Below are 57,671 nucleotides of genomic sequence, written 5' to 3' on the forward strand. Positions count from 1 at the left end.
ATGTACTGCACAGTCAAAGAGTTAATCGCGCACCTGTCCACAAAAAATCAATACGATGTTGTGCTTTCCAAGCTGTGGGATACTGAAGACATCCACCAAGTTTTGTCTGACAATGAGATGGAACCCATTTCTGAATATGAGGCACACAAGGCGCTTCAGCTGGTGGATCGAACTCATGATGCAAACATCGGCATTACATGGGATACGCTGCTCTGTGCAGTGGAGTCGCCACGAAACCTAACAGCTGAGCAATATGCGCTGGCTAATACCTGCTTTACCGTACCTCGCGAACTGTACTCCGTCTGTAACGAAGTGACGCTCCCAGCTGGGTCAATTACCGTGGAGTTTGATGCGTTTGAGCTCCGCTCAGCTATCGCCACGTCCAAACTTACCATTGCAAAAAAGCATGAGCTCGGTGGCTTTGTTAAATCAGTTTCCGGCAGCTGTGATACACCCGCATTCCACTGGAGTGTTTACGCAGAGTGCCGCAACGGAAAATGCTCGATCTGCTTGCAGGATAATTTCCAATCCAAAGAATATCGTTGGGTCGAAAAGAGCCTGCAATGAAATAGCGCTGTAACGCTTTCTACGATGCGATGTGGTACTCATCGCATCATTTCGCACAAAACATCGTAAAACTGCTGAGGATCGCCATGAGAGAGCCTCAGGGCATGAAAGGGTAACCAATGCTGACTGAACTTAAACTCCAAGATAATATTCGCTGTTTGAACGTAACGCTGAAATTTGACAAATCCGCGCTGATCGACGCTTTTGCTGTATTGGAAAGAAACCCGCAATTCCTCCATGTTGTCATCTATAGCGAAGCGACGTTCGACGACTTTGATGACTCGGATGAGAGTGTTGAAAACTGCATGAGCGACCCCGTTCTGGCGGTATGGCGATCTGGAGCGTGTATAACTTGGATAGACCGTGCCGATGACACTGAATTTCAGTGCGATTTGCCAAGCATCAGTGTACTGAACTCTACGAGGGATTACGCGTGACCAGTGAAGAAGCCATTAAGCATTTGAGACGCAGTATCTGGGACTTGTCAGGGCAAAAAGAAGCGCAGGCTGAGCGTGTGCTGGCTTACCTGAAAGTGCGTGTCAATCGCGCCAAGGGGCTGGTGGTGAATCCTATTAGCCCAAAGCCGATGACATTCATGCAAGCGATAAGACTGGGCTATATTCGGCAGCAAGGCAACTGGAAAGATGCGCCCTGGGTTTTCGATAACCGCATCATGCCCTCAGCTTCAGCTGCGTTAGATGAAGCTAACAGACAACTCAAAGCCCATTGGGCAGAATAGCCACCCAAACAAAAACCAGTACCTGTGTTGGGCGCTGGTTTTCACTTATCAACTTTTCAACAAGCTAGATCCTAATAATTAACCTAATTAGTTCCTAACAGATCCTAAAAGATCCCTGTCGCTCGCAGGCCGCTGGTGGCGTGGCCTACAGAGGATTGAGGTGAGTTTGAAAGGGAGGAAAGTGAGTTTGAAAGGGAAGAAAGTGAGTTTGGATGGGATTTGGGTGTGGTACAGTGGGAAACTCGGTGAGTCTGAAAGGGGAAAGCCGAGTTTTTATTCACAACCATGAGGGGTTATGGTTTGATGCAACAAAATTGTAGTAATAACATCCTGTTATTCAAGGATGCGATACCTGCTGACGAAAATTCGTCACACAGGAAACTCACAATAACAAACAGTTCGAGTGTTCAACCCGTCTCGTTATTGCGGCTTGGCGTGTTTACACCGAATATCCGATCGAAAGGAAAGGTTGGTAAGCCGTTGGACGCGAGCGAATCGCTCAGCTACCTGGAGTATGCCCGTAGTGAAGGCTACACCAACGTGGTGATCACCGGTCCACAGCTTAACTATTTCATTGATTTTCGTTGCTGGTTGGGGATTATCCATGCGTTTAGCGCATGTCCTGATGCTCTGCATGGAAATAAGATCAAGGTTAAATTCAGCGAGTTCTCGCAGTTCTGCGGGTATCCATCGAAGCGGCTAGATTCGAAATTGCGTAAGGAGATAGCCGACTCGTTAACTCGAATCAGGGCAAAGACCATCACATTCACAACGCCAGGTACCAAGAAGTTTTTGGTAACAGGCTTGCTGTTGAAGGCAGAATTTGATGTTGTCGATGATCTGGTTGTACTGGAAGCAGATGAGCGCCTTTGGGAGCTCTACAGCAATGACCACTTAAGTTTGTTACGACGCAAGCCGCTAATGGCACTGCCGAGAAATGAGACAGCCCAGGCGCTGTATACTTATTTCGAAGCGTTGCCACGACAGCCTGCGCCAATCCAAATGTCGAGGCTTCGTGAACGCTTGATGATGAATGGTAGGGTCGCAGACCAAAACCGTAAAATCACCGACGCTCTCAACGAACTGAATAGTATTGGCTATTTGCAATACGAGGTCATCAAGGCTGGACGGGACTCGGTCGTGCATGTTCACAACCGAAACCCGACGTTGGATTAAGCGAGTCATATCGGAAACCCGTCGAAAGGCGGGTTTTTTATTTGGTAAACAAAACGAATGAAAGAGTGAGTTTGAACGGGTAATTCTGATAGGAGTAAGCTTGAGAAAGGTGAGTTGTGGTGGGTATGCGTCCTGTCCAAAGTGAGTCGTAGCGGGTAACCTAGCGATAAAGTGTGTTATAGCGGGAACTGATCGGTTAAAAAGAGAACAAACTCAGGAGTTTTAGACAAGAAGCGGGCTGTAGGGACATAAAACAGGGTAAAAAATCAACATTATTCCCTTGCCATCCCATCCAATCACACCTTTTTCGTCAGGCCTTGATCAACAAGACTATATTTCCCGTTCAAACTCACCGAAACTAAGTATATATTTCCCGCTCAAACTCACTTTGGTGAGATTCGGGGCATGGTCTGAATGCAATAAAACAATAAAACTACCCGTTCAATCTCACCTTTTGACCTGGTGGCGAAAATTTCGTCACGGGCTTGGCTGGGGATACTATGGTATCAGGAGGAATTATGAATCAATTTGGTGAACAGCTGAAGCTGTACTCTGATCGCCAGCGCGATGAAAAAAAGCGGACGGCATTGGATGTTCAATACGTGCAGTCCGAAGGAAAAGAAGGTTTTCTGACGCTGAATATCTCGATGGCACCCATGACATTGGAAGGGCGCGATGTGCTCTGGGATCAGAAAATCACGATACAACTGTCCCGGTATGAATTGACCGCATTTTGCGGCGCTTTATTCGGGCTTGAAAAAGAAATGCGTGCTAAGTTCCACGGCGCGAACAAAAACAAAGGCTTTGTGGTAAATAACAATGGGTCAGTGGGTTGCGGCATGACGATCTCTGAAGCCGGGAATACAATGACATTCATGTTAGATCATGCTCGGCGAATAGAGTTGGGCGCTTTTGTACTGCGACGTCAAGCTGAAGCTTGGAAAATGTCAGCCAGTGATGTGTTGGCAATCATGCGTCAGTCGGTCAGTATCAAAAAACAGTGAGTTTGCTGAGGGGCAAACTTTCTGTTTGTGCTCCGTGGGGGAGCGATAAAAGGGGGTAAGTGTTGAAAAAGCCATTCCTGCTTCTGGCTGGTATGCTCATGTTGACAGCAGAGCTCCATGCCTCAGTCGATACATCCGATCAGCAACAGGACTCTCGCATTAATCAGATCGGTGCAAGCCCTGTGGAAACTCGGCCGTATTCTGAAATCAAACATCACGTCCATGATGGCCCGGTCGAATTATTCCTGGTTGAGGAAGTGACTTCCGTTGACCAGTCGCTGCACACCGTCGTTATTTACGACGGAAGCCGATACGAACTGAAAGGGCAGGTGGATTGGCTCAGTCCTGGAAAAGGCAACATGCCTCCTGGTGGCTGGGCATTCACTGTCTTCGCCTCTACAAAGGAAACATACGCTTGCTCGCCGGAGGTGGTGCAATCAGGCAACGGTTCATGTGTGCTGTTTGTGCCGAAAAATGAAGAAACACCGCTGTAAAGTCACAGCCCTGATTATCACAAATTTACAGACGATAATCAGGATGACGTTTCCACGGGCTGACAGGGAGGAAACCTAAAAGCCCATAAATTGAAGGTAGTCGGTATACCAGGATAATTATCCATTGTTGGGGTAACCGGCACGGCGACCGCCACCCGTAAGGGTTTTACAAACGAGTTGAGCATATGAAAATCATGATCAGGGTAATCGTATCTGTAGTGGCAATGGCCGTTTCCGCTCAGGTTGTTTCGGCAGAAATGCAATCGGTGAATTTTGTGGTGCCATCTTCAGTGGCAAATCAGGATCCGACCGGCGTAAAAAAATTACGCATGAATTTGGACCGGTTTTTTGTTAATTCTCTGGTCGAAGGGGAGCAGCAGCAACTGGTACAGCCGGTTTATTTTGAAGGGCCATATCGCTATTCACTGATCCGTGCCTTTGATGGCAATAACACCGTTATTCATCTGGCAGGCAGTAAACATGTTTTATCGGGTGTGTCGGGCAGGTTTACGCCTATGCAGGCGGGTAAAAAACTGGTGGCGTTACGTGACAGCGAAGACACCGTCTTGGTTTGTCAAGAGAGAGTGCTGCGGTTGAAGTTCGCTAAATGCTGGCAGGTTGTTCACAGTGATCTGCCGCTCGCAGTGATCCCAGAAGAAACCGAGTGAATGCATCGTAAAGTGGTCACTTTCGATCGCGCTACGTGAAATCCGAAGGAGTTTGCGGATGATTATGGCTGAATCGGTAGAATTACCGAGCTTGATTTCGTTGGGTATTACAGTTGCCAGTGCTGTGTTTTTTGTTTACTTCTGGAATAGGGATAGGCTGGGTTTTTTGTTGGTCCCGACGTTTTTTGTTTTTCTTTTGGCTTTGTCGGTCTTTTTGACTTGCTGTATGCTGCCAACTGTCAACACTGAAGACACGAAGCAAGCTAAGCATTATGCGACAGAATGCGTGTTGTTAGAAATGGGCATACCGACCCAGTTCGGCAGAATGAATAAACTGAAATGCCACGAGATCATCGAGCATGTTGGAACGGACTCTTACCAGTGGCATATGGCTCTGTACGAAAAGCTGAAGCAGAAAGAAAAGGTATAAAAAATCTGCGATCGGCGATCGGTGTGATATGCTGATGGCAACTGAAGTAGCGAGCGTGTCTGAGGGGACGCGCCGCGCGAGGGGTTCCCCCAGAGCGGGGTAGATTAAGCCACCAGCAAAATGCCGCACTAATCATGCGGCATTTTTGTTTCTAGCCATACATCACTTTAATGTAACTTCAGATCTGGAGTCATTCAGATATTTCAGGCATAAAGCTTTAAAGTCAGACTTCCATTCCTCAATTCGAAAATCATAGCGTTCTTGAAATGCACTTGTCTCTGTGTACATGGAGAACGCATAATTCTGATATAACTTTAGGGCAGTGACTGGCTGGTTAAGAGAGAAATATGCGTCGATGCATTCTTTCATCATCGGGTAGTTATGATTGGTTTTTGTGCCGCCGAAATTTAAGTCAAGCCCACCACTAGTGACTTTTTGAATAACAGGATCTGAGCTGAGCTCTGAAAAATCCATGCCTTGCTTCAAAAAATAAAGCACTTTGTCATGCGGTACTCCGAATCCCCAGTTCGACACATAAGAATTTAAGGCGGCTTTGATACTCAGAAGTCTATTTTTCGATTGTTGATATAAACCGGCTAAAGCGAGCCAGTATTCGCTGGATTCTGTGAATGAATTACAGGCCATTAGGCCGTAATGAATTGCATCCTCGATCTTTTGTTTTTCGCGAAAATGCTGTGATTGCTTAAACAAATTAACGGCAAGCAGGGGTTGTGTGCCCATTTCATCGAAAAGTCCAAAGTTTGCTCCTAGCCCTGTAATATCAAGGGCTACAGATAGTGTGTTATACGACAGTATTAACACTTGATACTATTACATTGAAAAATTAAAGGTTCTAATTTCCTCAGTAAGGAATTATCAATAAATAAAGATAGCGTTCGTTTAGATAATTCATAGGCCAATATATATGTTTTGACGAATGTATTTCCTTGGTATATCTTACACACATTAAATATAGGAGAAAGTATGGAACCACTACTGCTGTTTAAAATTTTAGCCGACCAAACCAGACTGGATATCGTGCTACTGCTAAAAGCATCTGGTGAACTGTGTGTTTGCGACATCTATACGGCCTTGAATTTATCGCAACCAAAGACTTCTCGACATCTAGCAATGCTTAGAGAGTCGGGTCTTTTGCTCGATTCAAAACATGGTAAATGGGTTCATTATCGATTATCTCCAGCATTACTACCGTGGGTGAAAAGTATCATTGATGTCACCTATGCCACAGAGAAAAATAGAGTTGCAGATTTACTCAAAAGCTTAGAGACAAAAGAACCTGCGAGTAGCTGTTCTATATAAAAATTTTTAAGTTAACATATTCGAAAAAACATATATAAGGTTGAGATATGAAAAAATTAGAAGTATTTGATCCCGCATTATGCTGTAGCACTGGTGTTTGCGGAACCGAAGTCGATCAAGCATTGGTAGACTTCGCAACAGATGTGGATTGGTTAAAAAAACAAGGGGCAAGTATAAGGCGTTTTAATTTAGCGCAAGAGCCTATGGAGTTCGTTAACAACACAAAAGCAAAAACATTTTTGGAAACCGCAGGCGCCGAGTCACTTCCACTATTGATTCTTGATGGTGAGATTGTGCTGACTGGTCGATACCCAAAACGACATGAGCTAGCAAGATGGTTTGGTATTCGGCCGAATATTGAAAAAGCCGAAATTGTTAAATCGTGTTGTGGTAATGGTAAAACGTGTTGTTAACAGGAGCAATAAAATGAAATTTTTAGATAACACACCTAATTATTTATTTTTTACTGGAAAAGGTGGTGTGGGTAAAACTTCTATTTCTTGTGCGACCGCAATTAAGTTGGCTGAAAAAGGGAAAAAAGTCTTACTGGTGAGCACTGATCCAGCTTCTAACGTTGGGCAAGTATTCTCTCAATCGATAGGCAACAATATTAAGCCAATAACATGGGTTCCAAATTTATTTGCTATTGAAATAGACCCTCAAGCTGCCGCTGAAGAATATCGAAACAAAATTATTAATCCAATCAAAGAAAGTTTACCTGAAGCGGTAATTCAAAGTATTACGGAACAGCTATCAGGTGCCTGTACCACAGAGATTGCAGCTTTCGATGAATTTACTGGGTTGTTAACCAATACCGAAATTACAAAGCAATTTGACTATATCATTTTTGATACCGCACCAACGGGGCATACCATCCGTTTATTACAACTCCCGAGTGCATGGAGTGATTTTATTACTGATAATCCTGATGGTGCGTCATGTTTAGGGCCAATGTCTGGTCTTGATAAACAACGTGAACAGTACAGCATGGCGGTGGAAGCGTTGAGTGATAAATCACTAACAAGGTTAGTATTAGTTGCACGACCTCAATCAGCGGCATTGAGAGAGGTTGCGAGAACCTATAGCGAGTTGTCATCTCTGGGTATCAGAAATCAGCAATTAATTGTCAATGGTGTTTTCCCTGAAACGGCGGTGACTGAAAATGATAAGTTATCCCATGCGCTCTACTCTCGTGAACAAGCGGCATTAGAGTCTATGCCTGAAGCACTACGCTCGTTACCTGTCGATATTCTTTATTTACAAAATATCAATATGGTGGGTGTCGATGCACTGAAGCAGTTGTTATCTAATGAGATGCCACAAATTCCAACTATTACTCCGACAAAACAACCTATTTCTTTACCTACCTTGTCAGAACTGGTTGGCGAAATATCTCAGCAACAGCATGGGCTGATTATGTTAATGGGCAAAGGTGGTGTAGGGAAAACAACGATTGCGGCATCAATTGCAGTTAAATTGGCAGAAAAAGGGCTTGATGTACATCTGACCACATCTGATCCAGCTGCGCATATTGAATCAACCCTCAATGGTGTTTTACCCAATCTTCAAGTTAGCCGAATTGACCCTATCGCTGAAACTGAGCGTTATCGTAATTATGTCTTAGAAACCAAAGGGAAAGATTTAGATGAAGAGGGGCGTGCATTACTAGAGGAAGATTTACGCTCTCCATGCACAGAAGAAATAGCGGTATTTCAGGCATTTTCTCGCATCATTAGAGACGCGGGTAAACGTTTTGTCGTCATGGATACTGCGCCGACTGGACATACATTATTACTTCTAGATGCAACAGGGGCATACCATAAAGAAATTGCTAAAAAAATGGGCGAAAAAGGCCACTATTTAACACCGATGATGCAATTACAAGATCCTGAACGCACCAAAGTTATTATTACGACACTCGCTGAAACTACGCCTGTGCTTGAGGCGGAGAACTTACAAAATGATTTAATACGGGCAGATATACATCCGTGGGCGTGGGTGATCAATAACAGTCTATCTATCACGGAAACAACATCACCATTGTTACTTTCAAGAGCAGAACAGGAAGTCGCTCAGATTGAAAAGGTGACATCAACATTGGCAAAACGTGTTGCTATTGTTCCTTTGCTTGAAACAGAGCCTGTGGGGATATCTGCATTAAGTCAGCTCGCAGAATAAGTTTTATTTTCTAAAAATAAAAGGTGCGGAAAAGCACCTTTTCATGAGGTTTTTATGTTTATTGCCGCATTCATTTTTATTTTAACGATCACCTTTGTTATTTGGCAGCCCAAAGGACTGGGTATTGGCTGGAGTGCTACGGCAGGGGCCGTTTTAGCCCTTATTTTTGGCGTCATTAGCTTTCAAGATATTCCGATAGTTTGGAATATTGTGTGGAATGCCACAGCGACATTTGTTGCAGTCATTATTATCAGCCTACTTTTAGATGAAAGTGGTTTCTTTGAATGGGCGGCATTACATGTTGCCAAGTGGGGCGGGGGTAAAGGAAGACTGTTATTCAGCTATATTGTGTTACTTGGTGCAACGGTGGCTGCTTTATTTGCCAACGATGGTGCGGCATTGATATTAACGCCCATTGTGATTGCAATGTTACTTGCGCTTGGTTTCAATAAAGGCACGACGTTAGCCTTTGTCATGGCGGCAGGGTTTATCGCAGATACAGCAAGCTTGCCGCTGATTGTCTCGAACCTCGTTAATATTGTTTCTGCGGATTTCTTTAATATTGGATTTACTGAATATGCATCGATTATGGTGCCAGTAGATATTGCAGCAATTGTTGCAACACTCGTGATGTTGCATTGGTTTTTCCGTAAAGATATTCCTAAACAATATGATGTAACCAAACTGAGTGAACCGACTTTAGCCATTAAGGATATGACTACCTTTAAAGCGGGTTGGTTAGTACTGGTGTTATTACTGGTTGGTTTTTTTGTTTTAGAGCCTTTGGGGATTCCGGTTAGTGCGATTGCCGCTATTGGCGCCTTAATTCTTTGGGTGATTGCAGCCAGAGGCCAAACGATTAATACCAAAAAAGTCTTACGTGGTGCACCGTGGCAAATCGTCATTTTCTCTTTAGGTATGTATTTGGTTGTTTATGGTTTAAGAAATGCAGGGTTAACCGATTATCTTTCTGAAACGCTCAATTACCTTGCGGATAAAGGGTTATGGGTAGCAACAATTGGTACGGGATTTATCACTGCATTTTTATCCTCAATAATGAATAACATGCCAACGGTATTAATTGGTGCGCTATCTATTGAAGGGAGTGACGCGACGGGGTTAATCCAACAAGCAATGGTTTATGCCAATGTGATTGGTGCCGATTTGGGGCCTAAAATCACACCAATAGGGAGTTTGGCGACATTGTTGTGGCTTCATGTTTTATCACAAAAGAACATGACCATTACATGGGGATATTATTTCAAAACAGGGATTATCATGACGATCCCGGTGCTCATAGTCACACTTGTTGCGCTAGTGCTCCGACTTTCACTATTAAATTAAAGGTAACCCAATGAATGATATCACCATCTACCATAACCCCAATTGCGGTACTTCGCGCAATACCCTTGCAATGATCCGCAATAGTGGTGTTGAGCCAACGATTATTTACTATCTTGACACGCCGCCGACTAAGGATGTGTTAGTAAAACTTATTGCCGATATGAAAATCACGGTAAGGGCATTACTGCGAAAAAATGTTGAACCATATGAGCAATTAAATTTAGAACAAGATAACTATACAAATGACCAACTCATTGATTTTATGTTGCAGTACCCGATTCTGATTAATCGGCCGATTGTCGTCACTCCACTAGGCGTAAAGTTGTGCCGGCCTTCTGAAGTGGTATTAGATATTTTACCAAATAGGCAACAAAGTGATTTTATCAAAGAAGATGGTGAGGTTGTGATTGATAAGCAAGGTAAATAAGCGGGGAACTGTTTATAGGCTAATCGATTTATATTGAATGCTTGTTTCTATACGGAAAAATTAAGCTGAGCTGAGTTAATCACATTTATATAAATGTGATTCTGAGTCATTGATGAAATTCCGCCAAGAGTGGCGATTGCATCGATATTAAGTTGAATGATTAGCTATCACTGAGCGCCAAATATTGACCGGAGAGTCACTATTAAAATAGCTATCTCCGGTTTGCTTATCGTAACAAAATCGCAGTTTTTATCATGTTGAAGGCCACTTAAGCTGTATGCCTTCAACGCTTTTGTGCTGTTATCCTTTAACCCCACCTGCGGTTAAGCCATTAACTAGCCAACGTTGTGCGAGTAAAAAGACGACAGTGATTGGAATGGCGGAAAGTACCGCGGCAGCCGCGAAGTCGCCCCATAAGTAGTTCTGTGGGTTGAGATATTGTTGCATTCCGACAGCGAGCGTATAGCTTTCAACATCACGCAATAATAATGAAGCAACGGGAACCTCTGTGATCGCAGCAATAAACGATAAAATAAACACGACGGCTAAAATGGGAACGGATAACGGGAGCAAGACTAATCTAAAGGCTTGCCACGGTGTTGCGCCATCTAAAGCGGCGGCTTCTTCCAGTGAGCCATCGATAGTTTCAAAATAGCCTTTAATCGTCCAAACGTGTAAAGCAATACCGCCCAAATAAGCAAAGATAACGCCACCGTGGGTATTCAAACCAATGATGGGGATGTATTGCCCTAGGCGATCAAATAGGGCATATAAAGCCACAAGAGAGAGTACGGCAGGGAACATTTGGAAAATTAACATTCCCTTTAATATTGTAGACTTACCTTTAAATTTCATGCGTGCGAAAGCATAAGCGCAGGAGGTTGATAGGGTGACGATACCAATCGCGGTAACACCTGCCACCTTTACGGAGTTCCACAGCCATAATAAAACGGGAAAAGGCGGTGGAGTGACTCTACCATCAGCATGTTCAATGCTAAAGCCAAGAGCCAGACGCCAGTGATCCCAAGAGATATGTTCAGGAATTAAACTCCCTGTTGCAAAGTTGCCGGGGCGTAATGAAATCGCGACCACCATTAGAAGTGGAAACATAATGGCAGCGATAAAAACCAGTAAAAATAAATGTGTAAATGCAATGCGCCATTTCTGTGATTTAGCTTGTACCATCGACATAGTTTGGCTTCTCCGTTAATCAAATTTCATGCGGGTTGCTTTAAGGTTAATAATGGCTAAGACACCAACAATTAAGAATATCAACGTGGCAATAGCTGCGGCTAAACCAAATTCTTGCCCACCACCGCCTTCAAAAGCAATCCGATAAGTGTAGCTTACCAGTAAGTCTGTATAACCCGCAGGGGTTGTTGTTCCGATGCGATCTGGACCACCATTCGTCAGTAGTTGAATGAGGACAAAGTTATTAAAGTTAAAGGCAAAACTGGCAATCATTAATGGGGTTAGTGGTTTAAGTAATAAGGGCAGCGTAATGTAAAAGAAATTTTGCAAAGGCCCCGCACCATCCATTGCTGATGCTTCGTATAAATCCTCTGGTATGGCTTTAAGTAACCCCATGCATAAAATCATCATATAAGGGTAGCCCAACCATGTATTGACGATAATAATCATTAATCTTGCAGTATTTGGGTCACTAAACCAGTCTGGTTTTATACCAAACAAGGTGCTCAATACCATGTTGATTTCACCAAAACTTTGATTAAATAACCCTTTGAATATCAAGATGGAAATGAACGCAGGAACGGCATAAGGTAAAATGAGTAGCAGCCTGTAGATTGCTTTCCCTTTAAGTTGCTCCCATTGAATTAGGCAGGCTAACACCATGCCAACCGCGACAGTTAAAACGACGGTCAGTACGGAAAAAACAATGGTCCATAGGAAAATCGCAATAAAGGGTTTTTGAATACCTTCATCCGTAAATACGCGAGCGAAGTTGTCCCAATTAACGGTGACCGTATAGCCAGGAGTAAGGCGTTCGCCTGTCCATTCACCTAAATTATTAATTGCTTCATAATAACCAACTTCATTATTTGGTCGATAAACAACCCCAGTTTTATTATTTGTTAGCAAGCCATCTGCCGCTAAGGTGTATAACGGGTTTGTACTGGAAAATTGGCGTAGAGAGCTAATCACTAATTTAGCACCATTAGGCATCACCGCAGTGATATCAGCCAGTTTTTGCCTGTTTTGCGTGACCGTTCGCAGTGTTGCGCGTTCACCTTCTGGCACTTTTGGCGTTTCTTCTAGCGAAATTTGTTGTTTACCATCTAACGAAAAAGGGGCGGAGCTGAATAATTGCTCACCATCTTTAAGCACGAGCTGCCATTGGTTATCTCGTTGATATAAATTGAAATTTAATGCTTTTCCTGTTTGAAATGACCTATCTAATAGGACTTCTTGTGCTCGCTCAAAGGTGAGTTGGTTGGTGCTGCTATAGTTGGTAAACGCGATGGCGATTGTGGCAACTAATGGGAAAAGCACAAATAAGGCCATTCCAGCCAAGCCTGGGTATACATAGCGCCATGCATAGGTTTTACGATTAGCATAAATATATAACCCCACGGAGCACAATGTTAGGGTTAAAATGGCAAACAGGTATTCCCCTTGTGCATACATTAAAACCACAAGGTAGCAGGATAATAAGCCAAGTAGGCTAACAAGAGACCATTTGACCAAATGGTTCTGCCACCAATGAGGTCGTTTTACGACATCCATGAAGTTGTTCCTCGACAATGGAATGCTTGATGACCCCGCTAAACCTTAACGGGGTCGTTAGGCAAATTATTTCACGATACGTTTTTGCGCATCATTTAATGCATCAGTGACCGTTTGGCGCTCAGAAAGCGCATTCAGGGTTGCAGTACGAACGGCATACCAAAAAGCAGACATTTGAGGGATGTTAGGCATGATTTCACCATTGCGCGCATTTTGCATGGTAGCGGCAATACGTGAGTCTTGTTCCAGTTTCTCTTGGTAAGATTTTAAGGCGACAGCACCGAGTGGCTTATCTTTATTAACGCTTTCTAACCCTTCATCTGTTATTAGGTAATTTTCGAGGAACTCTTTGGCGAGCTCTTTATTTGGGCTGGCTGCGTTGATCCCAGCACTGAGAACACCGACGAAAGGTTTTGACGGCTGTCCGTGGAAGGTCGGTAAAACAGCGACGCCATAATTGATATTGCTTTTATCGATATTTCCCCAAGACCAAGGACCATTGATGGTCATCGCGGTATTGCCTTTATTGAAGGCCGCTTCTGAAATGGAGTAGTCAGTGTCTGGGCTGATATGTTTATTTTTTACCATATCAACGATAAATGAGAGCCCTGCAACCGACCCTGCATTATTAACCCCGATATCTTTAACATCGTATTTGCCATTGACGGACTTAAATGCGTATCCGCCATCAGCGGCAATGAGTGGCCATGTGAAGTAAGGTTCTTGTAAGTTGAACATGATGGCACTTTTGCCTTGTTCACGCAGTTGTTTATCCAGCGCTGGGATTTCTTCCCATGTTTTAGGCGGGTTAGGGACTAAGTCTTTATTGTAGATGAGCGATAAAGACTCAACGGCAATAGGATAGGCAATGAGTTTTCCGTCAAATACCGTTGCATCCCATGCAAAATCAAACACTTTGTCTTTAAATGTTTGGTCAGGGGTGATTTCAGCTAATAAACCCGATTGTGCATAACCGCCAAATCGGTCATGGGCCCAGAAGATAATATCCGGACCATCTCCTGTTGCTGCCACCATAGGGAATTTTTCTTCTAACTTGTCAGGGTGCTCGACACTGACTTTAATACCGGTACTTTCTTCAAATTGCTTACCAACTTCAGCTAAACCATTATAGCCTTTGTCACCATTGATCCAGATAACGAGTTTTCCCTCTTCCATTTTTGCTAATGCAGAGGTAGAGAATATTGCTGTAATTAATGTTGAAAGCACGAGTAGGCGAGTGCTAGTTTTTGTTTTCATGTTCCCGTCCTGTAGTTGTGATAGAGAGCAGTACTGTTTTAAGTTTGCGTTGTCAAAACGATATTCTCATCATCCCCCACTCTACGCCTCCACCTGTTGCATTGTGATCTAATTAACATAATTGCTATTTCTGCAATCAAGGTCACAACAATCAGGTGGAATATCATGGCCTAGCGCCCAAAAATCATCAATAGCTTACGTAATTTTCTCATGACGGTTCAATTTTATCCTTCTTTCTCCTCCCTCCATAAAAAAGTACGGACGGATGATTATTCATTTTCAACAATCCGTTATAGTCCCTGCCATTGAAATATACTTGTTTGCAAACAGTAAGATGTCATGAGGATTAGAAGTATGGCGAGTGTGCAGTTACAGAATGTGACTAAGGCGTGGGGGGATGTCGTGGTATTGAAAAATATCAATCTCGATATCCAAGAGGGTGAGTTTGTTGTTTTTGTTGGGCCATCAGGCTGCGGTAAATCGACGTTATTGCGGATGATCGCAGGCCTTGAAGATATCACTAGTGGTGATTTATTCATCGGCGAAACAAAAATGAATGAAATACCACCTGCAGAACGCGGTGTTGGAATGGTTTTTCAGTCTTATGCACTCTATCCGCACCTGAGCGTTGCCGAAAACATGTCGTTTGGTTTGAAATTATCCGGTGTTAGTAAAGCGATAAGAAACCAACGAGTCACACAAGTCGCCGAGGTTTTGCAACTGGCTCATTTACTTGAGCGACGGCCTAAAGCGCTATCCGGCGGGCAACGTCAGCGTGTCGCCATTGGGCGTACCTTGGTTGCGGAGCCAAACGTATTTTTATTGGATGAACCGTTATCTAACCTTGATGCGGCTTTGCGAGTGCAAATGCGTATTGAAATATCCAAGCTGCATAAACGGTTGAAACGCACAATGATATATGTGACTCATGACCAAGTAGAAGCGATGACTCTTGCCAATAAAATTGTGGTACTGGATGCCGGAAGAGTGGCGCAAGTGGGTAAGCCTCTGGAGCTTTACCATTATCCTGCTGACCGTTTTGTTGCAGGGTTTATTGGATCGCCAAAAATGAATTTTTTACCTGTAAAGGTAACTGCCACCGCAGTAGAACAAGTTCAAGTTGAATTACCCAATAACCAAAAGATTTGGCTACCTGTTGATAGCTCAAATGTTCAAGTCGGTAGCCGGATGTCTTTAGGGGTTCGCCCTGAACATCTTTTACCGAGCAACATTGCCAGCATTGTTTTAGAGGGGACTGTGCAAGTTGTTGAGCAGTTAGGTAATGAAACACAAATCTATATTCAGATCCCTGCTATCTCCCAAAACCTTGTATATCGGCAAAACGATATTGTGTTAGTTGAGGAGGGGGCCTCATTCGCCATTGGTCTGCCACCTGAACGCTGCCACCTATTTCGAGAGGATGGTACTGCGTGTCGTCGGTTGCATAAAGAACAGGGCGTTTAACACTATCCCTACATAATAAAAGCAACTCTAGGAGTATTAAAATGATAACTTTGCGTAAGCATTCGTTAACTATGGCTATTCTTGCAGCAACAGTTCCACTACAGGCATTCGCAGTTGATTTCCACGGTTATGCGCGTTCTGGTATTGGTTGGACGGGAAGCGGTGGAGAGCAAAAATGTTTTCAAGTCACAGGTGCACAAAGTAAATACCGTTTAGGTAATGAATGTGAAACTTACGCAGAGTTAAAATTAGGGCAAGAGGTATGGAAAGAAGGCGATAAGAGCTTTTATTTTGATACGAATGTCGCTTATTCCGTTTCGCAGCAGAATGACTGGGAAAGCACTAGCCCCGCTTTTCGTGAGGTTTTTGTGCAAGGGAATAACCTGATCGACAGTTTACCAGAAGCTGATATTTGGGCGGGTAAGCGTTTCTATAAACGTCACGATATTCATATGATTGACTTTTACTATTGGGATATTTCAGGTCCAGGCACAGGGATTGATAATATTGATTTAGGTTTCGGAAAACTGGCGTTAGCGGCGACTCGCGCTTCTGAAACGGGTGGTTCCTACAACTTCATTAGTAATCAGCAACGTAAGTATGCAGATCGTACTGCAAATGATACCTATGATGTCCGTCTATCAAACCTTGAAGTCAACCCAGGTGGTGTTCTAGAACTGGGAATCGACTATGGGCGTGCAAACCCTTCTGATGGTTACCATTTAGAAAATGATGCCTCAAAAAATGGTTGGATGTTCACTGCGGAACACACTCAAAGTGTTCTCAATGGCTTCAATAAATTTGTTGTTCAGTACGCAACGGATGCGATGACATCTCAAGGGAAAGGTGTGGCGCAAGGCTCAAGTATTAACAATGACGGTAAGCTATGGCGGTTTATTGATCACGGAGGTATTTCCCTCGGTGATAAATGGGACTTAATGTATGTCGGAATGTACCAAAAACTCGACTTGGATAATGGCAAAGGAACGGATTGGTGGACGGTCGGTGTCAGACCTATGTACAAGTGGACACCAATAATGAGCACATTATTTGAAGTTGGGTACGATAACGTGAAATCCCAAGAGGTTGGCTCACATAATAGCCAATATAAAATGACGTTAGCCCAGCAATGGCAAGCCGGAGATAGTATTTGGTCTCGTCCCGCCATTCGTTTCTATGTAAGTTATGCAAAATGGGATGAAAACTGGGGCTATGCGAAAAATAGCAGCGGCGATATTACCAATAATGCATTCCGAGATAATAGCGGTAAAGGCACGTTAACCAATAGTCGTGGTGATAATGACGAATTCACTTATGGCGCTCAAATGGAAATTTGGTGGTAATTACAAAGGGAAGGTAGCGATATCTTCCCATTTATTATCAATGCGATGATAGGTGAAAAATATAATGAAAAAGAAACTTTTAGCGCTGTGTTTAAGTATGGGGTTGCTGGCGGGGGTACCTGCTATCAGTTTCGCAGAAGTGAATATCGTGCCGCAAGATTTATCAGCAGCACCCAATATAGCGACAACTGCATTACAGCAACTATCATGGATACCAGTTAATCCAGCTGAAAAATCAATTATTGATTTAGCTCAACAAGGGCAATCCCTTAATTTCGCCAATATTAGTGGCCCTGTTGCTGCTTATAGTGTTCCTGCCAATATGGGTGAGTTAACCATAAACTTGAATAGCGAAATAAACCGCCATCAAGTGTATTCGCCTAATGTGTTGGTTTTTGACCAAAATATGACGCCTTTTGCTTATTTCCCTAGCCAATATTTTACTTATCAAGAGGCCAGTGTCATGGAAGGTGATAGCCTGAGTGGCACAATTAAACTGACTCCTGCATTAGGCCAAAAACAGCTTTATTTACTGGTGTTTACCACACCGGATGATTTAAAGAACACGACAACTCAAATTGACCCAGCAAAAGCTTACGCGAAGGGTGTCGGAAATGCGGTGCCTGATATTCCAGACCCCATCGCTAAGCACGTAACTCAAGGTAAGTTAAAGCTAAATGTCGCTTCAAATTCGAATTCAAGCGTGTTGATTGGTGCACTATTTGGTTCACCTAAAGTTGCCCCTGTCACTGTGGGGGATACTGCAAGTACATCGGTTGCAGTGGCTACTCCGCCAGTAAAACAAGCCGAAATTTTATCCGGTACAGAAGATTACTTTAATCAGGCTATTAAAAAATCGATTGATAACGGTGATATAGATAGTGCATTGAAATTGCTTGATGAAGCTGAACGTTTAGGATCCAAATCGGCACGTAAGACATTTATTGAAAATGTGAAAAAGCCATAAATTTAAATACCTCGTTGTTGTTCTATGTCCTCTAAGTGCGCGTAATGCGCACTTTTTTAATGATGCGTCGAGCGTGGTGCTGTCTGTTTGCTGTGCTGGCCGTTCCTGCATTAACATGAACCAACTTCGTATGTACGGGGGTGTTCCAGTCTCCTATTCGATTCTAGATTGATCAGAGTGAATACGTTGTAATCGAACTGAAGCTCGCTATAAGCTTATTTTTTATTGTACATTGCAAGTAAAATTTAACTTATGTGATGAAAGAATTATGGATAATTCAATAAATGCTAACCTTAAATATATAACGTTTACGAAAGGTACGAACACCGTTATAGTCAAAAACGGATTCTCATGGACGGCATTTTTCTTTGGTTTTTGGGTGTATCTGTATAGAAAAATGTGGGGGTCTTTTGCTCTGTGGTTAGTTGTTGGTCTTATATTTATAACGTTGTCGCTTGGTGCGAACGGTATTGCAGAAAGTACTGGTGACACTAGGCTAGCATCGGTGATCTTTTTAATTAGAATTTTATATTCTGTGTATCAAGGTGCCACAATCAACAAAAACTATATGTTTAGATTAAAAATGCAAGGGTACGTTTGATTGTGGTGTAATGTGCGGTTATCACGAACTGAGTATCTGATGATAGTGTACTTAGCCTGAACTATATCAGTCACAACACCATTCCTCTCAGTCTTAATAAATCCAATAAAAATGCTGACATGGCAAGCTAAATTGTTTAGTTAAAGTGCTTATCGAGTTATTCATTCTAATTTTTTCAAGGTTGCCTAGTGCGGCCTCTTTTATTAGTGGTGTGAGAGGATGACAGGAGTGTTCCTGTCTTCTACTCGATTTAAACCGCATTATAGCCCATGGTTTGCAGTAATTGGCGAGCGAGTGCCACTGCTTCTTGGCGATGAAGCACGCCCAGTTTTTGATACAGATTGCGAATATGTGTTTTTATTGTGGTCGAAGCCACGTTAAATTCATTGGCTATTTGCACATTGCTATAACCTGAGTAAATCAACCCAAGGACTTGCCATTCGCGTTGAGTTAGCGGGCTAATTCTTATTAACTCAGGAACTTGAGGATGGGTTAATAAGCGATTTACAAAGTTTTCATCAAAGTGAGCAAACTTGTGGCGATGATGTTGATTGATTTCACGTAAAATATGCTGTGCTCTGTGTCTTTCTAGTTCAGAAAGGACATTAAGCTGTAGCAACAAGCGCAATTGCTGCGCCATCGATTCACCTTCAATGACAAAATAGCTCAGAAAACCAGTACGACCCGCAAGATTAAGGGCTTCAATCAGTGTCGATTGGGCGGCATTTTTGTCATTTTTCTGCCAATAAAGTTGATTAAGCAGCAGTAAATTGCGATTTAAATCACTCACTAGCTCCAAATTGCGCGCATTAAGATTCAACTCTTCAAGGATTTCAAACGCGGAGTCATATTCACCAAGTAGAATTTGGGCACGGGCAATATTACGCCATTGACGTTGTAAAAAATGATTACTTGCCAAAGCGGGTTTTAATGTTTGTTGTAACCAGCTTTCAGCGGCAGTTTTATCATTGATTAACTGCCAATAAATGACTCTCGCTTCATCAGCATTTGAGACCCAGTCATCATGATAGATCCCATTGCTGAGTAAATTTTCGATTAAATGCAAATGACTGCGAGCGTTATCAATATCACCACGAACGAGCGCATTGAGTACAACTAAAACAACACATTGCAGCTGTTGTTGAGGTTGGTAATTTGACAGTACTTTCATGCCTAAACGTGCTGCACTTTCCGATTCTTCGAGTCTTCCCCAAGCCCACATTAATTGTGAGCGAATACGTAAGAGAAATTCATGCATAGGCAATTGTTCTAGATGTTGTTCATGAATTAACTCAGACGCTTTTTCTTGAATATCATAGGCTGATTGCAGAAACCCACGCGCGAATAAAATCTCACTTTGTTGCAGCATGCTCCATAGAACATAGTGCCAAGTTGAATGGCGATGGGCCATGGCTTCGATTTCTTGCATCATGCTAAGGGAACGCTGTAAATTCCCCGTGCAATGATGAACTTCACCGAGTACAGATGTTGCAATGATATGCCCATAATAGTTGGTTTCAGGAAGCAAATTGAGCGCGGAGTGTGCCAGTTTCTCTGCTTCATTTGGGTTACCCTTATTGATAGCAACTTGGGCGCGTAGCGCGTCAAATTCACCCCGTAGCGCATGGTCGAGTTCTTTGGTCATTTCTCGCTCGGCGCTATCCAATAAAGTATTCACTTCACCATAGCGATGCTGGCTTTGCATTAACCAAGCTTGTAATAAAATAAGCTTAGGATTATCCAATAGCATTTCCCACGGTATAGCCTGTAATGAGCTTTCGAGTAATGATAATTCACTTTGATGGAATAGCTCCCATGCATGCTGTAGTAGGATGTCCCGTAACATTAATGGATTTTCAGCGGCGAGAGCGTGGTGGATAGCTTCGCTCGGGAAACCCAGTGCCATCCAGCCTTCTGCGGCAGCGTGATGCAGTTGAGGAAGTTCGCTGGCGAGTTCCCATTGGCAACGCTGCCTCAAGAAACTACTAAATAAGGGATGGTAATTAAACCAATCACCGTAGCTATCCATTCGTTGTAAAAATAGCCCTTGGCGTTCGATATCTTCCAATTGCATTTGGCCATTTTCCGTACCAGAAATACGCGCAATTAATGCATCATTCATTGAGCGCAATAATGAACTGGTCAGAAGTAAACGGCGCATTTCCCCATTTACATTGTCGAGAACCTCATCCACTAAATATTCATTTAGGTGACTGGAATTAATCCCTGATAATCGACGTGCGGAGTGTTTTGCTGCATGGGAGTCTTGCTTAGCTGATAGGGCGATTAACTGCAATGCCGTAACCCAACCCGCAACATCATCACATAACCGTTGGCATTCGCTTGTTTCCAGTGGGATTTCAAGGCGATTATCAAAAAATTGTTTGGCTTCTGGATGGGTGAAGGCTAAATGCTGACTGTCGATTTCAAGAAGCTGCTCTTGCACTCGTAAATTAGCAACACCTAACTGAGGGACATTGCGGGAGGAGATAACAAGTGTCAGGTTATCAGGTTGGTGTTTCAAAAAAAAACGCATAGCATCATGAATGGCTGGGTTATTGATCAGATGATAGTCATCAATGATTAGCCAAATGGGGTGCTGCCATTGTGTTAATTCGATAAAAAGCAATGAAAACAATGAGTTTAAATTAGCGTATTGGCGTTTTTGTGCCATTGATTCGCTATTTGGGCAACAACCTTGGGTGGCTTGTTGGATTGCCGCAATTAAATAATGGGCAAAACGTTCCGATTGGTTGTCTCCATCATCGAGTGTGTACCAACCGATATGTTGTTTCTCGGTTGCCCAATGGGAAAGTAACGTCGTTTTTCCGTACCCCGCAGGGCTAGTGACTAAAATAAGGCGGTAATGTGTTGTTGACCCTAATAAAGTTAAAAGTCGCTCGCGCACCACCGTATTTTGATGGCGGACAGGACGGCTTAACTTAGACGGAATTAACATACTCAGTGGGGTAACCATACGGAAGAAGTACTCGCTCGTGATATATCAAAGTTCTTTATATAACTTCTATCAGATTCTAGATTTATGCAAGCATGTTAGATCATTGATCATGACAAAGGTGCGCAGTATCACAATTTACTCTGATTTCGTTAGAACGCATTTTTAGCGTGAGGCAATAGAACAATATCGAAAAGCTTTTATGGGGGGATGAGGCGATCAAGAATATTGAGATAACGGTTAGATGGGATAGGAGGAATGATAAAGATTTAAATTAACTTTTTGATTTTAATTTATTTTTTGTTTTATTTTTCTCCTCCTCCTACCTACTCCCGATAGAATTTTGTCTGGGATGAGGAAGGGGGTTAAAGCGCTCTGCATACTAGGCCAATACATTCTTACTAATAATGAGGTCTGGTTATTTATGTCGCATCTTACCTTCAACAAAACACAATTTCAGGCAGCACTAAAACGTCAATGGCAATTTTTAGGGCTGGAGTCAGAACAGGAAATGACTTCCCACCAATGGTGGCAGGCAATTAGTCATGCTGTTGCTGAGTTATTGGCAGCGAATCCTAAAAAATCCACATCCTCCACACTTCGTCATGTGAATTATATTTCAATGGAGTTTCTGATTGGGCGCTTAACAGGAAATAACTTGTTAAACCTAGGTTGGTACCAGGAAATTGCAGATATATTAAAAGAATACCATATTGAGTTAAGTGATTTACTTGAAGAAGAAGTTGATCCGGCATTAGGGAATGGCGGATTAGGGCGGCTTGCAGCTTGCTTCTTAGACTCAATGGTCACTGTTGGTCAACCTGCGATTGGTTACGGCTTGAATTATCAATATGGCTTGTTTAAACAGTCATTTGTGGATGGTAAGCAAGTGGAAGCCCCTGATAATTGGCAGCGTGATAGCTATCCATGGTTTAGACATAATGCTGAGTTAAATGTACAAGTAGGTATTGGTGGCAACGTCACACAAGATGGTCATGTTTCACGTTGGGAACCTGCTTTTATCATACAGGGTGAAGCGTGGGATTTACCGGTTGTCGGTTATTTGAATAATGAAACGCAGCCTTTACGTTTATGGCAAGCGTCACATGCTCAACCATTTAATTTCGAATTATTCAATGAAGGACACTTTTTAGAGGCAGAAAAAACAGGGGTAGACGCGCAGAAACTGACCCAAGTTTTATACCCAAATGACAATCACTTAGCAGGAAAACAATTACGTTTAATGCAGCAATATTTTCAATGTGCTTGCTCTGTTGCGGATATTTTACGCCGTCACCATCGTGAAGGCAGAGCGATAGCGTCATTACCTGAATACGAAGTGATTCAATTGAATGATACGCACCCAACGATTGCTATTCCTGAAATGATGCGTGTATTGCTGGATGAACACCTGCTCGATTGGGATACCGCATGGAAAATCACGAGCCAAACATTTGCTTATACTAATCACACTCTGTTGCAAGAAGGGCTTGAGTGCTGGGATGAAAGCATTATGCAGCCGTTGTTACCTCGTCATATGCAGATCATTCATGAAATTAATCAGCGGTTTAAAAAATTGGTCGAACAAAAATGGCCAACTGACCAGACGGTTTGGCCTAAAGTTGCTGTGGTTTATGAAGGGCAGGTACGCATGGCAAACTTGTGCGTCGTATCTTGCTTCGCGATTAATGGTGTTGCCGCGTTGCACTCTAAGTTAATCACGACAGATTTATTCCCTGAATATAATCAGTTATGGCCTGAGAAATTTCTGAACATCACCAATGGCGTCACACCACGTCGTTGGATTAAACAGTGTAACCCTGAGTTAGCAGCGTTAATTGATGAGACGGTTAAGCATGAATGGGCTAATGACCTTGAAGCGATCAACGTCTTGGAAGAACATGTTGACGACCGCCAATTCCAGCAAAAATACCGTGCAATTAAGCAACGTAATAAGCAACGATTAGCAGAGTTTGTCAAAGCGCGTACAGGTATCGTGATCAATCCGCAAGCCATGTTTGATATTCAAATCAAGCGGTTGCATGAGTATAAGCGTCAGCACCTTAATTTATTACATATACTTGCTCTGTATAAAGATATTCGTGAGAACCCAACAACACCACGCGTACCTCGCGTATTCTTGTTTGGCGCTAAAGCGGCACCTGGCTATTATTTGGCTAAGAATATTATTTATGCCATCAATAAAGTTGCTGAAGCGATAAACAATGACCCAATTGTGGGGGATCAACTTAAAGTCGTCTTTTTACCTGATTACTGTGTTTCTGTTGCCGAAAAACTTATCCCAGCAGCGGATATTTCTGAACAAATCTCAACGGCGGGCAAAGAAGCTTCAGGAACGGGTAATATGAAGTTAGCGTTAAATGGGGCATTGACGATGGGAACACTGGATGGTGCAACGGTGGAAATTGCAGAACAAGTGGGCGCAGAAAATATATTTATTTTTGGACTGACTGTTGATGAAGTTAAGCAACTGAAAGCGAACGGGTATGACCCACTCACATGGCGTAAAAATAATCCTGTACTGGATGCGGTTCTCACTGAATTAGAAGATGGCACCTACAGTGACGGTGATACGCAAGCCTTTGCACAGTTGGTACAGAGTCTGGGCAAAGAAGGCGGAGACCCTTATTTATTGATGGCTGATTTTGCGAGCTACGTTGATGCACAACAAAAAGCGGCAACGTTATATCAAGATCAAGATGCATGGACACGAACAGCCATCTTAAATACAGCACGCTGCGGCATGTTCAGTTCAGACCGTACCATTGCTGATTATCAAGCGCGTATTTGGCAAGCAAAGCGTGAGGCATAGGAGAGAATATGCAGTGTGAAAGAAAGAATGTTGAAAGGCTCTCGCCAGACATCGCTGCAAACTATATTAATGCCTATGGTCAGTTGCAGGATATTGAATTAGATATCCAGCAAAAGTTGTTTGATGCTATGGGGGGGGAGGCCCCCCATTTAAAACAACAAAGTCTGCCTTTGCCAACCGTAAAAGTCATTCGTGAGAATGATGAAATCAGTATCGCCATTCAAGGGAGTGGCGAGTTTCAATGGGTGTTTGAAACGGAAAATCAGCAATGCCAACACCAAGGAAATGTGTTGGCTGGGCATCCGCTAGTGTTGCCTGCAAATCTTACTGTGGGTTACCACAGTTTGCTCCTTAAGCAGCAAGAAAAGCAATGGCATTGTACGGTGATTGTGGCACCAAAGCGTTGTTATATACCGGCTGAAATTGAGAAGGGCAAAAAGCTGTGGGGCGCGAATATTCAGCTCTATACATTACGATCAAACCGTAATTGGGGGATTGGTGACTTTGGTGATCTTCAGCATTTAGTCGGGGAAATAGCGACTCGAGGCGGTAGCTTTGTGGGCTTAAACCCCATTCACTCATTATTTCCAGCAAACCCAGAAAGTGCCAGCCCATACAGCCCATCTTCACGTAGTTGGCTCAATATTATCTATATTGATGTGGATTCGGTTGCTGACTTTCAATTAAGTGAGCAAGGAAAGCGCTGGTGGGATTTAGCGGAAACGCAGGCTCGTTTACACTCCGCTAGAACGAGTGATCTTGTTGACTATTCGACGGTTACTGAATTAAAACTAACGGCATTAACCTTTGCTTGGCAACAATTTTCATTACGAGAGAAAGCAGACTCATTACGTTTAGCTTTTGAACAGTTTGTCGATGAACGTGGTGAGAGTTTATATTGGCAAGCCGCCTTTGATGCACTACATGCGACCTTGATGGCGCAAAACGAAGCTTATTGGGGATGGCCTGTTTGGCCTGAGGAGTATCGCCATGCAGACTCTCCATCAGTAAAACAATTTTGCACAGAACATCAAGATGAAATCGCATTTTGGTCGTGGTTGCAATGGTTGGCATGGCAGCAATTTTCTGACTGTTGGCAACGTTGCCGTGATGCCAATATGCCAATAGGTTTATACCGAGATTTAGCCGTTGGTGTTACCCAAGGAGGGGCTGAGACGTGGTTCGACAGCAAGTTATATTGTACTCAAGCCTCTACTGGTGCTCCGCCTGATATCTTAGGGCCGCTAGGGCAAAATTGGGGAGTGGCGCCTTTTAACCCATACACCTTAGTAGAACGTGCTTATGCGCCTTTTATCGACTTAATACGTGCAAATATGGAAAATTGCGGGGCATTGCGTATTGATCATGTGATGTCATTATTACGTCTTTGGTGGGTGCCCGAAGGAGAAAGCGCAGCGCGTGGCGCCTATGTGCGTTATCCCGTGGATGATCTTCTGGCTATCTTGGCATTAGAAAGTCAGCGTATGAAGTGCATGGTTATTGGCGAAGATCTTGGTATCGTCCCTGAGGAAATCGTCAGTAAACTGCATGACTATGGTGTGTTTTCATACAAAGTGTTGTGGTTTGAGCATGACGACCAACGTCAAGCCCGACCTCCTGAAATGTGGGCGGAGCAAGCGATGGCTGTCATATCGACACATGATATGGCAACACTAAAAGGATATTGGGAAGGGCATGACTTTGTATTGGGTGAGCAATTAGGTCTTTATCCCGATGCCAACATGTTAGCTCACCTAAGACAGGATCGCGAGGCGGTAAAACAGGGCTTGTTAACCGCGTTAAGGTCGAGAAACACGGATAATCCACTTGCGAACGGGCATTTATCGGCAGATGAAGTATCACAAGATCTTGTCGAGCAATTACATCGTTTTGTCGCGGGCTCAAGCAGTGCATTATTGGGGTTACAACCGGAAGATTGGTTAGGAATAAAGGAGCCCGTAAATATCCCCGGAACCAGTTATGAATACCCTAACTGGCGCCGTAAGCTCACGAATACTTTAGAAGAGATGTTTGCCAGTCAGCACGTTAATCGCTTAATCGAAGAGGTGGATAAACAACGTAACCCTTTGAGTTAACTTTTATTTTTTTTTGGTGGATATGTCCTGTTGTTGGGGCATATCCATTCAAAACGCGACATTTCTTATTTTTTGCCCGCGACGAGTATAACGCAATCACCGAGATAGCAAAGGTGCAACATTTTACCCATTGTTAAGAATGTGCTAGCGGTGTGCGCTAATAATTAAAAAAGGTGAATAGCGATTAAAAATTTCAGCTTCTGGTTTTGCCAATAGGGCTTCATTAATGACTTTGGGCTCTTTAAGTGCATCGATAACAAATCCTGCGTTGAGTAACCCCATAATATAACTTTCGACAGTTCGGTGATATTTAATGACGTTATCAACAAACCATGAGGTATGACGTATAGATTCATCCTGATAATTATCGACAGGCATACAGATAAACTCACCAGACTCATTTTTCATAAATGAAGATGCATGAGCCGTACACATTGGATGTTCAACCGAAAATATAAATTTCCCGCCCTCTTTGAGGTGAGAATAGACCTCGCTTGCAAGCTGATTAAAGTTTTCGATATAGTGGATTGCAAGAGAGGAAATAATAAAGTCAAAATGTTCAACGAATGTCATAGGATCAGTCATTGACGCATGAATATACTCAATATCATCAGTATGGGTCAGCTTTTTGGCTTGTTCTATCATGTTACTTGAAAGCTCAATACCGTAAACTTTTTTCGCCCCTTTACTGTGCGCATACCGTGCAAAATCACCAAAGCCAGATCCCAAGTCGAGAACGATTTTACCTTTTAAATCAGGTAATAGCGCCCTTAGTGCCGGCTCTTCCATGATGCCATTAAGACCTGTATCATTGACTCTTAATGCTTGATAATTTTTAAAGAAAATGGGGTCATCATAAATATTTTGTTCTTTCATGGGGAGTCTCTGCATCGTTATCAATTATCTTCAATCTATTACCACTGATCACCACTGCGAAAGTCACAATAGAGTGGTTGGGAAAAATCAATTGTTTTATCTTTTGTCCATCCAAAAACACCGCCTTCTTCATCAATGGAATGAATGTAAGAGCCTTGTTTGAGCTCATAGAGCTTCCCTTCCCAAACATGCCATCCAACCGATTGATATAAATGGCGGCCTTCTTCAGAAGCAGATAACAGCCCGAGTTGATAACAATTAGCGATTATCTCATTAGTTTCTAACATGAGTTGTCGACCAATACCTTGGCGGCGGTAGTTATCTAAGACCGCCATAGCTTCGACATAGCCTACTGTGACGGGCTGATGACCTAATGCCATATTGCGCTGAACAATGGAAACGTGGCCAACAATATGTTGTTGGTCATAAGCTAAAATATGCATGCCACCTAAAGCGTGCTGAAAGTCATCTCGAGAAAAATCACTGTCAAAGCTTTGGTATAACAAAGTGTAGATAGTCTCTTTTTGGTCATTCGATAACTGCGATGTATGGCGACCGAAATATTGGATAGTCATAGCGTCTCTTAAAACGTTAGAAATAAAAGTAAATAGAATCAACGGTTTTTCTGGGCGACCCAAATATGCCAATAATCTTGTTCAATAATTGGGGATAAATGGGATAGATGATGACGTAATGTATTCACTAAAAAGGTAATTTGATTATCATCTAACTCATGCAAAATGGAACGCCCTGTACGCGCGCTAATATCTTGTTCTAGTGAAGAAAAATTATCATAAATACGTCGAGTCTCACAAAAAACCTGAGAGGAAACAAGTTTGAAGCCATTTTGCTGTAATTCAGTTTCGACTTGTTTCTGAGTGGGTCTGCGTTTAGCTTCAACGTCAATCAGTTTGGGAAAGCATTCAAAGAAGAAACCACGTAAGTGTTGTTCTCCACCCGGGAGGGTAACATTCTCCATGGTTCTATCTTGAATAATAAAGTAGCCTTTATCGGAGAGAACTCGATGAATTTCTTGAAAATTATTATTGTAATCTACTAAATGATGGATCAACGCCCGTTCAAAAACTAAATCAATACTTGAAGAGGCTAAACCTGTTTTTTCAGCATTACCTTGTTGGAACGTGGTTTGTGGATAATCTATCGATTTTTCTCTAGCGGTTTTAACCATATGTTCAGAAAAATCAATACCAATGACATTTTTTGCGCCTAATTCAGCCCACGCTCGGCTGTATATTCCACCACCACAGCCAATATCTGCAACGATTTTATTCTTTATATCCACTTGTTTCTCAATGAAATCCATCCATTCTTTAGCTACTGAACGAGTAGCGTAAGTCGATTTGTTTTTTTCATCATGAAAATCTATAGGCATAGAAAAAATCTCACTTTTAATGATAAGTCCAAACGCAGGGGGCTTCGTTACGTTAAATTCATTTTCCAAGTTTATGAGTGCGAATTGTATTACATATAACGGGTATCTATGATGTCTAGAGTGCTTATTGATAACTTAAATTTGAAAAATATGGGGCTGTAAAATTGAATGTTTTTTGTTTTTTTATCGGTAACTCATCACCTTTAAAAATCATTTAATCTTTAAAGTCGATGATTTTCAGCAATAAATTCTGAAATGACGTAGTGGAGATTTTATCTTATTGTGACTGGCATCTGTTCACAGGAGCTGGTGGGATGATGGAAAAAAATATCGCTGCTGCACATGATGCGGCCTTTAAAGGATTTATGGCGCAAATAGAAAATGCTCGGGATTTTTTTGAGATCCACCTGCCTGAGCATCTCCGCTCTTTATGCGATTTTGACACGTTGTCGCTGACTAATTCATCATTCATAGATAAACAATTACGTTCTCGTTTATCTGATGTGCTGTATTCCGTGCAAACAACACAAGGTCAAGGGTATATTTACTTATTAGTCGAGCACCAATCAACTCCTGATAAACTCATGGCTTGGCGCTTAATGCACTATGCTTTTTTAGCCATGAATCAACATATGCAGCAAGGGAATACTTCATTACCGACGGTGATCCCTGTCCTTTTTTATCATGGAGGGCGTTCACCGTATCCCTATACACAGCTGTGGACTGACTGTTTCCCGTTTCCTGATATTGCTAATGATTTATATACCCAGCCATTTCCATTAGTTGATGTCACGGTGATTGATGATGATGAACTGGTTAATCACCGAAAGGTTGCTGTGATGGAATTGGCAATGAAACATAAACATATCCGTGATGAGATCCAACGGGTACTCCCACTCTTGGCGCAGGCGATTAATAAGCACTATAATAGCAGCAATGATGTGATTACTATCCTCAATTATCTGTTTGCTACTTGGGATACGACTGACTTTGAACACGTTATTCAAGTGTTAGAGGAACAAACAGAACAACACAAGGAAACAGTCATGAATATAGCGCAACGCTTACATAATAAAGGTCGCCAAGAAGGGCTTCTTGAAGGCCGAGAAGAAGGCCGAGAAGAAGGTAGAGAAGAGGGGCTAAAAGAAGGTCGAGAAGAAGGTCGAGAAGAAGGTCGAAAAGAAGGCATACAAGACGCCAGAATTACCTTGGCACGTAACTTTCTTAGAAATGGCGTTAGCCTGGAAATTATTATGGAAAGTACAGGGTTAAGTCGTGAAGAATTAATTTCATTACAATAAATTTATCAGGATAGTTGATAGTTATCTTTCAACTATCCTGAATTTATTATGCATTTAACGTGGCTTACAAAAGTTAGAGGAACAAACAGAAAAACACAAGGAAACAGTCATGAATATAGCGCAACGCTTACATAATAAAGGTCGCCAAGAAGGGCTTCTTGAAGGCCGAGAAGAAGGTAGAGAAGAGGGGCTAAAAGAAGGTCGAAAAGAAGGTCGAGAAGAAGGTCGAAAAGAAGGCATACAAGACGCTAGAATTACCTTGGCACGTAACTTTCTTAGAAATGGCGTTAGCCTGGAAATTATTATGGAAAGTACAGGGTTAAGTCGTGAAGAATTAATTTCATTACAATAAATTTATCAGGATAGTTGATATTTACCTTTCAACTATCCTGAATTTATTATGTATTCAACGAGGTTTAACAAAATTAAGTGGGCACTGATCTAATTGAACTAACGCGTATAACAATTGGCTTAATGCACTATAGAAACCAAATTCATCATAGCGCATACACTGAGCGTTAAATTCAGGCAGCCACTGGAGTAGCATATCTAAGGTCTTTTGGCGTAATATTTCAATCTTTTCAAGGGATAAATGCAATTCGCCCGATGAAAAATGCAGATGACTCAATAGTTCAAGAATGATAGATAAATGGTCTATCGGTTCGTTAAATGCGTCATGACTTTGTAACCCAGCCTCCAGTAATAAGCATTTAACGTGTTCGTTTGCTTGCTTCATGTGGGGATAAACAGAAGCATAAGGTAAAGCGGACTGTTTATCTGACATTAAAAACAAACTACAAAAATCAGCAGCCAATTCAAGTTGTGCATCGTGTCTGACATGTAAAGTAGCTATCTTCGATTCTAATAATTGAACCTCAGTGCATAATGCGGCTTCACTTTTGAGGGTTGAAAACCAATCCGCCATTTCAGCGGATTGGATTTGAGCGAGTTTCTGCGTATCTAATTCATGAGAGAATAGTTGTGCTAGCCATGCATAAACACAGGCTATCTGTTCCGGCGTTAAGGCGGTTGACTTGGTCATCTATTTTACCTGCTGTGCGGGGACATATTCACATTGAGCTACCATTTCAATTGGCCCATTAAATGCATTGACGTTATCTATTTGCCCTGTATATTTTTCAATTTCAACTAAAGCAGTGTGAGCGCTGGTGGCTTGTGCCAACTGAGATGTACCAATATCTAGTGTTAATACATTTGGGTTACCGTATTTACATAGCGCATTGATTTCGCCACCTTTAGTGGGATCATACCAAGCCCCTTCATGAATACGTACTACACCGGGGGTATATAGGTCAGAAACCACCGCGCCAGCTAATACTTGTCCACGTTCATTGAATACTCTGACAATATCTCCGTTGTGAATACCTCTTGCTCTAGCATCTTGAGGGCTGATAAATACTGGTTCTTTTCCACTGACGGCATAATATTGACGTAATACGGGCGACTCACATAGCTGGGAATGCAAACGAAAATCGGGGTGGGCTGATTGCAAGTGCAATGGCCAGTGTTTCGAGCCCGGCCCTCCGTGGGAACGTTCGGCTTTTTCGAACCACATAGGAATACTCGCAGATAGCCTGATGCATATGCTCATAGAGCTCAATTTTTTTTCCAAATGAACGTGAACAAATGATTTGCTCTTTAGTTTTTGCTACTTCTTCAAGCTCGATGCAAGATTCACCGTTCAGCTCTCTCACAGTGCGTTCTACAACCACACCGAATGTTTTACGGATCATGGTTGTTTCAGCCCTAGCCAAATCAAGCGCTGTAACTATTCCCATAGCATTTAGCCGGTTACTTATTTCTCTACCCACACCCCATACTTCATTAACAGGCACAAGGGACATGAGCCTTTTCTGACGTGAAGTAGCACTCAAATCGACTACACCGCCTGTTTTGGTCCATGTTTTAGCAGCATGGTTTGCCAGTTTAGCCAGTGTTTTAGTTTGAGCAAAACCAACACCGACAGGTACATGAGCAATCTGCAAAATTCGTTGTTGTATCTTGCGACCGTAATCTTCTAACGGGAAATTTCTAAGCATACCGGTCATATCAAGGAATTGTTCGTCAATACTATATGTTTCTACTCGTGGGGCAAAACCTGATAGTGTGTCCATTACGCGGTTGCTGATGTCAGCATAAAGCGCGTACAGTTGGCTAAGAATTCCTGTCAAAGATAGATAAGTAAGCGATTAACCATTACCTTTCATAGGTTGATAGTATCTAATATTAAAAAAATCACCGAGCTTAATCAGCTGTCTATTTTTAATAGTAAGTATTCATCAACATGTCTAATTTTTACCAATTGGATTACTAAGATGTACTAAGTTTAGTACCGAGGGATCGAATGTACAATCTTCACTCAGCACCAACACAATTCACTTTGTCGGGTGGACGACATTTGTTATTAAAAGCCGTCTTCTTGAGAACCCTGCGTGCAACTTTCACTGTACTAGACTCAAACATTTGATACCCAGTAACTTATAGAGCAGCCATTACAGGATCATTCCAAGAGTTGCGAGTTAGCCTTTTCGTTTTAACCAAGTACTCTTGATATTGAGGGGCAAATAGTGTCACTGCACTTCGGATTTTTACATGTTGTTCATTGATACTTGAGTCATCAATAAACGCACAGAAACTTCTGTGGAAAGATTTTCTGAACCAGAATTAAGGAGGGATAAGGTATATCACACTTAATTTGACAAAAAAGACCAGCACTCAATTGTGCTGGACTAATAGTACAACCAATAAAATTTCTTAGCGAAGAATTACCATTGGTAGTTGAGTACTTTCCATCATTTTAAGTGTATTACTGCCAAGGAAAACCTGTGCCAGCTTAGAGCGTGAAAATGCGCCCATCACAAGCATTTCAACATCATGACTCGATTTATATTCCATCAATGAATTAAATACATTGCCTTCCAATAAACTCGAACATACTTCAAATCCATTCTCTTTCAGCATAGCTTCGGTTTGCTGAAACTTTTCTTGTTGTTTAGGTTGATTGTTTTTCACACTGACAAGATGACATGTCAAACCATGAAGTAAGCCTCCTTCAATAATAGTTTTCACCGCTTTATCTGCGGTTTCACGCCCATCATAAGCCAACATAAAACTTTTAGGGGCTGCAAACTCTTTATTGGCAATAACAACAGGAGTATGAACTTGACGAATAATTTGCTCAATGTGAGAGCCCACCACATTGAAATTATCACCATGGCTTTCACCAGAGCGTCCAATCACAATTAAACGAGCCTCTTCTTCCAGATCATAAATGGCTTCAACGATACCGCTATGTCGTTGCATTTTTTCAATTGTGTGACAACCTTGTGCTTGCGCTAATTGAGAAGCATGTTCCAGCATCTCTTTACCTAACTCCAAGGCTAATTTGCTTTTTTGTTCATCTAAACTGGCCATTTCAGTTAATAAAGATGAACGAGCGCCTAAGCCAATAGCACCACTAAGATCTTCGGCTTGGGTTGATGGTGTTTTCTCAATTGCGTGTAACAACAACAATTTTTTATTCAATTTATTCGATGCCCAAATGCCAGCACGGCAAGTGGAATCAGCATAGATTGAGCCATCAATACAGGTAATTACGTTATTCATTACTTTCTCCTTAGTGGCCTGCCATGAGCTTTTCGACTTCTTTAGGATCATTATGCACACCAAACTTATCAACGATGGTTTCTGTTGCTTCACTCATCCCAATAATTTCAACATCTGTTCCTTCGCGTCGGAATTTAATCACCACCTTATCAAGTGATGATACTGAAGTAATATCCCAAAAGTGAGCATGAGTGAGATCAATCACAACTTTATTCACCACCTCTTTAAAATCAAATGATTCAATAAATTGCTCTGATGATGCAAAAAAGACTTGTCCCATAACTTGATAAGTTCGGCTTGCATCTACTGGTGACTCTGTTTTTACCACCATAAAACGACCAATTTTATTGGCAAAGAATAACGTCGCTAATAACACCCCGACAAAAACACCAATTGCTAAGTTATGCGTTGCCACAACCACAACAACGGTCGTTATCATCACAATATTTGTTGATAATGGGTGCTTTTTAAGATCTCTAATTGAACTCCAAGAAAAGGTACCAATTGCTACCATAATCATTACTGCAACTAACGCTGCCATCGGGATTTGCTTAAGCCATTCATCTAGAAAAACTACCATGATGATAAGATAAATACCGGAGCTTAAGGTGGATAATCGTCCACGTCCGCCAGATTTAATATTAATAATTGACTGGCCAATCATGGCACAACCAGCCATACCGCCCATTAAGCCTGCACCAATGTTAGCAATACCTTGTCCCTTACACTCTTGATTACGATTACTTTTGGTATCCGTAAGGTCATCCACAATCGTGGCGGTCATCATTGATTCCAACAGACCAACCATAGCGAGGCCCAATGAATAAGGTAAAATAATGAATAAAGTTTCAAGATTAAGTGGAACTTCTGGCCATAAGAAAATAGGCAGCGTATCGGGAAGTTGCCCCATATCACCAACAGTTCGTATATCCATTCCAGAGACGCTTGCTACAATTGTCAAAACGATGATGCAAATCAAAGGAGATGGGATCGCTTTACCGATAGCAGGAACATATGGGAATAAATAAACAATTCCTAACCCTGCTGCTGTCATCGCGTAAACATGCCAAGTTACATTGGTTAACTCGGGCAATTGAGCCATAAAGATAAGAATTGCTAATGCATTAACAAACCCCGTCACGACAGAGCGTGATACAAAACGCATTAAGCTGCCGAGTTTTAAATATCCGGCTATGATTTGGAATACCCCTGTTAACATAGTTGCCGCTAACAAATACTCTAAACCGTGGTCTTTAACCAAAGTGACCATAAGTAACGCCATCGCACCCGTTGCAGCCGAAATCATTCCGGGGCGGCCACCCACAATAGAGATAATGAAAGTGATACAAAAAGAAGCGTAAAGACCAACTTTAGGGTCAACACCTGCAATAATAGAAAAAGCAATAGCTTCTGGGATCAGAGCTAAAGCCACAACAATACCCGCGAGCAAATCGCCACGAACATTCGAAAACCATTCAAGTTTTATTTTTTCTAACATGAAAATCCTATCATAAAAGAAAGCGACATCGATGCACACAAGATCCTATAGGCAGATTTAGCCTAAGATAATTTAGTGAACGCACTATGCTGCTTTGAAATTGTATTTAATGAAATTAATAGAATAAATGGTACTAAGGTACCTGCCGGCAAACGGCATAATAGTCACGCAAAATGGTGACAATTTTGAAGAAAGAGGTGGGTAGCCTAAGGCGGCGTAATATGCAACTTACAATCCTTTTAAAATTAATAATGTGTGAATTGTTACACGAATATCACAAAAGGTCTATATGGTAAGAACAAAAAAGAAACGGTTTTTCACTTCATCATTAGATGAATTAATCTTTAACACTCTTTTAGTCACTATGACACTGTTTATCTTTAAAGGACTGATAAGCAGGTATAAGAAGTAATAATCCGATCATAGTTAGGCCGCTAAACAAACCAAATAGAGTGGAAGCTGTCCAGCCTTTTTCAATAAATATCCCAAATATCCATGGGGCAGCTGCTGTAGAAAAGATCATCATTGAGGTCACCATAGAGCGGATTGCTCCAATATGCTGAGTCCCATAAATCTCTACCCATAATGCACTAATAACAGGACTGGAACTACCAATGCCTAGACCAAATAAGGACATAAATAGAGGTGCAGCCCAGTAATTATCCAATAACGTTAAGACTAATAAACCGGCAATTAAAGGTAATGGAAGAAATGGTAATAAAGATTTAGCTTGAAAACGATCAATCAAAGAGCCAGAGACCATAGAACTTGCCCAATGTAAAAAACCATATGCAACGAAACTACTCGCTAATAAACTTGCAGGCCATCCCTTTTGTTCCAGTAAGTAATTTTGTTGAATAAATACGGCCGTCACAATAAATGGAGCGGATAAAACGGCAGGAATAATCGACCAAAATCGCCAATCTTTCACGACATCTCTACGCCCTTGCTCTTGTGTTTTTGTGCTTTTGGGTTCCAAAGGTTTTTTCTTATCAGATGTATTCGACTTTTTTAATAAAGTTAAAGCCATTGGTAAATAAATAATCATGACTATCAATGCCAACATCAACCAACTCCACCTCCAACCAAGCAAAGCGATAGTCGTCATTAAAATTATGGGAAGCACCATTTCACCGAAGGCAACTCCGCTAGCAGAAAGGCTAAGCGCTTTCCCCCTTTGGTGAGTGTAAACTCGAAGCATGGTTGTTTGCGCGGTATGTGGAAAGAGTCCTTGTCCAGCGAGCCTCAGTCCCCAAAATGCAAAAAATAACATCCACACAGTTTGAATGTTCGCCATTAATAAACAGGAAACACAAAGTAAAAATGACACGACAATAACCACTTTATGCAAAGCCCAACGGTCAACAAGGCCGCCAACCATAAAAATGACGGCACTACTGCACAACGTGGCAATGGCATAAATGAAACCATAGTCCTCAGCAGAAATGTTAAGTGATTGTTGAATATCTGCGCCATACCAACTCAAAAAAAATGATTGGCCAATATTACCGATAAAAACAGTAATAAAGCCAAAGCTTAAAAGCGGCCATTCTTGGCTCATAAAACGAAAATAACTACTCAAAAATCACTCCAATAATCAATTGATTGGAAAACAACAATCATACGTTTTCTAGAAATAAGATACCTTTTTCCAATCCCTGTCGATACCCTAATTCTAGTTTTCCTTTAGATCGAGTAAAACGAGAAACAGGGAATGAAGGTGGGGGGGCAATCACATTAATTTTGCAATCTTTAGGAGGAGCTTGAATAAAGTCTAACGCTTGATTATACATTTCATGACGCTTAAGCATCGCAGTATATAATTGAGGATACTCTTTTTCTAATGATTTCATCCACTTTAAAATATATGGCTTCTTTTTTCTATAGCCTAAGGGCTGAGATAATATCACCGTAATATCTCTTGCGCCTTGCTGATAAGCAAACTTGACAGGAATAGCATCAGCGATCCCTCCATCAGTCATTGGTATACCATCAACCATGGGATAATAACGATAAACTAACGGAATAGCACAAGAAGCCATGATCGCAGAATGGTTAATATTATCACTCGAAGTTTGATAATAGCAGGGCTCCCCCGTAGTAATATTTGTTGTCACTACCCAAAGCGGCATGAAAAATGGTCTATGTAACGGCTCATTGTCATATGAGCTTCTCCACAGCCACCCGACATCGCACAAGTGCCCCCCCTTAATATAACGTTTCAGATTAATGAATTCAGAGCTAGTAGCATATTTTTTGATGATTTTTTCACTACGGCCAACTTGCTTTGATAAATAACCAACAAGATTTGTAGAACCAGCAGAAACACCTACAAAAAAATTAAAATCATAATAATTATGAGCCATTAGTGGGGTTCGAGGTTCAATCGTGTAAAAAACCACGTTAAGGCAATAATTCATTGTTTGAATTGAAATTTAATGGCCTCAACTCTCCCTTCAGAATATTTTCCGGCAGCGTGAACGTATAATGTCCCAGCATGTTGATATGACCGTACATCAGTGGCGACAGGCGTGAGATATGCTCGTCTTCCGGGATCTCACCAGCGCTGCGCAAATGTGATAGCGCTTCCTGCATATAAAGCGTGTTCCACAATACAACTGCGTTAGTGACAAGCCCCAGCGCACCCAGTTGATCCTCCTGCCCCTCACGGTAACGTTTTCTAATCTCACCACGTTGGCCGTAACAGATCGCCCTTGCCACGGCGTGACGGCCTTCTCCCCGGTTAAGCTGAGTCAGTATCCTGCGACGATATTCTTCATCATCAATGTAGTTGAGGAGGTACAGCGTCTTGTTGACCCGTCCCACCTCCATAATCGCCTGCGCCAGCCCTGACGGACGGGAACTTTTTAAAAGCGAGCCCACAAGTTCTGAGGCGTGGACTGTACCCAGCTTCAGAGAACCGGAAACCCTCATCATTTCATCCCATTGGGTTTCTATCTTTGACAGTTCAACGCATCCCCGCGCCAGCTCATCCAGTACCCCGTAGTTCGCATTTTTATCTGCACGCCAAAATACCGCCTCACCGGCATCTGCCAGGCGGGGCGAAAACTGGTAGCCCAGCAGCCAGAACAGGCCAAAGATAATGTCGCTGGACCCTCCAGTGTCCGTCATAATCTCCACCGGATTCAGCCCCGTCTGCTGCTCCAGAAGCCCTTCCAGCACAAAGATAGAGTCACGCAACGTACCGGGGATAACGATGCCGTGAAAGCCGGAATACTGGGGGTCGCCTCAGAAAACGGAATCTATGGTCACTCCCGTTTTTGCAACACCGATTTTGACGACAAGTTGGCTTGCTTGAATCTATCCGGCGTCTGAATGGGATTTTATTCCCGCGCCTTGATGAGTTCCGCGCCTGATGAACCTCCAGAAAATATACGGCTTCAATGAGCCTTTCCGTTTTACAGGTTCCTCAACAGGCCGGTGGGCCGTTAGTATCATCAATATCAGTATTCGCAAAACCAGATCAGTAATTCTTTAAACCGGTGTATTTCTGCCGTTATGCTACATAAGTTTGCTGTCGTGCCGTTAGGGCCCAGGCTATTCTGGCCAGCTTGTTTGCCAGAGCACAAGTGACGACAAAGTTGCTTTTCCGGCACAGTAAATCCCTGACCCAATCGGCCAATTTGCCAGACTGGTGTTCCAGTTTTTGTATGAATACCCTGGCACATTGAACCAACAAAGTTCGGATCTTTTTATTACCTCGCTTACTAATTCCCAGCAATGTCGTCCTACCTCCCGTGCTGTACTGCCGAGGTACAAGCCCTGTTGCCGCCGCAAAGTCACGGCTGCTGGCGTACTGCTTCCCGTCGCCAATCTCAGTTGAAATAGTACTCGCTGTCAGTGTTCCGACGCAGGGAATGCTCAGCAAGCGCTGTCCAACCTCATCTTCGTCCAACTTTCGTTTCAACTGGGATTCCAAATCTTTAATCTGCTCAACAAGATAGTGATAATGCTGTTGTAATTTCAGCAATAACTGGCTGAGGTAAAGAGGCAAACTATTATCCTCAAGAATGGTACTCAGTCGGCTAATAACGGCAGCTCCTCGGGGAACGCTAATGCCAAATTCCAGCAGAAAAGCATGCATTTGATTGGTTGTTTTTACCTTATCCTGAACCAGGGATTCACGGACACGATGCAGAGCCCGCATTGCCTGCTGAGATTCCGTTCTGGGCTGCACAAAACGCATAGACGGACGCGATGCAGCTTCACAAATAGCTTCGGCGTCGACAAAGTCGTTTTTATTGCTTTTAACGAACGGGCGGACAAATTGTGGTGATATCAGCTTTGGGGAATGCCCCAACTCTTCCAACTTGCGTGCCATAAAGTGAGAACCGCCACAGGCTTCCATTGCGATGGTTGTAGCGGGGCATGTCGCCAAAAATTCGATCAACTTTGGCCGGGTAAATTTTTTACGGTAAACAGCCTTCCCGCGACGATCCTGGCAATGAATATGGAAAGAGTTTTTACCCAGATCGATACCAATGAGCGCAATGTTTTCCATGATAGTTCTCCGAATGAAAGCCTGTCCTCAGCATAGTACCGGGAAGGAGGGAGTGACCATCTCATTAAATAAAGGGCACTGTTGCAAATAGTCGGTGGTGATAAACTTATCATCCCCTTTTGCTGATGGAGCTGCACATGAACCCATTCAAAGGCCGGCATTTTCAGCGTGACATCATTCTGTGGGCCGTACGCTGGTACTGCAAATACGGCATCAGTTACCGTGAGCTGCAGGAGATGCTGGCTGAACGCGGAGTGAATGTCGATCACTCCACGATTTACCGCTGGGTTCAGCGTTATGCGCCTGAAATGGAAAAACGGCTGCGCTGGTACTGGCGTAACCCTTCCGATCTTTGCCCGTGGCACATGGATGAAACCTACGTGAAGGTCAATGGCCGCTGGGCGTATCTGTACCGGGCCGTCGACAGCCGGGGCCGCACTGTCGATTTTTATCTCTCCTCCCGTCGTAACAGCAAAGCTGCATACCGGTTTCTGGGTAAAATCCTCAACAACGTGAAGAAGTGGCAGATCCCGCGATTCATCAACACGGATAAAGCGCCCGCCTATGGTCGCGCGCTTGCTCTGCTCAAACGCGAAGGCCGGTGCCCGTCTGACGTTGAACACCGACAGATTAAGTACCGGAACAACGTGATTGAATGCGATCATGGCAAACTGAAACGGATAATCGGCGCCACGCTGGGATTTAAATCCATGAAGACGGCTTACGCCACCATCAAAGGTATTGAGGTGATGCGTGCACTACGCAAAGGCCAGGCCTCAGCATTTTATTATGGTGATCCCCTGGGCGAAATGCGCCTGGTAAGCAGAGTTTTTGAAATGTAAGGCCTTTGAATAAGACAAAAGGCTGCCTCATCGCTAACTTTGCAACAGTGCCGAAACTGGTCGCCGACCAGCTCAAGGTCAGCGTCGAAAGCTGGGACGAATACGGGCAGCGGGAGCAGACCCGGCGCGAGCACCTGGTCGAACTGCAAACGGTGTTCGGCTTCCAGCCCTTTACCATGGGCCACTACCGGCAGGCCGTCCAGTTGCTGACCGAGATGGCCTTGCAGACCGACAAGGGCATCGTGCTGGCCAGCACCTTGATCGAGCACCTGCGGCAGCAGTCGGTCATTCTGCCTGCCCTCAACGCCGTCGAGCGGGCGAGCGCCGAAGCAATCACCCGCGCCAACCGGCGCATCTACGATGCCTTGGCCGAACCGCTGTCGGACGCGCATCGCCGCCGCCTCGACGATCTGCTCAAGCGTCGGGACAACGGCAAAACGACCTGGCTGGCCTGGCTGCGCCAATCGCCCGTCAAACCGAATTCGCGGCACATGCTGGAACACATCGAACGCCTCAAAGCGTGGCAGGCGCTCGACCTGCCTTCTGGCATCGAGCGGTCGGTGCACCAGAACCGCCTGCTCAAGATCGCCCGTGAGGGTGGCCAGATGACGCCCGCCGACCTGGCCAAGTTCGAGGCGCAGCGACGCTATGCCACCCTGGTGGCGCTTGCCATCGAGGGCATGGCCACCGTCACCGACGAAATCATCGACCTGCACGACCGCATCCTGGGCAAGCTGTTCAACGCCGCCAAGAACAAGCATCAGCAGCAATTCCAGGCGTCCGGCAAGGCGATCAACGCCAAGGTGCGGCTGTTCGGCCGCATCGGCCAGGCGCTGATCGAGGCCAAGCAGGCGGGCCGCGATCCGTTCGCCGCCATCGAGGCCGTCATGTCCTGGGATGCCTTCGCCGAGAGCGTCACCGAAGCGCAGAAGCTTGCGCAGCCCGAGGACTTCGATTTCCTGCACCGCATCGGCGAAAGCTACGCCACGCTGCGCCGCTACGCGCCGGAATTCCTTGCCGTGCTCAAGCTGCGGGCCGCTCCCGCCGCGAAGGACGTGCTCGACGCCATCGAGGTGCTGCGCGGCATGAACAGCGACAACGCCCGCAAGGTGCCCGCCGACGCGCCGACCGAGTTCATCAAGCCGCGCTGGCAGAAGCTGGTCATGACCGACACCGGCATCGACCGGCGCTACTACGAACTGTGCGCGCTGTCGGAGATGAAGAACGCGTTGCGTTCCGGCGACATCTGGGTGCAGGGGTCGCGCCAGTTCAAGGACTTCGAGGACTACCTGGTGCCGCCCGCGAAATTCGCCAGCCTCAAGCAGGCCAGCGAATTGCCGCTGGCCGTGGCCACCGACTGCAACCGGTACCTGAACGACCGGCTGACGCTGCTGGAAACACAGCTTGCCACCGTCAACCGTATGGCGACGGCCAACGAGCTGCCGGACGCCATCATCACCGAGTCAGGCTTGAAGATCACGCCGCTCGACGCGGCGGTACCCGACACCGCCCAAGCGCTGATCGACCAGACGGCAATGATCCTGCCGCACGTCAAGATCACCGAACTGCTGCTGGAGGTGGACGAATGGACGGGCTTCACTCGGCATTTCGCGCATCTGAAATCGGGCGACCCGGCCAAAGACAAGAACCTGTTGCTGACCACGATCCTCGCCGACGCGATCAACCTGGGCCTGACCAAGATGGCGGAGTCTTGCCCCGGCACGACCTACGCCAAGCTGGCTTGGCTGCAAGCCTGGCACATCCGCGACGAAACCTACGGGGCGGCGCTGGCCGATCTGGTCAACGCACAGTTCCGCCATCCCTTCGCCGAGCACTGGGGCGACGGCACCACCTCATCGTCGGACGGCCAGAACTTCCGCACCGGCAGCAAGGCCGAGAGCACCGGCCACATCAACCCGAAATACGGGAGCAGCCCAGGGCGGACGTTCTACACCCACATTTCTGACCAGTACGCGCCATTTCACACCAAGGTCGTGAACGTCGGCGTGCGCGATTCGACCTACGTGCTCGACGGCCTGCTGTACCACGAGTCCGACTTGCGGATCGAGGAGCATTACACCGACACGGCGGGCTTCACCGATCACGTCTTCGCCCTGATGCACCTCCTGGGCTTCCGCTTCGCGCCGCGCATCCGCGACCTGGGCGACACCAAGCTCTACATCCCGAAGGGCGACGCCGCCTATGACGCGCTGAAACCCATGATCGGCGGCACGCTCAACATCAAGCACGTCCGCGCCCATTGGGACGAAATCCTGCGGCTGGCCACCTCGATCAAGCAGGGCACGGTGACGGCCTCCCTGATGCTCCGAAAGCTCGGCAGCTACCCACGCCAGAACGGCCTGGCCGTGGCGCTCCGCGAGCTGGGCCGCATCGAGCGCACGCTGTTCATCCTGGACTGGCTGCAAAGCGTGGAACTGCGCCGCCGCGTGCATGCCGGCCTGAACAAGGGCGAGGCGCGCAATGCGCTGGCCAGGGCAGTGTTTTTCAACCGCCTGGGTGAAATCCGCGACCGCAGTTTCGAGCAGCAGCGCTACCGGGCTAGCGGCCTCAATCTGGTAACGGCTGCCGTCGTGTTGTGGAACACGGTCTATCTGGAACGGGCTGCGCACGCGCTGCGTGGCAACGGCCATGCCGTTGATGACGCGCTGTTGCAGTACCTGTCGCCGCTCGGTTGGGAGCACATCAACCTCACCGGCGATTACCTCTGGCGCAGCAGCGCCAAGATCGGCGCGGGCAAGTTCAGGCCGCTACGACCGCTGCAACCGGCTTAGCGTGCTTTATTTAATGAGATGGTCACTCCCTCCTTCCCAGTACTATGCTGAGGACAGGCTTTCATTCGGAGAACCATCATGGAAAACATTGCGCTTATTGGTATCGATCTGGGTAAGAACTCTTTCCATATTCATTGTCAGGATCATCGTGGGAAGGCCGTTTACCGTAAAAAATTCACCCGACCAAAGCTAATCGAATTTCTGGCGACATGCCCGGCAACAACCATCGCGATGGAAGCCTGTGGCGGTTCTCACTTTATGGCACGCAAGCTGGAAGAGTTAGGGCATTTTCCAAAGCTGATATCACCGCAATTTGTCCGCCCATTCGTTAAAAGCAACAAAAATGACTTCGTTGATGCTGAAGCTATCTGTGAAGCAGCATCACGTCCATCTATGCGTTTCGTGCAGCCCAGAACCGAATCTCAGCAGGCAATGCGAGCTCTGCATCGTGTCCGTGAATCCCTGGTTCAGGATAAGGTGAAAACAACTAATCAGATGCATGCTTTTCTGCTGGAATTTGGTATCAGCGTTCCGCGAGGTGCTGCCGTTATTAGTCGACTGAGTACCCTTCTTGAGGACAGTAGTTTGCCTCTTTATCTCAGCCAGTTACTGCTGAAATTACAACAGCATTATCACTATCTTGTTGAGCAGATTAAAGATCTGGAATCTCAGTTGAAACGAAAGTTGGACGAAGATGAGGTTGGACAGCGCTTGCTGAGTATTCCCTGCGTTGGAACGCTGACTGCCAGTACTATTTCAACTGAGATTGGCGACGGGAAGCAGTACGCCAGCAGCCGTGACTTTGCGGCGGCAACAGGGCTGGTACCCCGACAGTACAGCACGGGAGGTCGGACGACATTGTTAGGGATTAGCAAGCGGGGCAACAAAAAGATCCGAACTTTGTTGGTTCAGTGTGCCAGGGTATTCATACAAAAACTGGAACACCAGTCTGGCAAGTTGGCCGACTGGGTCAGGGAGTTGTTGTGTCGGAAAAGCAACTTTGTCGTCACCTGTGCTCTGGCAAACAAGCTGGCCAGAATAGCCTGGGCACTGACGGCGCGACAGCAAACTTACGAAGCATAAAGGCAGAAATACACCAGTTTAAACAATCATTCATCTGGTTTTGCGAATACTGATATTGATGATACTAACGGCCCACCGGCCTGTTGAGGAACCTGTAAAACGGAAAGGCTCATTGAAGCCGTATATTTTCTGGAGGTTCATCAGGCGCGGAACTCATCGAGGCGCGGGAATAAAATCCCATTCAGACGCCGGATAGATTCAAGCAAGCCAACTTGTCGTCAAAATCGGTGTTGCAAAAACGGGAGTGACCATAGATTCCGTTTTCTGAGGCGACCCCCACATAGAGACCTTCCCGGTCATTCACTTTGTAGAGTTTGTCCCTGGGCTTGAGATTGCGCAGCTTGGTATCGGTCAGCATGTACCTTGTCCTTCTTCGTCTCCGATACCCACTCTATTGTAAACAAGACATTTTTATCTTTTATATTCAATGGCTTATTTTCCTGCTAATTGGTAATACCATGAAAAATACCATGCTCAGAAAAGGCTTAACAATATTTTGAAAAATTGCCTACTGAGCGCTGCCGCACAGCTCCATAGGCCGCTTTCCTGGCTTTGCTTCCAGATGTATGCTATTCTGCTCCTGCAGCTAATGGATCACCGCAAACAGGTTACTCGCCTGGGGATTCCCTTTCGACCCGAGCATCCGTATGAGACTCATGCTCGATTATTATTATTATAGAAGCCCCCATGAATAAATCGCTCATCATTTTCGGCATCGTCAACATAACCTCGGACAGTTTCTCCGATGGAGGCCGGTATCTGGCGCCAGACGCAGCCATTGCGCAGGCGCGTAAGCTGATGGCCGAGGGGGCAGATGTGATCGACCTCGGTCCGGCATCCAGCAATCCCGACGCCGCGCCTGTTTCGTCCGACACAGAAATCGCGCGTATCGCGCCGGTGCTGGACGCGCTCAAGGCAGATGGCATTCCCGTCTCGCTCGACAGTTATCAACCCGCGACGCAAGCCTATGCCTTGTCGCGTGGTGTGGCCTATCTCAATGATATTCGCGGTTTTCCAGACGCTGCGTTCTATCCGCAATTGGCGAAATCATCTGCCAAACTCGTCGTTATGCATTCGGTGCAAGACGGGCAGGCAGATCGGCGCGAGGCACCCGCTGGCGACATCATGGATCACATTGCGGCGTTCTTTGACGCGCGCATCGCGGCGCTGACGGGTGCCGGTATCAAACGCAACCGCCTTGTCCTTGATCCCGGCATGGGGTTTTTTCTGGGGGCTGCTCCCGAAACCTCGCTCTCGGTGCTGGCGCGGTTCGATGAATTGCGGCTGCGCTTCGATTTGCCGGTGCTTCTGTCTGTTTCGCGCAAATCCTTTCTGCGCGCGCTCACAGGCCGTGGTCCGGGGGATGTCGGGGCCGCGACACTCGCTGCAGAGCTTGCCGCCGCCGCAGGTGGAGCTGACTTCATCCGCACACACGAGCCGCGCCCCTTGCGCGACGGGCTGGCGGTATTGGCGGCGCTGAAAGAAACCGCAAGAATTCGTTAACTGCACATTCGGGATATTTCTCTATATTCGCGCTTCATCAGAAAACTGAAGGAACCTCCATTGAATCGAACTAATATTTTTTTTGGTGAATCGCATTCTGACTGGTTGCCTGTCAGAGGCGGAGAATCTGGTGATTTTGTTTTTCGACGTGGTGACGGGCATGCCTTCGCGAAAATCGCACCTGCTTCCCGCCGCGGTGAGCTCGCTGGAGAGCGTGACCGCCTCATTTGGCTCAAAGGTCGAGGTGTGGCTTGCCCCGAGGTCATCAACTGGCAGGAGGAACAGGAGGGTGCATGCTTGGTGATAACGGCAATTCCGGGAGTACCGGCGGCTGATCTGTCTGGAGCGGATTTGCTCAAAGCGTGGCCGTCAATGGGGCAGCAACTTGGCGCTGTTCACAGCCTATCGGTTGATCAATGTCCGTTTGAGCGCAGGCTGTCGCGAATGTTCGGACGCGCCGTTGATGTGGTGTCCCGCAATGCCGTCAATCCCGACTTCTTACCGGACGAGGACAAGAGTACGCCGCAGCTCGATCTTTTGGCTCGTGTCGAACGAGAGCTACCGGTGCGGCTCGACCAAGAGCGCACCGATATGGTTGTTTGCCATGGTGATCCCTGCATGCCGAACTTCATGGTGGACCCTAAAACTCTTCAATGCACGGGTCTGATCGACCTTGGGCGGCTCGGAACAGCAGATCGCTATGCCGATTTGGCACTCATGATTGCTAACGCCGAAGAGAACTGGGCAGCGCCAGATGAAGCAGAGCGCGCCTTCGCTGTCCTATTCAATGTATTGGGGATCGAAGCCCCCGACCGCGAACGCCTTGCCTTCTATCTGCGATTGGACCCTCTGACTTGGGGTTGATGTTCATGCCGCCTGTTTTTCCTGCTCATTGGCACGTTTCGCAACCTGTTCTCATTGCGGACACCTTTTCCAGCCTCGTTTGGAAAGTTTCATTGCCAGACGGGACTCCTGCAATCGTCAAGGGATTGAAACCTATAGAAGACATTGCTGATGAACTGCGCGGGGCCGACTATCTGGTATGGCGCAATGGGAGGGGAGCAGTCCGGTTGCTCGGTCGTGAGAACAATCTGATGTTGCTCGAATATGCCGGGGAGCGAATGCTCTCTCACATCGTTGCCGAGCACGGCGACTACCAGGCGACCGAAATTGCAGCGGAACTAATGGCGAAGCTGTATGCCGCATCTGAGGAACCCCTGCCTTCTGCCCTTCTCCCGATCCGGGATCGCTTTGCAGCTTTGTTTCAGCGGGCGCGCGATGATCAAAACGCAGGTTGTCAAACTGACTACGTCCACGCGGCGATTATAGCCGATCAAATGATGAGCAATGCCTCGGAACTGCGTGGGCTACATGGCGATCTGCATCATGAAAACATCATGTTCTCCAGTCGCGGCTGGCTGGTGATAGATCCCGTCGGTCTGGTCGGTGAAGTGGGCTTTGGCGCCGCCAATATGTTCTACGATCCGGCTGACAGAGACGACCTTTGTCTCGATCCTAGACGCATTGCACAGATGGCGGACGCATTCTCTCGTGCGCTGGACGTCGATCCGCGTCGCCTGCTCGACCAGGCGTACGCTTATGGGTGCCTTTCCGCAGCTTGGAACGCGGATGGAGAAGAGGAGCAACGCGATCTAGCTATCGCGGCCGCGATCAAGCAGGTGCGACAGACGTCATACTAGATATCAAGCGACTTCTCCTATCCCCTGGGAACACATCAATCTCACCGGAGAATATCGCTGGCCAAAGCCTTAGCGTAGGATTCCGCCCCTTCCCGCAAACGACCCCAAACAGGAAACGCAGCTGAAACGGGAAGCTCAACACCCACTGACGCATGGGTTGTTCAGGCAGTACTTCATCAACCAGCAAGGCGGCACTTTCGGCCATCCGCCGCGCCCCACAGCTCGGGCAGAAACCGCGACGCTTACAGCTGAAAGCGACCAGGTGCTCGGCGTGGCAAGACTCGCAGCGAACCCGTAGAAAGCCATGCTCCAGCCGCCCGCATTGGAGAAATTCTTCAAATTCCCGTTGCACATAGCCCGGCAATTCCTTTCCCTGCTCTGCCATAAGCGCAGCGAATGCCGGGTAATACTCGTCAACGATCTGATAGAGAAGGGTTTGCTCGGGTCGGTGGCTCTGGTAACGACCAGTATCCCGATCCCGGCTGGCCGTCCTGGCCGCCACATGAGGCATGTTCCGCGTCCTTGCAATACTGTGTTTACATACAGTCTATCGCTTAGCGGAAAGTTCTTTTACCCTCAGCCGAAATGCCTGCCGTTGCTAGACATTGCCAGCCAGTGCCCGTCACTCCGCGGTCTTCACTGCGTGATCGAGTTGATCGACACCCGCCGTGACACGCTCCATGAAGTGCCTGCCTGCGTCTGTTAGCCGAACGCCCCGCGCATGGCGCTCAAATAGCAGGACACCAAGGTTATCCTCCAGCGCTTTCACACGCGCGCTGACGCTCGACTGGCTGATACCAAGTGCCTTGGCCGCATGCCGAAAATTCAGATGCTCGGCGACGGCGATGAACTGAACAAGGGAAATGAGCGGTATCCTGCCAGACAGGATACCGACATTCACGAGGTTTCGATGGTTAGTGCGCCGCATCGGAGCGGGCCTGCTACCAGTCGTCGGTTAGACGACTGGCGACTTCTCGGTGGCAGCCCCACGGAGCCGAAGGAGCACCAGCCCCAACGAAACCAGTACCGCCATCGCCGTGGCGTAACAGATCACGGGCCACGCTGTGTCACCGTTTAAAAGTGCCACCGCCAATGTCCCGACAATGCTGACTATCAGGCTTTGAACGCAGAAGTAGAACGCGACCGCTGATCCCGCGATGTCGTCGAACTCTGCCAAAGCGCCGTTCGCGGTAACGGACACCGTGAAGACAATACCGACCGCGACAACCCACATCGGTAGGATGAAGGTGAGGAATGACGGCGAGCCGTAAAGTTCGCCGATCCCCAACAGGACCGCTCCGCAAACAAGCAACGCCATCCCACGCGCCACGCATCCTGCGATGCCCCATCTGGCGACAAAGGACTTCGCGAAACGGGTTGTCACGATCATTACAAGCGCGACAGTGGCGAAGGCAAAGCTGAATCCGATCTCGGAATATTCCGCTTGGCCTATGAGCACACGGGGAGCCGTCGAGAAGAAGACGAAGTAGGTGCCCATACCGGCGCTAAAGCCGACAGTGTAAACCCAAAAAGCCGGACTCGCGAAGATCGGCAAGACAGATCGGCGCGTCTTGACTTGATCCAGAGGGCGGGTTTCGTGCCACCTGAAACCCGCATTTAGGAGTGCGAGCATCGCCAGTATAGCCAAAGTAATGAATATCGCCTGCCATCCCAAGAACTCGCCGATCAATACTCCGGCGATAGGGCCGAGCGCAGGCACGAACGCCAGCATCGAACTGAAAAGGCCGTAGATGACGACACCCTCAGGACGGTTGGCATAAACGTCGCGAACCGTCGCGAACGTCGCCACCAGCATGGCCGACGCGCCCACTGCTTGAAGTAGACGGAAAGCGACAAAGGCCGGTGCAGTTGAAGACCAAGCTGCTCCCAGAGACGCAATGACGAAAGCCGTTGCGCCCGCAAGTAGAATTGGCCGTCGCCCGATTCTGTCTGAGAGCGGACCAAAAATCACCTGGCCCACGCCGAGCATCACCATATAGAGGCTCAACGTGAGTTGGATCATAGCGGGCGTCGTGTTCAGGATGCCGGGCATCGCTGGAACGACAGGGAGATAAATATCCATCGCCAGTGAAGCGAGGATGTCGAAAGGAGCCATCAGCAGCAGTGCTGCCGGCAGCGTATAGGCCCACGCGGGGCGTGTGGTGGTCATGACGAATCAACCCTCGATTAAGGAATACCGGGCGACGTCTGCTCGTCAGCAATCAGATGAGACTAGCCTTACAGAGCGCCGCAACAACAATACTGGTTGTTGCGGCTTACTTGTCTGCTGACTTGGAATTTCCCATCTGATTACTCCACGCTTACGAATATGAATTGCTACATTTTATCCGATTATCTTTTGCTTCGCAATGGGGTTTTGCGCCCATTTCACCCAAACTTCCCACCAATCATAATTATCTAATTGAATTTAAAATAAAAAAGCATTCATTTAGACAGAATAAAACGAATACTTTTTTTTATCTTCACTTACGCGATTGATAACGTTTTAGTATCAAATCTCGTCATCATCACTTAGTAAGTCGACATCGTCTAAAAGGTTATTTAAATTTGTGATAGCTGCCTTATCTTCAAACGAATAATTACCGCCTAGCAGGATGTGCCCCCATGCTACTGGTGACAGATTAGTCAGAATATCAATGGCTTTTTGATTATTTTCTTTTTCGAATTTATCAACTAAGCCTGATAATAGTGCTGAATTATAGTAAATAACGCAATTTGCTATTAATCTTGCACAGTCATTCCATTGATCTATTTGATAATCATCCCCACCTCGGAATTGATTTCCATTAACAGATGCAATGGCTCTTCTCAACTGATGATAAGCTTCCCCTCTGTTCAGGGCCTGCTGAACAAATTGTCTTAGCGTTTTATTATCAACATAATCGAGAATGTAAATGCATTTGATGATTCGATCATATTCTCTAAGTGCAGCTAATGTCTTATTATTACGTTTTGAATTAGATAATTTTTTTATTACTGTACTTTGCACTGTTGTTTTTCGACTTAAAGAACAAATAATGTGCTGTATGCATTCCCATTCTTGCATAATGAGATTAAAGTTAAACTGTTTTTTAAGCCTAATCATTAATTGCTCATCTTCCAGTTCCACTTCAAACAAACCATCAAATATTTTTTTGAATTTTGCATAACGTGGGGAAAATTGATACCCAAATATATCCAATATTGCAAAATTGACGTTATTGATACCATGATTATCTGTTGCGAGTGATTTTGGTTGTATTTCACTGGCATTATTGTACAACAGGTCAAATGCAAAATGACCTTCATACTCGTTAGGTGAAATGATCGTCGTTGCTAATGGAACATGATTAGATACAAGAGTCATTGCGGAAACCCCTTTTCCCTTTCTAAAGTATTTAGCTGAAAAACGTGCTTTGAATGTATTGATTCGGCAAGTATGCTTTTGCCCATCTACACTTCCAAATGGTGATTTTTCGTTTATCGTCCAATAGTTAAAAATAGAAAGGTCAGCAATAGCATCCGAGATGACTGTATTGGCTTTTTCAGTCGTATCTGGTCGAATAAACATATCATTGACGTCACGTAGTATGCCAATACTTCGGTCTGACGCAGACGCTATTCGGTGAACTCCATAGTTTGCACCGTTACCAAAGATACAAGCAAGAAGATCATTATTATCGGCTTCTAGAGTGTTTTTTCTGGATGAGACAGCATTAAAAACAGACAAAAAACCCGTTTCATTGTTCACAAACTTCATGATATCAATTATTCCAGTGTTTTTTATTTGCCGGTAAATCGGATTATCAATGCTGGTCTTCCACTTTTTACTGGCTAAACTCCATTGTAACCGATTTGACTGTGGCTGCTTTTTGACAAAGTCATTCGCATCTGAATTTATGTTGAGGCTAACATGACTCAGCTTTGTATTAAAATCTATATCTAAATTAGCTAAAGTCTGCTCTATTGGGCTAATCAGTCGTTCAAGCCCTGTTTTTTCTATCAAACTTGATTTATTCTCATTCCATTCCCTAAGCTCTATTAAATCATCTTCTAGTCGTTTATTTTGCTCACTTTCTGACGAGTAAAAAAGGCCATTTTCTAGATTATTGGATACCCGATTGTACATATGGAACTCGAAGCGTTGCGAATTAACAATGCCTTCCTTCACAATGTAGTTTTTCTCAGATGGGTATATTACTCTTAGATCTTTAGTATCGAGCTTACCCTTACCCTTAAGATCATTCCTACTTGTAGTCATCTGCTGTCCAATAACCGACGTTTCTTTGTCATAGACAATATCAATAGCCATAAAAAGCTTTCTGATTGAATTTGCGACCTTAAGGTGATGACTATCAATATATGGCACTGTTGCAAATAACCACGAATGGTAAGCTGAAGACTGTTTTAGCTAAAGGTGCAGCATATGAATCCTTTCCATGGTCGGCATTTTCAGGGCGAAATCATTCTTTGGGCTGTGCGCTGGTATTGTAAATATGGCATTAGCTATCGTGAACTGCAGGAAATGCTGGCCGAACGGGGTGTGAATGTTGATCACACGACTATTTACCGTTGGGTTCAACGTTATGCTCCTGAAATAGAAAAACGTTTACGCTGGTATTGGCGTAATCCTACAGATCTGAGCTCGTGGCATATTGATGAAACCTATGTAAAAGTGAATGGACGATGGTCTTATCTGTATCGTGCAGTCGATCAACGTGGCGATACCATTGATTTTTATCTTTCTTCTAGACGTAATACCAAATCAGCATATTGTTTTCTTGGAAAAATTTTAAATAATGTGAAGAAGTGGCAAATTCCACAAGTGATCAACACGGATAAAGCACCCACATATGGACGTGCTTTATCACGGTTAAAACGGGAAGGTAAATGTCCACCAGACCTTGAGCACAGGCAGATTAAGTATAAAAATAACGTGATTGAATGTGATCATGGCAAGCTAAAGCGGATCATCAGGGCCACATTAGGATTCAAATCTATGAAGACGGCTTATGCCACAATTAAAGGTATTGAAGTCATGCGTGCACTACGTAAAGGACAAGCATCGTCATTTTATTATGGTCAGCCTCAGGGTGAAGTGTGTCTAATCAACAGGGTTTTCGGTCTCTAAGTACTTTTTAAAGGGAACATCATCGACTCAAATCTCTATTTGCAACAGTGCCAAAAAAACCAACTTCAAGTTGGTTTTTCTTTTTTAATCATCAGTGGCGACCTTAACACCATATCCAATTAAACCTGCAAGGCTAGCATAGGCTATTTTGGCATAAATCGAACCCCACCAGACCGTAATTTTACTGGCACCAAATTCCCGAACCGTTTGCCCCATAAAATTAGTGGTTTCATAGAAATTTTTAGCAGAATAACCTAACGCAATATGATCAAGGACAGGGAATAAACTAAAAGCTAAACCTACTGCTGCTGCGGGGAAAGTAAACTCTCTTGATAGACCGAATTTTCCAGTAATAAATACAAGCGATACCACGATAATTAATCTAATGATAGTCCATAGCATCACTGTGAAAGGCAAGTTAAAGATGCCTGCTCCCTGCCACGCAAGACCGCAAACAACTAACACGATAAAGCCTACAACTATCAGGAATAATACAAATTTATCATGATCATCTTTACTCATTAAAAAGTCTTTTATGGTTTGTTATTTTCACTTGCTTATGCCAGGTGAAGTTAGATTCTAGGTGTATTTCTAGGGGTAGTATTAAGATTGCTTTGCAGCTTCATCTTGTGATTAGGAGCATTCAAATTTTCTTCCGGTGCAGTAATCTTTTGCTTCAATAACTGCTCACGGTACTCGCTATAAACTTCAGTTTTATTGCGGGCAGTAAAACGGTGTGCGCTCTGATCTTTAAACTCTGTGAAGTACCGATCTGAATACTTAACAGAAAGTTTTTCAAATGGAATCTCATATTCCATATCATTGATTCGAGCTTTAATCATTGGTTTATCTTTCATCTTGTAGGCATCAAGAACCTTTAATTCTGTTCCCTTCTCAAAGGTTTCTTTCTTAAAGAATCCAGTCTTGATCTGTAACCCTTCCTCAAGTTTGAGAAGCTCACCTTTTGCAATTTTCATACCTCTAATGCTACCGATCTCATCACCTAAAATAGATTTAGATTTAAGATTCGCACGAACCTCGGTAACAATTTCTTCCTTCGTGAATGTACGATTCTCTGAAGTTAAAGCATGTATCTTCGAGTTAATTCCGTATATCTCCCGCTTATCTTCAATATGGTGGCGGTGATCTTGCAGATATGCTTTGATCAATTTTTCTTGCTTGTCTACTAAAGTGAAGTCTGTAGAAAATTCTTTCTTTTCTGATCGTCCTAGAACTTTTTTGAAGTTTTCAAAAGGTGTAACTTCTTTTTCAACAGGATTGTAATTCTGATCATATGAGATTTTCGGCACTGTTGCAAAGTTAGCGATGAGGCAGCCTTTTGTCTTATTCAAAGGCCTTACATTTCAAAAACTCTGCTTACCAGGCGCATTTCGCCCAGGGGATCACCATAATAAAATGCTGAGGCCTGGCCTTTGCGTAGTGCACGCATCACCTCAATACCTTTGATGGTGGCGTAAGCCGTCTTCATGGATTTAAATCCCAGCGTGGCGCCGATTATCCGTTTCAGTTTGCCATGATCGCATTCAATCACGTTGTTCCGGTACTTAATCTGTCGGTGTTCAACGTCAGACGGGCACCGGCCTTCGCGTTTGAGCAGAGCAAGCGCGCGACCATAGGCGGGCGCTTTATCCGTGTTGATGAATCGCGGGATCTGCCACTTCTTCACGTTGTTGAGGATTTTACCCAGAAACCGGTATGCAGCTTTGCTGTTACGACGGGAGGAGAGATAAAAATCGACAGTGCGGCCCCGGCTGTCGACGGCCCGGTACAGATACGCCCAGCGGCCATTGACCTTCACGTAGGTTTCATCCATGTGCCACGGGCAAAGATCGGAAGGGTTACGCCAGTACCAGCGCAGCCGTTTTTCCATTTCAGGCGCATAACGCTGAACCCAGCGGTAAATCGTGGAGTGATCGACATTCACTCCGCGTTCAGCCAGCATCTCCTGCAGCTCACGGTAACTGATGCCGTATTTGCAGTACCAGCGTACGGCCCACAGAATGATGTCACGCTGAAAATGCCGGCCTTTGAATGGGTTCATGTGCAGCTCCATCAGCAAAAGGGGATGATAAGTTTATCACCACCGACTATTTGCAACAGTGCCATATTTTACACCTCTTTGTTGATGAAAACGTCAGTGACAATACGCAATTTGGTGATATTCGCCAAAATGCATTTGCAATGATGTCTAAAGATGAAATTCAGTTAATAAGTCAACATCTTAATAAGAATAGTTTTGATAAAACCCATTATGAGTGGCTATACATTGATACACAATACAGAAAAATTGCGAATACAATGAGGTCACTCTTTCTCGCGATTGATATCGAGTGCGAACCAGGATTACAACTACTATCTTCCCAATTATTAACAGCAAAATCAGAACTTCAAAAAGATAAGCACATTTCTACCGTCGATCAGCGGTTACTGTTAAAAAACGATAAACCTTTTATCCTGATAGATGAACAGGTTAATACTCAACGATTTGAATACTATTTATACCAAAAAGTGGCTCGGATGATTGAGAGTAACAATATTTACATCAATGAAAGCGCCAGCAACAAGCGTTTAGACGATGATCTGATTTCAGCCACCGAGTGGAAAAAAAGCCATGTCATCATTCAAAAAACAGGATTAACTCGGCTCAATACACCGATACAACAAACGCTTTCGGAATTAACGCAAAAACTGAGAGACCAAATGGAGCGAATTGGTCGCAATATCCATGATGGAGCCAATGATTTCGTGACACTTCAACCGCGTTCAAATCAGTTAACATGGAAACTGGCGAATAAACGCTGGAAAGATGACATTGATAATCCCATATATAACCAGCTCCAACATATGGGGATCATTGAAATTATGGACTATGTTCATCAAAAAACGGGTTACTTAGATGCATTTAAAAATATCGCATCAAAAAAGAAAAACACTAAGGCCAAAGAGGGCGATTTACTCGCTTGCATATTTGGAAATGGCTCAAACTATGGTGTTCATCATATGTCATCAATATCAGCTAGAGCCATCGGTGTGCTTAGAGCCGTCAATGATGGTTATATTAGGCCTGAAACAACGAGTGAAGCTAATGATATGATAGCTGATGCTTTAGCAAAACTCCCCATTTTCAAATATTATACGATTAACGAAAGTGCCCCATTTGGTAGTATTGATGGCCAAAAACATGGTTGCCGAATCAATACATTTAAAGCCCGTTTTTCTGCTAAATATTTCCGAAAAAGGAAAGGCGTATCAGCACTCACATTAGTTTCAAATCATGTACCAATAAATACGAAAGTGATTTCAGCCAATGAATATGAGGCTCACCACGCATTCGATTTACTCTATAATAATACCAGCCATATTCAGCCCAAAACATTAGCAACAGACACGCATGGCGTTAACAATGTAAACTTTGCTATCCTTGATCTCTTTGGGTATCAGTTTGCCCCGCGATATGCAAAATTTAAACACGTTTTTAATGAATTGTTTGAGATCGAGTATGATGAAATCCTTTCCCTGAAACTTAAAAAATCGCTCAACTTATCACTCATTCAAGAAGAGTGGGAAAATATTCAATGGATAATTTGTTCATTAAGCCGTAAAACGACGACACAAAGCACGGTGATTACTAAGCTTTCTAACAGTAAGAAAAACAATCGCACCTTAGCGGCTCTTCGTGAATATGACCGAATAATTAAGTGTTTATACGTTCTCGATTATGTTGATGACAAAATGCTCAGGCAGTTTGTCCAACAAGCACTTAATCGGGGTGAGGCTTACCATCAATTACGGCGTGCAATTGCGTCAATTAATGGTAATCAATTCAGAGGTGGCGATGATTACCAGATAGAACAATGGAATGATTGTGCTCGTATCATTGCTAACTGCATTATTTATTATAATTCTGCATTATTATCCAGTTTGATTGAAAAATTTGCGCGTGAAAATAATCAAGAAGCGGTGAATATGATAGCTGAGTTATCACCTGTCGCATGGCAGCATATACAGCTGGCCGGTAATTACACCTTTGGCCTTAAAAAAGATAATATTGTACTGGAAAGATTACTGGAGAATTTAGATCCTCTTATTTCAGAAGAGTCGTTAAGCTTAGCGGCATAGTCTATTAATATTATTAAACTATATATCGGCTGTAGTCCTTGATATCAAAGGGCTACAAGCAAACTTTGGACTTTTCGATGAAATGGGCACACAACCCCAAGCAGGGGATCGTCAATCACTGAATCATCATCCTGACAGTCATTATCCATTTCCAGGCACTCCGCCAATATTAACGCATTTGAAAAAACGGGGGCGAGACGCCATTCATCGTGAAATAGTTCGCAAACTATAAGGCGTTCATTTTCAAGACCGATAGGCCAGTACAAACCATAGTAATCGCCGTTGCCAAAATCAGTTTCAAATAATGGTAGGAAACCATTTGCTGGAAATGGCCCCTGACTAATTTCACTATCATGAATTGTGAATGGTATTTCTGATTTTAATAGTTCCATTTGCTATTCCTGATGAGGTTGTCATTTTTAAGTAATGATAATGCAGTTTTAATTAAAGTCATATTAAGAAGGTTTAATAACCTAATATCTAGACCAACATACAATAAAGGGTATAACCCCATGCCCCGGCGCTCCGCTTGGGGCAAAACCCAGCCCGAGCTCTATCCTCATTGTTCCGCGATAATATGAAAGCCCGCTTGGGTTCGGTGTCATTATTTGGAATCGGCAAGTTCTTCCTGAATGACAGACGCGAGAAAAGAAG

General features: G+C 44.6%; 50 protein-coding genes and 6 pseudogenes (1 of these 56 running past the window's edge). 30 read left to right on the top strand and 26 right to left on the bottom strand.

All coding sequences use genetic code 11. The features are described 5' to 3' along the window. From LG402_RS20630 to LG402_RS20665, 8 genes are all read left to right on the top strand, one after another. On the top strand, positions 1-567 hold the full coding sequence (locus LG402_RS20630; RefSeq protein WP_227336992.1) for a hypothetical protein: 567 nt from the start codon (positions 1-3) through the stop codon (positions 565-567). 119 nt (positions 568-686) lie between these two features. Further along, entirely contained in the window at positions 687-1,004 is a 318-nt protein-coding gene (locus LG402_RS20635; RefSeq protein ID WP_042847040.1) for a hypothetical protein, read from the top strand. Further along, a complete protein-coding gene (locus LG402_RS20640; protein ID WP_052219360.1) occupies positions 1,001-1,306 on the top strand; it encodes a hypothetical protein in 306 nt (101 codons plus the stop codon). Before LG402_RS20635 ends, LG402_RS20640 begins: the two co-directional genes overlap by 4 nt. Positions 1,307-1,609: 303 nt before the next feature. Continuing rightward, the gene (locus LG402_RS20645; protein WP_052219406.1) at positions 1,610-2,482 is read left to right on the top strand and encodes a RepB family plasmid replication initiator protein; all 873 of its coding nucleotides are present in this window, start codon (positions 1,610-1,612) and stop codon (positions 2,480-2,482) included. Between the two features lie 518 nt (positions 2,483-3,000). Next, the gene (locus LG402_RS20650; protein WP_226617273.1) at positions 3,001-3,486 is read left to right on the top strand and encodes a hypothetical protein; all 486 of its coding nucleotides are present in this window, start codon (positions 3,001-3,003) and stop codon (positions 3,484-3,486) included. A 62-nt stretch (positions 3,487-3,548) separates the two neighbouring features. Beyond that, positions 3,549-3,980, top strand: a complete 432-nt coding sequence (locus tag LG402_RS20655; RefSeq protein ID WP_144138807.1) for a hypothetical protein — start codon at positions 3,549-3,551, stop codon at positions 3,978-3,980. A 185-nt stretch (positions 3,981-4,165) separates the two neighbouring features. Continuing rightward, positions 4,166-4,648, top strand: a complete 483-nt coding sequence (locus LG402_RS20660; RefSeq protein ID WP_042847038.1) for a hypothetical protein — start codon at positions 4,166-4,168, stop codon at positions 4,646-4,648. 58 nt (positions 4,649-4,706) lie between these two features. Continuing rightward, positions 4,707-5,078 carry a hypothetical protein gene (locus LG402_RS20665; RefSeq protein ID WP_042847037.1) on the top strand — a complete coding sequence of 124 codons (372 nt, stop codon included), beginning with the start codon at positions 4,707-4,709 and terminating at the stop codon, positions 5,076-5,078. Positions 5,079-5,240: 162 nt separating this feature from the next. Here the strand turns inward: LG402_RS20665 and LG402_RS20670 are convergent, their stop codons facing one another. Continuing rightward, on the bottom strand, positions 5,241-5,819 hold the full coding sequence (locus LG402_RS20670) for a hypothetical protein (protein ID WP_042847036.1): 579 nt from the start codon (positions 5,817-5,819) through the stop codon (positions 5,241-5,243). 243 nt (positions 5,820-6,062) lie between these two features. On the opposite strand from LG402_RS20670, the gene LG402_RS20675 reads away from it, so the two are divergent. The 5 genes from LG402_RS20675 to arsC are packed head-to-tail and all read left to right on the top strand — an operon-like array spanning position 6,063 to position 10,347. Continuing rightward, positions 6,063-6,398: a metalloregulator ArsR/SmtB family transcription factor gene (locus tag LG402_RS20675; protein ID WP_042847035.1), complete on the top strand. Its 336-nt coding sequence runs from the start codon at positions 6,063-6,065 to the stop codon at positions 6,396-6,398. Between the two features lie 47 nt (positions 6,399-6,445). Further along, complete coding sequence (arsD, locus tag LG402_RS20680; protein ID WP_042847034.1) at positions 6,446-6,811, top strand: arsenite efflux transporter metallochaperone ArsD; 366 nt, start codon at positions 6,446-6,448, stop codon at positions 6,809-6,811. A 13-nt stretch (positions 6,812-6,824) separates the two neighbouring features. Continuing rightward, entirely contained in the window at positions 6,825-8,576 is a 1,752-nt protein-coding gene (gene arsA / locus LG402_RS20685) for an arsenical pump-driving ATPase (protein WP_191901270.1), read from the top strand. A 54-nt stretch (positions 8,577-8,630) separates the two neighbouring features. Continuing rightward, on the top strand, positions 8,631-9,920 hold the full coding sequence (locus LG402_RS20690; protein WP_166267946.1) for an arsenic transporter: 1,290 nt from the start codon (positions 8,631-8,633) through the stop codon (positions 9,918-9,920). Positions 9,921-9,930: 10 nt separating this feature from the next. Continuing rightward, positions 9,931-10,347: a glutaredoxin-dependent arsenate reductase gene (gene arsC, locus LG402_RS20695; protein WP_094963199.1), complete on the top strand. Its 417-nt coding sequence runs from the start codon at positions 9,931-9,933 to the stop codon at positions 10,345-10,347. 300 nt (positions 10,348-10,647) lie between these two features. Here the strand turns inward: arsC and malG are convergent, their stop codons facing one another. The 3 genes from malG to malE all read right to left on the bottom strand — a co-directional run bounded on the left by malG (position 10,648) and on the right by malE (position 14,349). Beyond that, the gene (gene malG / locus LG402_RS20700) at positions 10,648-11,538 is read right to left on the bottom strand and encodes a maltose ABC transporter permease MalG (protein ID WP_227336993.1); all 891 of its coding nucleotides are present in this window, start codon (positions 11,536-11,538) and stop codon (positions 10,648-10,650) included. A 15-nt stretch (positions 11,539-11,553) separates the two neighbouring features. Continuing rightward, positions 11,554-13,092 carry a maltose ABC transporter permease MalF gene (gene malF, locus LG402_RS20705; RefSeq protein ID WP_094963197.1) on the bottom strand — a complete coding sequence of 513 codons (1,539 nt, stop codon included), beginning with the start codon at positions 13,090-13,092 and terminating at the stop codon, positions 11,554-11,556. A 66-nt stretch (positions 13,093-13,158) separates the two neighbouring features. After that, a complete protein-coding gene (gene malE, locus LG402_RS20710; RefSeq protein WP_094963196.1) occupies positions 13,159-14,349 on the bottom strand; it encodes a maltose/maltodextrin ABC transporter substrate-binding protein MalE in 1,191 nt (396 codons plus the stop codon). A 354-nt stretch (positions 14,350-14,703) separates the two neighbouring features. On the opposite strand from malE, the gene malK reads away from it, so the two are divergent. From malK to LG402_RS20730, 4 genes are all read left to right on the top strand, one after another. Continuing rightward, the gene (gene malK, locus LG402_RS20715; RefSeq protein ID WP_094963195.1) at positions 14,704-15,813 is read left to right on the top strand and encodes a maltose/maltodextrin ABC transporter ATP-binding protein MalK; all 1,110 of its coding nucleotides are present in this window, start codon (positions 14,704-14,706) and stop codon (positions 15,811-15,813) included. Between the two features lie 41 nt (positions 15,814-15,854). After that, on the top strand, positions 15,855-17,156 hold the full coding sequence (locus LG402_RS20720; protein WP_094963194.1) for a maltoporin: 1,302 nt from the start codon (positions 15,855-15,857) through the stop codon (positions 17,154-17,156). Positions 17,157-17,220: 64 nt separating this feature from the next. Then, positions 17,221-18,123, top strand: coding sequence for a maltose operon protein MalM (malM, locus tag LG402_RS20725; protein ID WP_094963193.1), 903 nt, complete (start codon positions 17,221-17,223; stop codon positions 18,121-18,123). A 268-nt stretch (positions 18,124-18,391) separates the two neighbouring features. After that, a complete protein-coding gene (locus LG402_RS20730; RefSeq protein WP_094963192.1) occupies positions 18,392-18,724 on the top strand; it encodes a DUF2628 domain-containing protein in 333 nt (110 codons plus the stop codon). A 250-nt stretch (positions 18,725-18,974) separates the two neighbouring features. Here the strand turns inward: LG402_RS20730 and malT are convergent, their stop codons facing one another. Further along, positions 18,975-21,683 (bottom strand): HTH-type transcriptional regulator MalT, encoded by a 2,709-nt coding sequence (gene malT / locus LG402_RS20735; protein WP_094963191.1) that lies wholly within the window; start codon positions 21,681-21,683, stop codon positions 18,975-18,977. 421 nt (positions 21,684-22,104) lie between these two features. Here malT and malP point away from each other — a divergent pair, with 421 nt between their 5' ends. Beyond that, positions 22,105-24,513, top strand: a complete 2,409-nt coding sequence (gene malP / locus LG402_RS20740; protein ID WP_094963190.1) for a maltodextrin phosphorylase — start codon at positions 22,105-22,107, stop codon at positions 24,511-24,513. Between the two features lie 8 nt (positions 24,514-24,521). After that, positions 24,522-26,609 carry a 4-alpha-glucanotransferase gene (malQ, locus tag LG402_RS20745; protein WP_094963189.1) on the top strand — a complete coding sequence of 696 codons (2,088 nt, stop codon included), beginning with the start codon at positions 24,522-24,524 and terminating at the stop codon, positions 26,607-26,609. 144 nt (positions 26,610-26,753) lie between these two features. On the opposite strand, the gene LG402_RS20750 is transcribed toward malQ, so the two are convergent. The 3 genes from LG402_RS20750 to LG402_RS20760 are packed head-to-tail and all read right to left on the bottom strand — an operon-like array spanning position 26,754 to position 28,878. Further along, positions 26,754-27,485 (bottom strand): class I SAM-dependent methyltransferase, encoded by a 732-nt coding sequence (locus LG402_RS20750; RefSeq protein ID WP_172412311.1) that lies wholly within the window; start codon positions 27,483-27,485, stop codon positions 26,754-26,756. A 38-nt stretch (positions 27,486-27,523) separates the two neighbouring features. Then, positions 27,524-28,060, bottom strand: coding sequence for a GNAT family N-acetyltransferase (locus tag LG402_RS20755; RefSeq protein ID WP_094963187.1), 537 nt, complete (start codon positions 28,058-28,060; stop codon positions 27,524-27,526). 38 nt (positions 28,061-28,098) lie between these two features. Further along, complete coding sequence (locus LG402_RS20760) at positions 28,099-28,878, bottom strand: class I SAM-dependent methyltransferase (RefSeq protein WP_094963186.1); 780 nt, start codon at positions 28,876-28,878, stop codon at positions 28,099-28,101. Positions 28,879-29,192: 314 nt separating this feature from the next. Between LG402_RS20760 and LG402_RS20765 the strand changes: the two genes are divergently transcribed. Together LG402_RS20765 and LG402_RS20770 are read left to right on the top strand one after the other, a co-directional pair. After that, a complete protein-coding gene (locus LG402_RS20765; RefSeq protein ID WP_191901242.1) occupies positions 29,193-30,179 on the top strand; it encodes an Rpn family recombination-promoting nuclease/putative transposase in 987 nt (328 codons plus the stop codon). 109 nt (positions 30,180-30,288) lie between these two features. After that, positions 30,289-30,531, top strand: coding sequence for a hypothetical protein (locus LG402_RS20770; protein ID WP_166268366.1), 243 nt, complete (start codon positions 30,289-30,291; stop codon positions 30,529-30,531). Positions 30,532-30,585: 54 nt separating this feature from the next. Here LG402_RS20770 and torD read toward each other — a convergent pair whose 3' ends face one another. From torD to LG402_RS20815, 9 genes and pseudogenes are all read right to left on the bottom strand, one after another. Further along, a complete protein-coding gene (torD, locus tag LG402_RS20775; RefSeq protein ID WP_094963254.1) occupies positions 30,586-31,221 on the bottom strand; it encodes a molecular chaperone TorD in 636 nt (211 codons plus the stop codon). Further along, a pseudogene (locus LG402_RS20780) lies at positions 31,222-31,758 on the bottom strand (molybdopterin dinucleotide binding domain-containing protein); the annotation flags it as partial. It abuts the gene before it with no gap. After that, positions 31,757-32,362: pseudogene (locus LG402_RS20785) on the bottom strand (DNA polymerase V subunit UmuC); the annotation flags it as partial. The pseudogenes LG402_RS20780 and LG402_RS20785, both read right to left, overlap by 2 nt. Before the next feature lie 592 nt (positions 32,363-32,954). After that, a complete protein-coding gene (locus LG402_RS20790) occupies positions 32,955-33,806 on the bottom strand; it encodes a universal stress protein (protein WP_024008861.1) in 852 nt (283 codons plus the stop codon). A gap of 10 nt (positions 33,807-33,816) precedes the next feature. Next, on the bottom strand, positions 33,817-35,304 hold the full coding sequence (locus tag LG402_RS20795; protein ID WP_024008860.1) for a SulP family inorganic anion transporter: 1,488 nt from the start codon (positions 35,302-35,304) through the stop codon (positions 33,817-33,819). Positions 35,305-35,659: 355 nt separating this feature from the next. After that, positions 35,660-36,886 carry an MFS transporter gene (locus LG402_RS20800; RefSeq protein ID WP_024008859.1) on the bottom strand — a complete coding sequence of 409 codons (1,227 nt, stop codon included), beginning with the start codon at positions 36,884-36,886 and terminating at the stop codon, positions 35,660-35,662. A gap of 37 nt (positions 36,887-36,923) precedes the next feature. Next, positions 36,924-37,670 carry a patatin family protein gene (locus tag LG402_RS20805; protein ID WP_191901244.1) on the bottom strand — a complete coding sequence of 249 codons (747 nt, stop codon included), beginning with the start codon at positions 37,668-37,670 and terminating at the stop codon, positions 36,924-36,926. A 37-nt stretch (positions 37,671-37,707) separates the two neighbouring features. Beyond that, positions 37,708-38,544, bottom strand: a pseudogene (locus tag LG402_RS20810) (Tn3 family transposase); the annotation flags it as partial. A gap of 277 nt (positions 38,545-38,821) precedes the next feature. Next, positions 38,822-39,826 carry an IS110-like element IS4321 family transposase gene (locus LG402_RS20815; protein ID WP_000427623.1) on the bottom strand — a complete coding sequence of 335 codons (1,005 nt, stop codon included), beginning with the start codon at positions 39,824-39,826 and terminating at the stop codon, positions 38,822-38,824. A 137-nt stretch (positions 39,827-39,963) separates the two neighbouring features. On the opposite strand from LG402_RS20815, the gene LG402_RS20820 reads away from it, so the two are divergent. The 3 genes and pseudogenes from LG402_RS20820 (at position 39,964) to LG402_RS20830 (ending at position 44,543) form a co-directional block, all read left to right on the top strand. Continuing rightward, a complete protein-coding gene (locus LG402_RS20820) occupies positions 39,964-40,668 on the top strand; it encodes an IS6-like element IS26 family transposase (RefSeq protein ID WP_001067855.1) in 705 nt (234 codons plus the stop codon). 41 nt (positions 40,669-40,709) lie between these two features. Further along, positions 40,710-43,460 (top strand): annotated as a pseudogene (locus LG402_RS20825) (Tn3 family transposase); the annotation flags it as partial. Between the two features lie 78 nt (positions 43,461-43,538). Further along, positions 43,539-44,543: an IS110-like element IS5075 family transposase gene (locus LG402_RS20830; RefSeq protein ID WP_000427619.1), complete on the top strand. Its 1,005-nt coding sequence runs from the start codon at positions 43,539-43,541 to the stop codon at positions 44,541-44,543. Positions 44,544-44,796: 253 nt separating this feature from the next. On the opposite strand, the pseudogene LG402_RS20835 reads toward LG402_RS20830, so the two are convergent. After that, positions 44,797-44,901 (bottom strand): annotated as a pseudogene (locus LG402_RS20835) (Arm DNA-binding domain-containing protein); the annotation flags it as partial. A 329-nt stretch (positions 44,902-45,230) separates the two neighbouring features. On the opposite strand from LG402_RS20835, the gene sul2 reads away from it, so the two are divergent. From sul2 to LG402_RS20850, 3 genes are read left to right on the top strand one after another with little or no spacing between them, the layout of a single operon-like run. Then, the gene (gene sul2 / locus LG402_RS20840) at positions 45,231-46,046 is read left to right on the top strand and encodes a sulfonamide-resistant dihydropteroate synthase Sul2 (RefSeq protein WP_001043260.1); all 816 of its coding nucleotides are present in this window, start codon (positions 45,231-45,233) and stop codon (positions 46,044-46,046) included. A 60-nt stretch (positions 46,047-46,106) separates the two neighbouring features. Further along, positions 46,107-46,910 (top strand): aminoglycoside O-phosphotransferase APH(3'')-Ib, encoded by an 804-nt coding sequence (aph(3'')-Ib, locus tag LG402_RS20845; protein WP_001082319.1) that lies wholly within the window; start codon positions 46,107-46,109, stop codon positions 46,908-46,910. Continuing rightward, entirely contained in the window at positions 46,910-47,746 is an 837-nt protein-coding gene (locus tag LG402_RS20850; protein ID WP_000480968.1) for an aminoglycoside O-phosphotransferase APH(6)-Id, read from the top strand. Before aph(3'')-Ib ends, LG402_RS20850 begins: the two co-directional genes overlap by 1 nt. A gap of 106 nt (positions 47,747-47,852) precedes the next feature. Here LG402_RS20850 and LG402_RS20855 read toward each other — a convergent pair. The 4 genes and pseudogenes from LG402_RS20855 to LG402_RS20870 all read right to left on the bottom strand — a co-directional run. Next, positions 47,853-48,257, bottom strand: a pseudogene (locus tag LG402_RS20855) (IS91 family transposase); the annotation flags it as partial. Positions 48,258-48,368: 111 nt separating this feature from the next. Next, on the bottom strand, positions 48,369-48,674 hold the full coding sequence (locus LG402_RS20860; protein WP_001255015.1) for a LysR family transcriptional regulator: 306 nt from the start codon (positions 48,672-48,674) through the stop codon (positions 48,369-48,371). A 27-nt stretch (positions 48,675-48,701) separates the two neighbouring features. Further along, positions 48,702-49,916, bottom strand: coding sequence for a chloramphenicol/florfenicol efflux MFS transporter FloR (gene floR, locus LG402_RS20865; RefSeq protein WP_000214122.1), 1,215 nt, complete (start codon positions 49,914-49,916; stop codon positions 48,702-48,704). 342 nt (positions 49,917-50,258) lie between these two features. Continuing rightward, positions 50,259-52,058, bottom strand: coding sequence for a Tn3 family transposase (locus tag LG402_RS20870; protein WP_050858775.1), 1,800 nt, complete (start codon positions 52,056-52,058; stop codon positions 50,259-50,261). A 114-nt stretch (positions 52,059-52,172) separates the two neighbouring features. Between LG402_RS20870 and LG402_RS20875 the strand changes: the two genes are divergently transcribed. Further along, the gene (locus LG402_RS20875) at positions 52,173-52,877 is read left to right on the top strand and encodes an IS6-like element IS1006 family transposase (RefSeq protein WP_001067784.1); all 705 of its coding nucleotides are present in this window, start codon (positions 52,173-52,175) and stop codon (positions 52,875-52,877) included. Positions 52,878-52,961: 84 nt separating this feature from the next. On the opposite strand, the gene LG402_RS20880 is transcribed toward LG402_RS20875, so the two are convergent. The 3 genes from LG402_RS20880 to LG402_RS20890 are packed head-to-tail and all read right to left on the bottom strand — an operon-like array spanning position 52,962 to position 54,939. After that, complete coding sequence (locus LG402_RS20880; RefSeq protein WP_000030933.1) at positions 52,962-53,399, bottom strand: hypothetical protein; 438 nt, start codon at positions 53,397-53,399, stop codon at positions 52,962-52,964. 50 nt (positions 53,400-53,449) lie between these two features. After that, complete coding sequence (locus LG402_RS20885) at positions 53,450-54,229, bottom strand: hypothetical protein (RefSeq protein ID WP_223307992.1); 780 nt, start codon at positions 54,227-54,229, stop codon at positions 53,450-53,452. 5 nt (positions 54,230-54,234) lie between these two features. Beyond that, positions 54,235-54,939 carry an IS6-like element IS26 family transposase gene (locus LG402_RS20890; protein WP_001067855.1) on the bottom strand — a complete coding sequence of 235 codons (705 nt, stop codon included), beginning with the start codon at positions 54,937-54,939 and terminating at the stop codon, positions 54,235-54,237. On the opposite strand from LG402_RS20890, the gene LG402_RS20895 reads away from it, so the two are divergent. Then, positions 54,930-57,017, top strand: coding sequence for a Tn3 family transposase (locus LG402_RS20895; RefSeq protein ID WP_206086979.1), 2,088 nt, complete (start codon positions 54,930-54,932; stop codon positions 57,015-57,017). The genes LG402_RS20890 and LG402_RS20895 overlap by 10 nt on opposite strands. Positions 57,018-57,061: 44 nt before the next feature. Here the strand turns inward: LG402_RS20895 and LG402_RS20900 are convergent, their stop codons facing one another. After that, a complete protein-coding gene (locus LG402_RS20900) occupies positions 57,062-57,409 on the bottom strand; it encodes a hypothetical protein (RefSeq protein ID WP_094963218.1) in 348 nt (115 codons plus the stop codon). Between the two features lie 185 nt (positions 57,410-57,594). On the opposite strand from LG402_RS20900, the gene LG402_RS20905 reads away from it, so the two are divergent. Then, positions 57,595-57,671 carry the 5' portion of a hypothetical protein gene (locus LG402_RS20905; RefSeq protein ID WP_196738640.1) on the top strand. Its footprint extends 130 nt past the window's final position, so the window shows 77 of its 207 coding nt (coding positions 1-77); its start codon is at positions 57,595-57,597; the stop codon falls past the right edge of the window.

Source organism: Proteus sp. NMG38-2 (genome assembly GCF_020640995.1).
In the GTDB taxonomy this organism is placed as follows: domain Bacteria; phylum Pseudomonadota; class Gammaproteobacteria; order Enterobacterales; family Enterobacteriaceae; genus Proteus.

Excerpts from the sequence above, each read along its gene's own strand:
- LG402_RS20630 (WP_227336992.1), top strand. The coding sequence starts at position 1 with ATGTACTGCACAGTCAAAGAGTTAATCGCGCACCTGTCCACAAAAAAT.
- LG402_RS20635 (WP_042847040.1), top strand. The coding sequence starts at position 687 with ATGCTGACTGAACTTAAACTCCAAGATAATATTCGCTGTTTGAACGTA.
- LG402_RS20645 (WP_052219406.1), top strand. The coding sequence starts at position 1,610 with ATGCAACAAAATTGTAGTAATAACATCCTGTTATTCAAGGATGCGATA.
- LG402_RS20650 (WP_226617273.1), top strand. The coding sequence starts at position 3,001 with ATGAATCAATTTGGTGAACAGCTGAAGCTGTACTCTGATCGCCAGCGC.
- LG402_RS20660 (WP_042847038.1), top strand. The coding sequence starts at position 4,166 with ATGAAAATCATGATCAGGGTAATCGTATCTGTAGTGGCAATGGCCGTT.
- LG402_RS20665 (WP_042847037.1), top strand. The coding sequence starts at position 4,707 with ATGATTATGGCTGAATCGGTAGAATTACCGAGCTTGATTTCGTTGGGT.
- LG402_RS20670 (WP_042847036.1), bottom strand. The coding sequence starts at position 5,819 with ATGGGCACACAACCCCTGCTTGCCGTTAATTTGTTTAAGCAATCACAG.
- LG402_RS20675 (WP_042847035.1), top strand. The coding sequence starts at position 6,063 with ATGGAACCACTACTGCTGTTTAAAATTTTAGCCGACCAAACCAGACTG.
- arsD (WP_042847034.1), top strand. The coding sequence starts at position 6,446 with ATGAAAAAATTAGAAGTATTTGATCCCGCATTATGCTGTAGCACTGGT.
- arsA (WP_191901270.1), top strand. The coding sequence starts at position 6,825 with ATGAAATTTTTAGATAACACACCTAATTATTTATTTTTTACTGGAAAA.
- LG402_RS20690 (WP_166267946.1), top strand. The coding sequence starts at position 8,631 with ATGTTTATTGCCGCATTCATTTTTATTTTAACGATCACCTTTGTTATT.
- arsC (WP_094963199.1), top strand. The coding sequence starts at position 9,931 with ATGAATGATATCACCATCTACCATAACCCCAATTGCGGTACTTCGCGC.
- malG (WP_227336993.1), bottom strand. The coding sequence starts at position 11,538 with ATGTCGATGGTACAAGCTAAATCACAGAAATGGCGCATTGCATTTACA.
- malF (WP_094963197.1), bottom strand. The coding sequence starts at position 13,092 with ATGGATGTCGTAAAACGACCTCATTGGTGGCAGAACCATTTGGTCAAA.
- malE (WP_094963196.1), bottom strand. The coding sequence starts at position 14,349 with ATGAAAACAAAAACTAGCACTCGCCTACTCGTGCTTTCAACATTAATT.
- malK (WP_094963195.1), top strand. The coding sequence starts at position 14,704 with ATGGCGAGTGTGCAGTTACAGAATGTGACTAAGGCGTGGGGGGATGTC.
- LG402_RS20720 (WP_094963194.1), top strand. The coding sequence starts at position 15,855 with ATGATAACTTTGCGTAAGCATTCGTTAACTATGGCTATTCTTGCAGCA.
- malM (WP_094963193.1), top strand. The coding sequence starts at position 17,221 with ATGAAAAAGAAACTTTTAGCGCTGTGTTTAAGTATGGGGTTGCTGGCG.
- LG402_RS20730 (WP_094963192.1), top strand. The coding sequence starts at position 18,392 with ATGGATAATTCAATAAATGCTAACCTTAAATATATAACGTTTACGAAA.
- malT (WP_094963191.1), bottom strand. The coding sequence starts at position 21,683 with ATGTTAATTCCGTCTAAGTTAAGCCGTCCTGTCCGCCATCAAAATACG.
- malP (WP_094963190.1), top strand. The coding sequence starts at position 22,105 with ATGTCGCATCTTACCTTCAACAAAACACAATTTCAGGCAGCACTAAAA.
- malQ (WP_094963189.1), top strand. The coding sequence starts at position 24,522 with ATGCAGTGTGAAAGAAAGAATGTTGAAAGGCTCTCGCCAGACATCGCT.
- LG402_RS20750 (WP_172412311.1), bottom strand. The coding sequence starts at position 27,485 with ATGAAAGAACAAAATATTTATGATGACCCCATTTTCTTTAAAAATTAT.
- LG402_RS20755 (WP_094963187.1), bottom strand. The coding sequence starts at position 28,060 with ATGACTATCCAATATTTCGGTCGCCATACATCGCAGTTATCGAATGAC.
- LG402_RS20760 (WP_094963186.1), bottom strand. The coding sequence starts at position 28,878 with ATGCCTATAGATTTTCATGATGAAAAAAACAAATCGACTTACGCTACT.
- LG402_RS20765 (WP_191901242.1), top strand. The coding sequence starts at position 29,193 with ATGATGGAAAAAAATATCGCTGCTGCACATGATGCGGCCTTTAAAGGA.
- LG402_RS20770 (WP_166268366.1), top strand. The coding sequence starts at position 30,289 with ATGAATATAGCGCAACGCTTACATAATAAAGGTCGCCAAGAAGGGCTT.
- torD (WP_094963254.1), bottom strand. The coding sequence starts at position 31,221 with ATGACCAAGTCAACCGCCTTAACGCCGGAACAGATAGCCTGTGTTTAT.
- LG402_RS20790 (WP_024008861.1), bottom strand. The coding sequence starts at position 33,806 with ATGAATAACGTAATTACCTGTATTGATGGCTCAATCTATGCTGATTCC.
- LG402_RS20795 (WP_024008860.1), bottom strand. The coding sequence starts at position 35,304 with ATGTTAGAAAAAATAAAACTTGAATGGTTTTCGAATGTTCGTGGCGAT.
- LG402_RS20805 (WP_191901244.1), bottom strand. The coding sequence starts at position 37,670 with ATGGCTCATAATTATTATGATTTTAATTTTTTTGTAGGTGTTTCTGCT.
- LG402_RS20815 (WP_000427623.1), bottom strand. The coding sequence starts at position 39,826 with ATGGAAAACATTGCGCTCATTGGTATCGATCTGGGTAAAAACTCTTTC.
- LG402_RS20820 (WP_001067855.1), top strand. The coding sequence starts at position 39,964 with ATGAACCCATTCAAAGGCCGGCATTTTCAGCGTGACATCATTCTGTGG.
- LG402_RS20830 (WP_000427619.1), top strand. The coding sequence starts at position 43,539 with ATGGAAAACATTGCGCTTATTGGTATCGATCTGGGTAAGAACTCTTTC.
- sul2 (WP_001043260.1), top strand. The coding sequence starts at position 45,231 with ATGAATAAATCGCTCATCATTTTCGGCATCGTCAACATAACCTCGGAC.
- LG402_RS20850 (WP_000480968.1), top strand. The coding sequence starts at position 46,910 with ATGTTCATGCCGCCTGTTTTTCCTGCTCATTGGCACGTTTCGCAACCT.
- LG402_RS20860 (WP_001255015.1), bottom strand. The coding sequence starts at position 48,674 with ATGCGGCGCACTAACCATCGAAACCTCGTGAATGTCGGTATCCTGTCT.
- floR (WP_000214122.1), bottom strand. The coding sequence starts at position 49,916 with ATGACCACCACACGCCCCGCGTGGGCCTATACGCTGCCGGCAGCACTG.
- LG402_RS20870 (WP_050858775.1), bottom strand. The coding sequence starts at position 52,058 with ATGGCTATTGATATTGTCTATGACAAAGAAACGTCGGTTATTGGACAG.
- LG402_RS20875 (WP_001067784.1), top strand. The coding sequence starts at position 52,173 with ATGAATCCTTTCCATGGTCGGCATTTTCAGGGCGAAATCATTCTTTGG.
- LG402_RS20880 (WP_000030933.1), bottom strand. The coding sequence starts at position 53,399 with ATGAGTAAAGATGATCATGATAAATTTGTATTATTCCTGATAGTTGTA.
- LG402_RS20895 (WP_206086979.1), top strand. The coding sequence starts at position 54,930 with ATGGGTTCATGTGCAGCTCCATCAGCAAAAGGGGATGATAAGTTTATC.
- LG402_RS20890 (WP_001067855.1), bottom strand. The coding sequence starts at position 54,939 with ATGAACCCATTCAAAGGCCGGCATTTTCAGCGTGACATCATTCTGTGG.
- LG402_RS20900 (WP_094963218.1), bottom strand. The coding sequence starts at position 57,409 with ATGGAACTATTAAAATCAGAAATACCATTCACAATTCATGATAGTGAA.